The organism is Anaerotruncus sp. AF02-27, from assembly GCF_003465835.1.
GTDB classification, from domain to species: Bacteria; Bacillota; Clostridia; order Oscillospirales; family Ruminococcaceae; genus Anaerotruncus; species Anaerotruncus rubiinfantis.
This window is the reverse complement of the sequence record NZ_QSBX01000006.1, coordinates 56,428-114,098: the sequence shown is the minus strand read 5'-3', so window position 1 is coordinate 114,098 and position 57,671 is coordinate 56,428. Positions and strand designations below refer to the sequence as shown.

General features: G+C 53.5%; 53 protein-coding genes and 1 tRNA gene (1 of these 54 running past the window's edge). 11 read left to right on the top strand and 43 right to left on the bottom strand.

Annotated elements, in window-relative coordinates:
• From DWV16_RS07175 to DWV16_RS07160, 4 genes are all read right to left on the bottom strand, one after another.
• Window positions 1-1,152, bottom strand: the 5' portion of a protein-coding gene (locus tag DWV16_RS07175; protein WP_243007286.1) for an AMP-binding protein. 504 nt of this gene lie to the left of the window's left edge; only the first 1,152 of its 1,656 coding nucleotides appear in the window; its start codon is at window positions 1,150-1,152; the stop codon falls past the left edge of the window.
• The gene (locus DWV16_RS07170) at window positions 1,152-1,742 is read right to left on the bottom strand and encodes a helix-turn-helix domain-containing protein (protein WP_066459769.1); all 591 of its coding nucleotides are present in this window, start codon (window positions 1,740-1,742) and stop codon (window positions 1,152-1,154) included. The genes DWV16_RS07175 and DWV16_RS07170 overlap by 1 nt, the downstream gene beginning before the upstream one ends.
• Before the next feature lie 344 nt (window positions 1,743-2,086).
• Complete coding sequence (locus tag DWV16_RS07165; RefSeq protein ID WP_199719770.1) at window positions 2,087-2,755, bottom strand: HAD family hydrolase; 669 nt, start codon at window positions 2,753-2,755, stop codon at window positions 2,087-2,089.
• A gap of 91 nt (window positions 2,756-2,846) precedes the next feature.
• Window positions 2,847-5,300, bottom strand: a complete 2,454-nt coding sequence (locus DWV16_RS07160; RefSeq protein WP_118478461.1) for an ATP-dependent Clp protease ATP-binding subunit — start codon at window positions 5,298-5,300, stop codon at window positions 2,847-2,849.
• A gap of 183 nt (window positions 5,301-5,483) precedes the next feature.
• Here DWV16_RS07160 and DWV16_RS07155 point away from each other — a divergent pair, with 183 nt between their 5' ends.
• Entirely contained in the window at window positions 5,484-5,705 is a 222-nt protein-coding gene (locus DWV16_RS07155; RefSeq protein WP_066459771.1) for a hypothetical protein, read from the top strand.
• A gap of 76 nt (window positions 5,706-5,781) precedes the next feature.
• Here DWV16_RS07155 and DWV16_RS07150 read toward each other — a convergent pair whose 3' ends face one another.
• The 6 genes from DWV16_RS07150 to DWV16_RS07125 form a co-directional block, all read right to left on the bottom strand.
• On the bottom strand, window positions 5,782-7,023 hold the full coding sequence (locus tag DWV16_RS07150) for a PotD/PotF family extracellular solute-binding protein (RefSeq protein ID WP_066459772.1): 1,242 nt from the start codon (window positions 7,021-7,023) through the stop codon (window positions 5,782-5,784).
• On the bottom strand, window positions 7,020-7,832 hold the full coding sequence (locus tag DWV16_RS07145; protein WP_066459774.1) for an ABC transporter permease: 813 nt from the start codon (window positions 7,830-7,832) through the stop codon (window positions 7,020-7,022). The genes DWV16_RS07150 and DWV16_RS07145 overlap by 4 nt, the downstream gene beginning before the upstream one ends.
• Window positions 7,832-8,644 carry an ABC transporter permease gene (locus tag DWV16_RS07140; RefSeq protein WP_199719769.1) on the bottom strand — a complete coding sequence of 271 codons (813 nt, stop codon included), beginning with the start codon at window positions 8,642-8,644 and terminating at the stop codon, window positions 7,832-7,834. Before DWV16_RS07140 ends, DWV16_RS07145 begins: the two co-directional genes overlap by 1 nt.
• Window positions 8,641-9,690 (bottom strand): ABC transporter ATP-binding protein, encoded by a 1,050-nt coding sequence (locus tag DWV16_RS07135; protein WP_066459776.1) that lies wholly within the window; start codon window positions 9,688-9,690, stop codon window positions 8,641-8,643. The genes DWV16_RS07140 and DWV16_RS07135 overlap by 4 nt, the downstream gene beginning before the upstream one ends.
• A gap of 243 nt (window positions 9,691-9,933) precedes the next feature.
• Window positions 9,934-11,250 (bottom strand): bifunctional diguanylate cyclase/phosphodiesterase, encoded by a 1,317-nt coding sequence (locus DWV16_RS07130; protein ID WP_118478459.1) that lies wholly within the window; start codon window positions 11,248-11,250, stop codon window positions 9,934-9,936.
• A 192-nt stretch (window positions 11,251-11,442) separates the two neighbouring features.
• Complete coding sequence (locus tag DWV16_RS07125) at window positions 11,443-12,963, bottom strand: hypothetical protein (protein ID WP_118478457.1); 1,521 nt, start codon at window positions 12,961-12,963, stop codon at window positions 11,443-11,445.
• A gap of 405 nt (window positions 12,964-13,368) precedes the next feature.
• Here DWV16_RS07125 and DWV16_RS07120 point away from each other — a divergent pair, with 405 nt between their 5' ends.
• The 3 genes from DWV16_RS07120 (at window position 13,369) to DWV16_RS07110 (ending at window position 19,160) form a co-directional block, all read left to right on the top strand.
• Window positions 13,369-14,811, top strand: coding sequence for an Rrf2 family transcriptional regulator (locus DWV16_RS07120; protein ID WP_118478455.1), 1,443 nt, complete (start codon window positions 13,369-13,371; stop codon window positions 14,809-14,811).
• Window positions 14,812-14,892: 81 nt separating this feature from the next.
• Window positions 14,893-18,201, top strand: a complete 3,309-nt coding sequence (locus DWV16_RS07115; RefSeq protein ID WP_118478453.1) for an InlB B-repeat-containing protein — start codon at window positions 14,893-14,895, stop codon at window positions 18,199-18,201.
• Window positions 18,171-19,160: a class B sortase gene (locus DWV16_RS07110; RefSeq protein WP_147349442.1), complete on the top strand. Its 990-nt coding sequence runs from the start codon at window positions 18,171-18,173 to the stop codon at window positions 19,158-19,160. Before DWV16_RS07115 ends, DWV16_RS07110 begins: the two co-directional genes overlap by 31 nt.
• Window positions 19,161-19,234: 74 nt before the next feature.
• On the opposite strand, the gene DWV16_RS07105 is transcribed toward DWV16_RS07110, so the two are convergent.
• The 6 genes from DWV16_RS07105 to DWV16_RS07080 all read right to left on the bottom strand — a co-directional run bounded on the left by DWV16_RS07105 (window position 19,235) and on the right by DWV16_RS07080 (window position 24,157).
• Window positions 19,235-19,609: a helix-turn-helix domain-containing protein gene (locus DWV16_RS07105; protein WP_066459791.1), complete on the bottom strand. Its 375-nt coding sequence runs from the start codon at window positions 19,607-19,609 to the stop codon at window positions 19,235-19,237.
• Between the two features lie 152 nt (window positions 19,610-19,761).
• Complete coding sequence (locus DWV16_RS07100) at window positions 19,762-20,568, bottom strand: amidohydrolase family protein (RefSeq protein ID WP_066459793.1); 807 nt, start codon at window positions 20,566-20,568, stop codon at window positions 19,762-19,764.
• A 224-nt stretch (window positions 20,569-20,792) separates the two neighbouring features.
• Window positions 20,793-22,076, bottom strand: coding sequence for a LysM peptidoglycan-binding domain-containing protein (locus tag DWV16_RS07095; protein WP_118478449.1), 1,284 nt, complete (start codon window positions 22,074-22,076; stop codon window positions 20,793-20,795).
• A gap of 105 nt (window positions 22,077-22,181) precedes the next feature.
• Window positions 22,182-22,790, bottom strand: coding sequence for a glycerol-3-phosphate acyltransferase (locus DWV16_RS07090; protein WP_243007285.1), 609 nt, complete (start codon window positions 22,788-22,790; stop codon window positions 22,182-22,184).
• Window positions 22,791-22,827: 37 nt separating this feature from the next.
• A complete protein-coding gene (locus tag DWV16_RS07085) occupies window positions 22,828-23,091 on the bottom strand; it encodes a thioredoxin family protein (protein WP_066459802.1) in 264 nt (87 codons plus the stop codon).
• A gap of 46 nt (window positions 23,092-23,137) precedes the next feature.
• Window positions 23,138-24,157 carry a zinc-binding alcohol dehydrogenase family protein gene (locus DWV16_RS07080; RefSeq protein ID WP_118478445.1) on the bottom strand — a complete coding sequence of 340 codons (1,020 nt, stop codon included), beginning with the start codon at window positions 24,155-24,157 and terminating at the stop codon, window positions 23,138-23,140.
• Between the two features lie 307 nt (window positions 24,158-24,464).
• Here DWV16_RS07080 and DWV16_RS07075 point away from each other — a divergent pair, with 307 nt between their 5' ends.
• A complete protein-coding gene (locus tag DWV16_RS07075) occupies window positions 24,465-25,118 on the top strand; it encodes a GntR family transcriptional regulator (RefSeq protein ID WP_066459804.1) in 654 nt (217 codons plus the stop codon).
• 401 nt (window positions 25,119-25,519) lie between these two features.
• Window positions 25,520-27,940, top strand: a complete 2,421-nt coding sequence (locus DWV16_RS07070; protein WP_118478443.1) for an ATP-binding protein — start codon at window positions 25,520-25,522, stop codon at window positions 27,938-27,940.
• 110 nt (window positions 27,941-28,050) lie between these two features.
• Here the strand turns inward: DWV16_RS07070 and DWV16_RS07065 are convergent, their stop codons facing one another.
• The 10 genes from DWV16_RS07065 to DWV16_RS07020 all read right to left on the bottom strand — a co-directional run bounded on the left by DWV16_RS07065 (window position 28,051) and on the right by DWV16_RS07020 (window position 38,939).
• Entirely contained in the window at window positions 28,051-29,166 is a 1,116-nt protein-coding gene (locus tag DWV16_RS07065) for a glycerol dehydrogenase (RefSeq protein WP_066459808.1), read from the bottom strand.
• Window positions 29,167-29,194: 28 nt separating this feature from the next.
• The gene (locus DWV16_RS07060) at window positions 29,195-30,481 is read right to left on the bottom strand and encodes a TRAP transporter large permease (RefSeq protein ID WP_243007284.1); all 1,287 of its coding nucleotides are present in this window, start codon (window positions 30,479-30,481) and stop codon (window positions 29,195-29,197) included.
• Window positions 30,478-30,975, bottom strand: a complete 498-nt coding sequence (locus DWV16_RS07055) for a TRAP transporter small permease (RefSeq protein WP_066459811.1) — start codon at window positions 30,973-30,975, stop codon at window positions 30,478-30,480. Before DWV16_RS07055 ends, DWV16_RS07060 begins: the two co-directional genes overlap by 4 nt.
• A gap of 15 nt (window positions 30,976-30,990) precedes the next feature.
• Complete coding sequence (locus tag DWV16_RS07050; protein ID WP_158572810.1) at window positions 30,991-31,830, bottom strand: SDR family NAD(P)-dependent oxidoreductase; 840 nt, start codon at window positions 31,828-31,830, stop codon at window positions 30,991-30,993.
• 74 nt (window positions 31,831-31,904) lie between these two features.
• Window positions 31,905-32,978: a TRAP transporter substrate-binding protein gene (locus DWV16_RS07045; protein ID WP_066459815.1), complete on the bottom strand. Its 1,074-nt coding sequence runs from the start codon at window positions 32,976-32,978 to the stop codon at window positions 31,905-31,907.
• A gap of 104 nt (window positions 32,979-33,082) precedes the next feature.
• Window positions 33,083-34,045 carry an electron transfer flavoprotein subunit alpha/FixB family protein gene (locus tag DWV16_RS07040; protein WP_118478439.1) on the bottom strand — a complete coding sequence of 321 codons (963 nt, stop codon included), beginning with the start codon at window positions 34,043-34,045 and terminating at the stop codon, window positions 33,083-33,085.
• Window positions 34,042-34,845, bottom strand: a complete 804-nt coding sequence (locus DWV16_RS07035; protein ID WP_147349441.1) for an electron transfer flavoprotein subunit beta/FixA family protein — start codon at window positions 34,843-34,845, stop codon at window positions 34,042-34,044. Before DWV16_RS07035 ends, DWV16_RS07040 begins: the two co-directional genes overlap by 4 nt.
• A 21-nt stretch (window positions 34,846-34,866) precedes the next feature.
• Window positions 34,867-36,375: a xylulokinase gene (locus tag DWV16_RS07030; protein WP_118478437.1), complete on the bottom strand. Its 1,509-nt coding sequence runs from the start codon at window positions 36,373-36,375 to the stop codon at window positions 34,867-34,869.
• A 14-nt stretch (window positions 36,376-36,389) separates the two neighbouring features.
• Window positions 36,390-37,496 carry a (Fe-S)-binding protein gene (locus DWV16_RS07025; protein ID WP_118478435.1) on the bottom strand — a complete coding sequence of 369 codons (1,107 nt, stop codon included), beginning with the start codon at window positions 37,494-37,496 and terminating at the stop codon, window positions 36,390-36,392.
• A gap of 18 nt (window positions 37,497-37,514) precedes the next feature.
• Window positions 37,515-38,939: an FAD-binding oxidoreductase gene (locus tag DWV16_RS07020; protein ID WP_118478433.1), complete on the bottom strand. Its 1,425-nt coding sequence runs from the start codon at window positions 38,937-38,939 to the stop codon at window positions 37,515-37,517.
• Between the two features lie 295 nt (window positions 38,940-39,234).
• Here DWV16_RS07020 and DWV16_RS07015 point away from each other — a divergent pair, with 295 nt between their 5' ends.
• Window positions 39,235-40,095 (top strand): MurR/RpiR family transcriptional regulator, encoded by an 861-nt coding sequence (locus tag DWV16_RS07015; RefSeq protein WP_118478431.1) that lies wholly within the window; start codon window positions 39,235-39,237, stop codon window positions 40,093-40,095.
• Between the two features lie 120 nt (window positions 40,096-40,215).
• Here the strand turns inward: DWV16_RS07015 and fucO are convergent, their stop codons facing one another.
• The 8 genes from fucO to DWV16_RS06975 form a co-directional block, all read right to left on the bottom strand.
• Window positions 40,216-41,361, bottom strand: a complete 1,146-nt coding sequence (gene fucO / locus DWV16_RS07010) for a lactaldehyde reductase (RefSeq protein WP_066459832.1) — start codon at window positions 41,359-41,361, stop codon at window positions 40,216-40,218.
• A 157-nt stretch (window positions 41,362-41,518) separates the two neighbouring features.
• Entirely contained in the window at window positions 41,519-42,103 is a 585-nt protein-coding gene (locus tag DWV16_RS07005; RefSeq protein ID WP_066459834.1) for a TetR/AcrR family transcriptional regulator C-terminal domain-containing protein, read from the bottom strand.
• Window positions 42,104-42,403: 300 nt separating this feature from the next.
• Entirely contained in the window at window positions 42,404-43,666 is a 1,263-nt protein-coding gene (locus tag DWV16_RS07000; RefSeq protein WP_066460508.1) for a TRAP transporter large permease, read from the bottom strand.
• A 32-nt stretch (window positions 43,667-43,698) separates the two neighbouring features.
• Entirely contained in the window at window positions 43,699-44,181 is a 483-nt protein-coding gene (locus tag DWV16_RS06995) for a TRAP transporter small permease (protein WP_118478429.1), read from the bottom strand.
• Between the two features lie 53 nt (window positions 44,182-44,234).
• Entirely contained in the window at window positions 44,235-45,299 is a 1,065-nt protein-coding gene (locus tag DWV16_RS06990) for a TRAP transporter substrate-binding protein (protein WP_066459839.1), read from the bottom strand.
• Between the two features lie 20 nt (window positions 45,300-45,319).
• Complete coding sequence (locus DWV16_RS06985; RefSeq protein WP_118478427.1) at window positions 45,320-46,465, bottom strand: mandelate racemase/muconate lactonizing enzyme family protein; 1,146 nt, start codon at window positions 46,463-46,465, stop codon at window positions 45,320-45,322.
• Window positions 46,466-46,517: 52 nt separating this feature from the next.
• Window positions 46,518-47,204 carry a FadR/GntR family transcriptional regulator gene (locus tag DWV16_RS06980; RefSeq protein WP_066459842.1) on the bottom strand — a complete coding sequence of 229 codons (687 nt, stop codon included), beginning with the start codon at window positions 47,202-47,204 and terminating at the stop codon, window positions 46,518-46,520.
• Window positions 47,205-47,454: 250 nt separating this feature from the next.
• A tRNA-Pro gene (locus DWV16_RS06975) sits at window positions 47,455-47,531 on the bottom strand.
• Window positions 47,532-47,670: 139 nt separating this feature from the next.
• Here DWV16_RS06975 and DWV16_RS06970 point away from each other — a divergent pair.
• Window positions 47,671-47,865, top strand: a complete 195-nt coding sequence (locus DWV16_RS06970; RefSeq protein ID WP_118478423.1) for a hypothetical protein — start codon at window positions 47,671-47,673, stop codon at window positions 47,863-47,865.
• On the opposite strand, the gene DWV16_RS06965 is transcribed toward DWV16_RS06970, so the two are convergent.
• The 4 genes from DWV16_RS06965 to DWV16_RS06950 form a co-directional block, all read right to left on the bottom strand.
• Window positions 47,862-48,344, bottom strand: coding sequence for an acyl-CoA thioesterase (locus DWV16_RS06965; RefSeq protein WP_066459845.1), 483 nt, complete (start codon window positions 48,342-48,344; stop codon window positions 47,862-47,864). The genes DWV16_RS06970 and DWV16_RS06965 overlap by 4 nt on opposite strands.
• 162 nt (window positions 48,345-48,506) lie before the next feature.
• Complete coding sequence (locus DWV16_RS06960) at window positions 48,507-48,884, bottom strand: type II toxin-antitoxin system PemK/MazF family toxin (protein ID WP_066459847.1); 378 nt, start codon at window positions 48,882-48,884, stop codon at window positions 48,507-48,509.
• Window positions 48,885-49,125: 241 nt separating this feature from the next.
• Window positions 49,126-49,662, bottom strand: coding sequence for a hypothetical protein (locus DWV16_RS06955; RefSeq protein ID WP_118478421.1), 537 nt, complete (start codon window positions 49,660-49,662; stop codon window positions 49,126-49,128).
• Window positions 49,663-49,703: 41 nt separating this feature from the next.
• Window positions 49,704-51,239: an NAD(P)H-hydrate dehydratase gene (locus DWV16_RS06950; RefSeq protein WP_118478419.1), complete on the bottom strand. Its 1,536-nt coding sequence runs from the start codon at window positions 51,237-51,239 to the stop codon at window positions 49,704-49,706.
• A 222-nt stretch (window positions 51,240-51,461) separates the two neighbouring features.
• On the opposite strand from DWV16_RS06950, the gene rpsF reads away from it, so the two are divergent.
• The 3 genes from rpsF to rpsR all read left to right on the top strand — a co-directional run bounded on the left by rpsF (window position 51,462) and on the right by rpsR (window position 52,582).
• Window positions 51,462-51,779, top strand: coding sequence for a 30S ribosomal protein S6 (gene rpsF / locus DWV16_RS06945; protein ID WP_066459850.1), 318 nt, complete (start codon window positions 51,462-51,464; stop codon window positions 51,777-51,779).
• A gap of 21 nt (window positions 51,780-51,800) precedes the next feature.
• The gene (locus DWV16_RS06940) at window positions 51,801-52,256 is read left to right on the top strand and encodes a single-stranded DNA-binding protein (RefSeq protein WP_118478417.1); all 456 of its coding nucleotides are present in this window, start codon (window positions 51,801-51,803) and stop codon (window positions 52,254-52,256) included.
• A gap of 65 nt (window positions 52,257-52,321) precedes the next feature.
• The gene (gene rpsR, locus DWV16_RS06935) at window positions 52,322-52,582 is read left to right on the top strand and encodes a 30S ribosomal protein S18 (RefSeq protein ID WP_066459852.1); all 261 of its coding nucleotides are present in this window, start codon (window positions 52,322-52,324) and stop codon (window positions 52,580-52,582) included.
• A gap of 48 nt (window positions 52,583-52,630) precedes the next feature.
• Here rpsR and DWV16_RS06930 read toward each other — a convergent pair whose 3' ends face one another.
• The 5 genes from DWV16_RS06930 to DWV16_RS06910 form a co-directional block, all read right to left on the bottom strand.
• The gene (locus DWV16_RS06930; RefSeq protein WP_118478415.1) at window positions 52,631-53,083 is read right to left on the bottom strand and encodes a YaiI/YqxD family protein; all 453 of its coding nucleotides are present in this window, start codon (window positions 53,081-53,083) and stop codon (window positions 52,631-52,633) included.
• A 62-nt stretch (window positions 53,084-53,145) separates the two neighbouring features.
• The gene (locus DWV16_RS06925; protein WP_158572809.1) at window positions 53,146-55,860 is read right to left on the bottom strand and encodes a beta-propeller domain-containing protein; all 2,715 of its coding nucleotides are present in this window, start codon (window positions 55,858-55,860) and stop codon (window positions 53,146-53,148) included.
• Between the two features lie 19 nt (window positions 55,861-55,879).
• Window positions 55,880-56,407: an RNA polymerase sigma factor gene (locus tag DWV16_RS06920; protein ID WP_066459860.1), complete on the bottom strand. Its 528-nt coding sequence runs from the start codon at window positions 56,405-56,407 to the stop codon at window positions 55,880-55,882.
• Window positions 56,408-56,573: 166 nt separating this feature from the next.
• The gene (locus DWV16_RS06915) at window positions 56,574-56,891 is read right to left on the bottom strand and encodes a hypothetical protein (protein ID WP_066459862.1); all 318 of its coding nucleotides are present in this window, start codon (window positions 56,889-56,891) and stop codon (window positions 56,574-56,576) included.
• A gap of 48 nt (window positions 56,892-56,939) precedes the next feature.
• The coding region (locus tag DWV16_RS06910; protein WP_243007283.1) for a PTS transporter subunit IIC at window positions 56,940-57,671 on the bottom strand (732 nt) is incomplete at its 5' end.

The following is a 57,671-nucleotide window of genomic DNA, read 5'->3' as shown; positions in this document are numbered from 1 at the left end:
ATCATTTCCGTCCTCATCCACCAGCCGCAGATGATACTGCGGGGAAGGTTTGCCCATCGAGCCGGGTTTCGGCGTAGTCCCAGCCAGGTTGACGCACTGCACGACCGTCTCGGTCTGGCCGTAGCATTCCATAAGTTTGAGCCCGGTAAATTCAAGCCAGCGGTTATAGACCTCAGGGTTGAGCGCCTCGCCCGCAGTGGTCGAGTAGCGCAGATTTTTCAAATTGTAGCCTCCAAGCCCTTCCTTGATGAAGAAACGGTAGATGGTCGGCGGCGCGCAGAAGGTCGTAACGCCGTACTTTTCCATCACATGAAGCAGGTCGCCCGGGACGAATTTGTCAAAGTCATAGACGAAGATTGACGCCGCCGCAAACCACTGACCGTAAAGTTTTCCCCAAACCGCCTTCATCCAGCCAGTCTCGGAAACGGTCAGGTGCAGATCGTCCGCATGGACATTGTGCCAGTAACGGGCTGTCAGAATGTGCGCCGCCGGATAGGCATGATTGTGAACGACCATCTTTGGGAATCCGGTCGTGCCGGAGGTGAAATAAAGCAGCAGCGGGTCCTCTTTGGAATTTTCCACACGCTGCCAGTTTCCATCGTACTTTTCAAGCTCGGTGGCGTAATCGATCCATCCTTCCCGCTTGCCGCGCACGATGAACTTCGCGCGGATGTCAGAATACTTTTTGCAGGCCTCGTCAACATATTCGGTGATGTTGCATTCGCCCGAACAGACGCAGGCGGTGATGCTTGCGGCCTCAAAGCGGTAGAGGATATCCTTCACGGTGAGCAGATTGGTCGCCGGAACGCCGACCGCGCCGATCTTATGCAGGGCGAGCACAGTGAACCAGAACTCATAGTGACGCTTGAGCACCAGCATGACCATGTCGCCTTTTTTGATGCCGTGATCGGTAAGCATCTGGGCGCATTTGTCCGAATAGAGCTTCATTTCACGGAAAGTGAAGGTTCGTTCTTCCCCGGCGACATTGCACCAGACCATCGCCCGGCGGCCCGGTTCCAGACGGGCGATCTCATCGACCACGTCATAAGCAAAGTTGAAGTTATCGGCAATCACCGGTTCGAAGTAAGTAAGCACGCCTTTCTCGTCAAAGCGCTCCTTACAGAAGCGCTGATAAAAATTCTCCATCTCCATCAGTCTCTTTCCCCTCTCTCATGCTGATCCCGCATTACAATTGCTAAAAAAACGCACTCCTCGCCGCCGGTCGCGATCATCCCGTGGCCGTGGCCGCTGTCGTAATAAATCGCGTCGCCCGCTTCCAGGTATTCGACATGGTCCTCCATCTGTACCTTGAGCTGGCCCTTGAGGACGTAGTCAAATTCCTGGCCGTCGTGGGTCGAAAGGTGGATCGGCTGATCCTGCTCCTCCTCAAAGAAAGGCGCGGTGACCAAAAACGGCTCGGCGGTCTTGTCGGAAAAGCGATAGGCAAGATGGTTATAGGTAAAGCCCTTGCGGCGGTTGATCTTGAGCCCCGCATCCTTGCGGACGATCGAATAGAAGGAAAGCCGCGGCTTTTCGCCGGTCAAAAGCTCGATGATGTCCACTCCAAAAAGCTGTGCGCAGTTATAAAGGAAGGTGAAGGTAAAATCTTTTTCACCGGATTCGTATTCCAGATACTCCTCTGCGGTGACTCCATTTTCCCGCGCCAGTTCTCCCACCGGAATTTCCATAATTTCACGAAGCGCCTTAATTCTCTGGGCAATCTCTTTGAGCTGATCCTGCATATGATGACCTCCATATCAAATTCATTTTCGATAAAACAAAAAGACCCATCCCTAACTCAATAGGGACGGGTCTGTATAAACAAATCCGCGGTACCACCCACATTGTGCAAACGCACCACTTAGCAAAGCTCCAACAAGCTTCCGACCTTTAACGCTGTCCAGCGGGGGAACCTACTCGCCAGCCGGCTTTTGGCACCCGACTCAAGGGTGATCAGCAGGAAACTATCTGCCGCCAGCTTTCACCAAACGCCGGCTCTCTGTGGACAGACCCATGTTTTCCGCAGTCCCTGTCATCGTCTTTCAAATATCATTGTGGTTTAATATACACGATCCGAAACCATTTGTCAATAGGTTCCATGGGAAAATTTTAAAAGATCCGGGAACGACTCCGCCAGGGCATCCGCCCCATTTTTAAGCAGTTCCTCCCCATCCCGGAACCCCCACAGCGCGCCGATGGCATAGACGCCGCCATTTTTGGCCGTCTGCATATCCACCCCGGAATCCCCGCAGTAGATGCAGTCTCCCTGGCCTGTCCCGGTCAATTCCAAAATTTCTTTGACGAGCGACGCATCGGGCTTTCTTGGGTAGCCGGCGCGCTGCCCATGCGCCACGGCAAACCGTTCCCCAAAATATTTTTTGGCGAGTACGGTCACGAATTCATGCGGCTTATTCGAGAGCACCGCGAGGCAGGTGCCCTGCGCGCGCATTGCGTCGAGCGTCTCGAGCACGCCGTCATAGGGTTTCGTCAGATCCTCGCTGTGCGCCCCATAATATACATCGAAAGCTTCTTTTACCCTCGCGTGAACCGTTTCGTCATTTTTCACCCACAGCGGCAGGCTGCGCTCCACGAGCTTGTGGATCCCGTCCCCCGCGAAATATCGGTAGGCCTCGTTCGGATGCGCGGGAAAACCGTTCTCCCGCAGCGCGTGATTGCATGCGTTTGCCAGGTCATCCAGCGTATTGAGCAGGGTCCCGTCCATATCAAAGATCGCAAGCCGCTTTATTATCCGCATTGTGACGCCTCCGGGATCGTTATTCGTCACAAGCATTGTATCACATCTTTGTGTAAAATGCTATTCGCGTATCTGACAAAACAAAGACCTATCAAGAGAACAAAAACTGTTCGTCCGCATAGGTACAGCGGATTTTATCCCCGGCTTTGATCCTGCCGTGAAGCATTTCGTCCGCCAGCTTATCCTCGATACGGCTTTGGATCGCGCGACGCAGCGGGCGCGCGCCGTAGAGCGGATCGAACCCATCAGTAGAAATCTGCTTTGTCGCGGTTTCATCAAAGCTGATTTCAATCGAAAGCCCGGCCAGACGGGTTTTGAGCGCATCAAGCATATTTTCCGCAATCCTGCGCACTTCCTCCTGGGTGAGCTTATGGAAAACGATAATTTCATCCACACGGTTTAAAAATTCCGGCTTGAACTCCTTTTTGAGTTCGGCAAGCATCATCTTGCGGATGTTTTCCTGCTGCCGGTCGAAGTCGGTTTCATCCTCAAGTGAAAATCCAAGGTTAGCCTGTTCGGTGATAAGCCGCGCTCCAACATTGGAGGTCATGATGATGATGGCGTTTTTGAAACTGACCGTCCGGCCCTGCGCGTCGGTCAGAATGCCATCCTCCAGAATCTGTAAAAGCAGGTTGAAAAAATCCGGATGTGCCTTTTCAATTTCATCAAAAAGCAGTACCGAATATGGGCGGCGCCGGATTTTTTCGGTGAGCTGTCCGCCTTCCTCGAAACCGACATATCCGGGCGGCGAACCCACCAGCTTCGAAACCGCGTGCCGCTCCATATATTCCGACATGTCGAGCCGGATCATCGCGTGCGGATCACCGAACATGCACTTGGCAAGCGCTTTACAGAGCTCGGTTTTGCCCACGCCGGTCGGTCCCAGAAAGATGAACGAGCCAAGCGGCCGCGCAGGGTCATGCAGCCCGACACGGGAACGCCGTATGGCGTTTGCCACGGCATGTACTGCCTGTTCCTGCCCTATAAGCATCTCGTGCAGCGATTCTTCCAGATGCAGAAGCTGGTCGCTCTGCGCCTCGGTAATCCGGGTCACGTCAATGCGGGTGATGTCCGCCACAAGCTTTGCAATATCCTCCCCGGTGACCTTTTGGCCATCCGCGTCGCCCGAAAGTTCCCATTCTCCCTGCGCCTTTTCAAGTTTCGCCTTGAGTTCGGCTTCCCGGTCCCGGATGCTCGCCGCGAATTCAAAATCCTGGGATGAGATTGCGTTTTCCTTATCAATTTTCAGGGCGTTCAGCTTATTTTCCAAATCTTTAATACAATTCGGAACTGTAATGGTATTCATCTTTACACGCGAGCAAGCTTCATCGATCAGGTCGATCGCCTTGTCCGGGAGATGGCGGTCGGCAATATAGCGCGCGGAAAGCCCCACCGCGGCGGAGATCGCATCGTCAGCGATCTTCAGTTTGTGGTGCGCCTCGTATTTTTCCCGCAGGCCCCGGATAATTTCAATGGTGTCCTCCTCGCTGGGTTCCTCCACCATCACGCTCTGGAAGCGCCGTTCCAAAGCGCTATCCTTTTCGATGAACTTGCGGTATTCGTCGATTGTCGTTGCGCCCACCAGCTGAAATTCCCCACGCGCAAGCTGGGGTTTCAGGATGTTGGCCGCGTCGACAGCGCCTTCGGCCGCTCCTGTCCCGATGATCGTGTGCAGTTCGTCAATAAACATGATGATATTCCCGGCGGCAACCACCTCCTCAATCGTGTTCTTGATCCGTTCTTCAAAGTCGCCGCGATACTTTGTCCCGGCGACCATACCGGTCAGGTCGAGCGCAACGAAGCGTTTATCCTTGAGCTGCTGCGGGACATCCATATCGACAATCCGCCGCGCGATCCCTTCCGCAATCGCAGTCTTTCCAACCCCGGCCTCGCCAATCAGACAGGGGTTATTTTTGGTCCGGCGGGTCAGGATCTGCAAAACCCGTTCCACCTCTTTTTCCCTTCCGATCACCGGGTCGAGCTTGCCCTGCCGCGCCAGTTCGGTAAGGTCCCGGCTATATTTATCAATGAGCGGCGTGCGGGCCGCCGTTTTGGTGCGCGACGGGGAAACTTTTTTCACGCCGCCCGGCAGATCCGCCGGGCCCATGCTGCAGGTCATGTCGGAAAGCTGCTTCTGCACCTGTTCCGGGTCAACCAGCAGCTGGCGTAAAAAGCGTACCCCGTAGCTTTCGTTCTCTTTGAGCAGGTTTACAAGGATGTGTTCCGTACCCGCGAGCGGAATGCCGCTCATGCGCGTCTGCATGAGCGAAAGCTCCAAAATCCGCTTGCAGCGCGGAGTGATATCCGACGGGTTCAAAACCGACTGGATGCCGCGGCCCACCGTTTTGATGAGCATTTCCCGCACCTTTTCAACCGTGACGCCCGCTTTCTGCAGGACAGTGAAAGCCACGCCGCTGCCCTCCAGCAGTAGGCCCAGCAGCAGGTGTTCACTCCCGATATAGGTATGCCCCAGCGCGGACGCTTCCTCGATCGCGCAGTTGATCGCGGCGTTCGCCTTCGGCGTAAAACCGTTGAATTTAAACAAATAACCACCTCAAATGAACTTGTTGAGAAACAGAGAATCCAACCACATAATCTTTATGCGGCTTCCATCTGTAATATGGTCAGAGCGGGCTTTCGATATTCGTCAAAAAGTATTTTGCTCTGTAACCGAACCGTGCCGTACAACATAGTATGAGTTGAAATCACAATTAGGAGGTTACTTTTCATGGGATGCAATAACTTTGGCGGAAACTACTTCTGGATCATCATCCTCATCATCATCATCTTTGGTTGGGGCGGCAATGGCTTTGGCTGGGGCGGCTCGGTTGCCAACAGTGGCTGTGGCTGCGGCTGCAACAACAACTGTGGATGCGGATGCGATTGCGGCAACACCGCGAACGACTGCGGATGCTACAACAACGGCTGCGGTTGCGGCTGCGGTTGCTAATCCACAAAGGATGTAATCCAACTGGGGCCGGGATGCTTTGCATCCCGGCCCCAGTTCTTCCTAATGACAATATCCTTTACATTCGTTTTTTCGGGAAGCTGTCGGTATATTCCCGGTCGCGGCGGCGGCGATAAGCGCGCGCCAGGTTAATCGTGACCGAAGCTGCGATACCGGCAGCCATCATCATCGGGATCAGCCATTTGCTGTACTGCTCATCCGAGGAAAGAAGTTCAGTCCACGCCGCGTCAACGGCCTTATTAAGTTCAGGCGGCAGATCCTTCCAGAAGTCGGTTTTTGCGAGAACCTCCCGCGGCGGATACGCGACCGGATTTTCGATCACTTCGACCGGCAGTTCGGCCAGCACTGCGTCGTTCGGGGAGGAATAGCCGATATATCCAATATTCGCCGCGCCAACCTTTGGCTCCTGCAGGAAGTTGATGAACATCTCAGCACATTCCTTCTCCCGGCTGCCTTTGGGGATGACGGTCGCGTCGACAAAGAGGTTAGTCCCCTCTGACGGCGCAAAGTAGCCAAGATCCGGGTTGTCCGCCATCATCGTGAGCGCATCGCCCGCATAGTAGGGCGCGATCGCGGCTTCCCCGCCGATCATTTTGTCGAAAATTTCGTCCATGACATACGCCTGGACAAGCATCTTCTGCTTTTTCAGCTCCGCGAGCGATTCAGAAAGCTGTTCTTCATTTTCCGGGTTGATCGTATAGCCGAGTCGTTTGAGCGAGATGCCAAAAGCATCCCGAGGATTGGAAAACATCAGAATGTTGCCCATGTATTTTTCGTTCCAGAGCAAATCCCAGCTGCCGAGATCCGCCTCGTCAACCATCTGGGTGTTGTAGATGACGCCAACCGTTCCCCAGGTGTACGGAACCGAATATTCCGCGGTTGGATCGAAGGCGTTATGCCGGAACTCCTCCGAAATGAACGCCGCGTTCGGAATGTTTGAAAGGTCGAGCTTTTCGAGCATCCCCTCCCGGATCATCCGCGCGATCATATAGTCGCTCGGGATGATGACATCATAATTCGCACTACCGCCCCGCAGGCGGGCATACACCTCCTCGTTGGTCGAGAAGGTGGTGTAATTGACCTTGATGCCGGTCAGCTTCTCAAACTCCGCAATGACATCCATCCCGCCGTCCGAACCGTCGGCAATGTATTCGCCCCAGTTGTGGACATTGATCGATTTTCCCTTCCCACGAAACCGGGCATAATAACCGGGATCGACCACTTCGACTGCTGCGCTTGCCGGGACTGCCAGCAATACCGCAAAAGCCACGGTCAAAGAAAGCAAAAACAGCTTTTTCATGCACGCGCCCTCGCTTTCTGGCGGTTTTCCCGCTCGCGGCGCGCGTCATGCGCATTGACGATGAGCAGCACGGTCAGCACCACCGCGAAGATGATCGCGGACAGGGCGTTGATCTCCGGGCTCACCTTGCGCCGGGTCATCGAAAAGATGGTGATCGGCAGCGTCTGGGAGGTCGCGCCCGCGACAAAGTAGCTGATGATGAAATCGTCGAGTGAATAGGTAAACGCCATCAAAAAGCCGGAGAGGATGCCCGGCAGGATCTCCGGGATCACAACCTTGAAGAAGGCCTGCGCCGGACTGCAGCCGAGATCCTGTGCCGCTTCGTAGACGAATACGTCCATCTGGCGCAGCTTTGGCAGGACGTTCAAAATCACATACGGGACATTGAAGGTGATATGCGCCAGGATCAGGGTGAGGAAGCCAAACTCGATATGGATTCCGACCGACTTCACCCAGACGAACAGCAGCATCAGCGAAACGCCGGTGACGATCTCCGGATTGACCACCGGCATGTAGGTGATGTTCATGACGATCCCACGGGTCAGCCGCTTCATATTTGAAATGCCGATGGCGGCCAGCGTCCCAAGCACGGTCGCGACGATCGACGAGACGACCGCGATGACAAGCGTGTTCATGAGCGACTGCAGAATCACCTCATTGGTGAAGAGCTTTTGATACCATGCGAAGGTGAAACCGGTCCACGCGCCGCGGGATTTCGACTGGTTAAAGGAAAAGACGATCAGCACCGCGATCGGCGCGTAAAGAAACGCCATCACCACGCCGACATAGGATTTGGAGAGCCATTTCATCAGATCACGCCCTCCTTTTCCTCATCGCCAAACTGGTTAGTGATGCTCATGCACAGCAGGATCAGCACCATCAGCACGAGCGAAATCGCCGCGCCAAGGTTCGGGTTGTAGGCGTTGCCGAGAAACTGCAGATCGATGAGATCGCCGATTAAGAGGTTCCCGCCGCCGCCGAGCATCCGGGATATGATAAAGGTGGAGACCGACGGCACGAACACCATGATGACCCCGGTCGAGATGCCCGGTACGGTCAGCGGCAAAAGCACCTTGCCCAGCACCTGAAAGCTGCTGCAGCCAAGGTCCTGAGCCGCCTCTATGACGTTCTGGGGGATCTTGGTCATGATCGAATAGAGCGGCAGGATCATGAACGGCAGGTAGTTATACACCATGCCGAGCACGACCGCGCCCTGTGTATTGATCATTTCGAGCGGCCCGATCCCGAAGTTCGCCAGGAACCGGTTGATGAGGCCGTTCTTTTCGAGAATGGTCATCCAGGCATAGGTGCGCAGCAGAAAATTCATCCACATCGGCAGCATCACCAGCATAATCATCGTGCGCTGCCCGTTTCCACTGCGGCGGGAGATGATGAACGCGAGCGGATAGGCGATCAGCAGGCAGAGGACCGTCGCAACGGCGGCCAGCCAGACCGAACGCACCAGCACCGGCGTATATTCCCCGACCTGGGAGATGTAATCAATCGTAAATTCCCCTTCCGGCGTGGTCACCGCATAATACGCCACCAGCAGGAGCGGCGCGACGATGAAAATGACCATCCAGATGAGATAGGGAAACGCGGTTGCCTTCGACCTCATCATTCCGCCTCCATCTTGTGCATGATATGGATATCGAACGGATCGACCGTCATGCCGATGAAAGCGCCGGGTTCTTCGGCTCGGGTGGAATGGATCATCCATTTGTAGCCGTGCGCGTCGACGATCATTTCATAATGTACGCCCTTGAAAATCACCGACTCCACCACGCCAGTCACCGGCGCCTCCTTGGGGTCGATGATGCGGATGTCCTCCGGCCGGATGACAACGTCCACCCGTTCGAGGGTGCCGAAGCCGACATCGACGCAGTCGAACTGCTTGCCCGCGAACTCCACCAGACGGTCCCGGTGCATCACGCCGTCCAGGATGTTGCTCTCCCCAATGAAATCCGCCACAAAGGCGTTTTTTGGTTCATTGTAGATATCCTGCGGCGTGCCGACCTGCAAGATGTCGCCGTCCTTCATGACCACGACCGTGTCTGACATGGTGAGGGCCTCCTCCTGGTCGTGGGTGACATAGATGAAGGTAATTTCGAGCGCCTGCTGCATCCGTTTGAGCTCGATCTGCATCTCTTTGCGCAGTTTGAGATCCAAGGCACCCAGCGGCTCGTCAAGGAGCAGGACGCGCGGATGGTTCACCAGCGCGCGTGCAATCGCGATCCGCTGCTGCTGCCCGCCTGAAAGCTGGTCGATATTGCGGCGGTCAAACCCGGAGAGGTTCACAAGGTCGAGCATCTCCCGCACGCGGGCGCGGCGTTCATTCTCCGGGATCTTTTTGAGCTTGAGCCCAAATTCGACATTTTCAAAGACGTTCAGATGCGGAAACAGCGCGTAACGCTGGAATACGGTGTTCACCTGCCGTTTGTGGGGCGGCAGGTCGTTGATGCGCACGCCGTCAAAAAAAACGTCACCGCTTTTGGGGATGACAAAACCGCCGATCGTGCGCAGGGTGGTGGTCTTGCCGCAGCCGGACGGCCCCAAAAGGGTAACGAATTCTTTATCGTGAATTTCAAGGTCAAGCCCGACCAGGATCGGTTCCCCATCAAAATCCACCGAAATATCCCGCAGGCTTACAATGTTGTGTTCTCCCATCGATGCATCCCCCTTACTACGCATACAGCCGCAAAAACTGCAATACCCAATATAGCATAAGACCGTAAAAAGTCAAGCTTGTTTTCGCGGCTTTTTGCTGTTTTTCCGCATATTCCGCGATTTTTGGGAATCCATCCTAAATTGTCTCCAGTTTCCTGAAAAATACTCGTTTATGCTGTGGAATACAGCCACACAAAAAAGCCCGGGCAGCGACTCTGCCCGGGCTTTGACAATTACAGCGATCTATTCCTGAATCGGATTCAACAGTTCCTTTAGACCCAATACATCCACCGTAGGCGAGTAGTAAAAGCCCTGCTCGTAACGGCAGCCGTACTCCGCCAGCCTCTGGATCTGATTTTCGGTTTCCACGCCTTCGGCGATCAGTTTGAGGCCCAGGTTATGGGCAATTTGGATGAGTCCCTGGATGATGTAGCCGCTGCGCGGATTCTCCTCCAGCTGCCAGACGAACAGCCGCTCGAGTTTGAGCACGTCAATCGGCAGCGAGAGGATGTTGTTGATGCCCGAATAGCCGGTGCCGAATTCGTTGAGCACGAATTCAATCTCCATGTCGGACAGTTCCTGCATGACAATGTTCACCCGCGCGAACGAATCGATCAGCACGCTTTCTGTAATTTCAAACGCCAGCTTGTTGGCCGGGATATCATATTCCTTGAGCATTGCGCGCACATCGTCCGGAAAATGTTCCTGCAGAAACATGATCGGGGAAATCAGCACGGCAATCGTTTCAAAATCCTTTTTCTCCGCAAGCAGCTCTTTGATCAGCTTGCAGGCACGCCGCAGTTCAAACTCATTGACCGCGCAGATGAGGCCCAGTTCCTCCGCGACAGGCAAAAACTCCTGCGCGCTCAGCACGCCCAATTCCGGAGAAAACAGCCGAAGATATCCTTCCGCGCGGGTGAACTGCTGGCGTTCGAGGTTAAAAGTCGGGCGGTAGCGCACCTCGATGCCTTCTCCGCTTTTGATTGCATTTTTAATATTCTGGGCGATGATCTGCTTGCGGCAGATCTTGTCCTCCAGCTCCTGATTATAAAAGGTGTACTGATTTTGTCCCTTGCTCGCCGATTCGCTGACCGCGAGGTCGAGATGTTTGGCGGCTTCCTCAGCGGACTGCGCGCGCTCCGGATAGAGCACGACGCCCATATCGACTGCGCACATGCAGTCAAGGTCGTTGATCCGCCAGGTGCTTTCAAAGCGCTCCAAGACCCGCTCCACCGCCTCCGAAGCCTGGGTGAAGCTCGCTCCTTCCATAATGGAAATGAACTCTACGCCTGCATACCGGTAGACGTCGGCATTGAGCGCCCCCGCCATGAAACGGGCAATTTCCTCCAACAGAAGTCCACCATAATCATAACCGAAGGTATCATTGAACAATTTAAAATTTTCAATATAAAGTTTTATGATCGCGCCCTTTTTCTTTTTCCCTTCGCCGCGTATCGCTTCTTCCATCTTTTCCAAGCAAAGCGGACGGTTCGGACTCTCAAAATAGGCTGCCGGTAACGCCGCATTTACAGTCTTTGTATCTTTCCGATTAAAAAACATATCCTGCACCTTCCTAATTCTCGATGGATTCCGTATAGACCAATTTTAGCAGATTCCGGCAGAAATGTCTTTAGTTATTTGAAAATTCTTTCTTTTTTGATATTTATGGTAAAACCCCGGCGAGGATGGACCGGTCGCATCCAGAAAAACCTTTCCCGTATTCCCGCAGCCCAATCCCTCATGCTTAGTTTACTACAAATGCGCAATATACTCTTTTAAACACGCGATGGTTCTCTGCCGGCTGCATTTGTGCCGTTCCTCATCGGCCATTAGCCTTAAATAATCACAGAATGCAGAGGCCAACCGCGCCTCAATAACGTTGACCACCGTAAAGGGGTTCTCTGCTCTGATAAGCATCGCCCGCCCGTTGCCCTGAACAAACATAATCAGCGAATTTTCCGCCGCTTTATCTGTGATAATCACATTGTACATTTCCGTAGATTCCAATTTATCTATAATATTTTGCAGATGCGCTTTATATTCGTCCACTGTATAAAAGTACGGTTTGCTAAAAAGCAACGTGTTTGGGATTGGAACCTCTCCATTTCTCACCGCTTCGGGTAATGCAAGGCAGATCATATTCTCTATTCTATGGTTTTTTAACGTTTTTTCCATTGCTTCAATGCTGAGCAAATGAAGCCCATAGCACTGTTCCGCCATTTTTGTGCCCTCTTGCCTGCATATATTCTCCATGATTTCAGCAGGAAGCATATATGTGGACAGAGAGGCAAATTTGTGGAGTCTGTCTGCGAAATCGTCTGTAATCGACGAAATGTAAGGATACAGTTTGTCGATGGTTCCTTCTGTAAAAATTTCCATCATTGGCTTACAGAGCGCCAAATAATCGTCGAATTTTTGCGCATAGGCATCTACTACTTCCGGAACCGTGGTGAGCGTTGTCATACGGCTTGGTACTGTATCGCCGATTGATTCGGAATAGAGCGCGCCCAAACCAGGCACAACGAGCATGGTACGGCGAAACAGCTTGTCCCTTAGCCAAGGATAATAATACGCGCGGATTGCACCGGCAACATACGCGGGAAGCCATCTTTGTATTATTATGAGAGCTTCGTCAATATTGGCGGTGGGCGCGACAATATGCGTGAAAGTACATCCGGACTGTACAGAGGAACGCAATATCCGAGAAGCTTCCTCCTCAAATCTGGCGTCTTCACATATCCAGTCCTGACATTCATCGGATGCAATCAGTATATGGTAGGGTTTTCCGGAATCAAACAGCAGCCGGGCAAAGTCCGCGATCGCCTGGCGTTTTCCCTCATTGCCATAATAGATGGCAAAATCATTTTCCTGCGGATGCCAGTTTTTCGCTTCGAAAATATAATCCTTCGATTTATCTGCTTTGTATTGGCTAATATTGTATAAAAAATGTTCCGCCCTGGTTTTGGGCCGGTCTTCATCTTTGGTACTTAACCACTCAAACAGAATATTCGATAAATGGCGCTCGGTGATATCCGCCTGAATCCGAAAGTTCCCTGTCAAATCGGCAAGGGCGGACAGGCGGTATTCATCGCTGCAGCATTTTGCAAAATAGTCTGCCATCAAGCGGCAGAGCTGCGGTTTACGCGGCTGTTCCCTGGCACCGGTTTTCATGCGGCTGATCTGTGACTGGTCTATATGAATGGCTCTTGCAAGATCTGAATTCTTTGTCATAGTCAAGGCAAGCAGTGCTGATAATTTTTTACTAAAAGTCATGTTCTCACCTCATATGAACAGTATATCAGATTCTAAATTCCATCTCAAGCCAAAATGGCAATATTTATGACAAAATTGGCAATGCCAAAAAGTCATACCCTCTTGAGTATCCGCAAAAACATCCATAAAATGATATATTATGCAGGAATTATTGCAAGGATTAAAAAGAGGCCTTGATTTGCTGCACAATAGGCATATTAAAAATGACATAAATTATGCCTGTAAGGAAACGCGGTAAAAGCAGCGATGCGGGAACCGTTTTTTATTTGCAGTGAACTTGTCCCTTTTTTGTCCGAATTCAGAAAAGGTGGTGTAAAGTGAATGCCATTTTAAAAATATTGGTTGTCCAATTTTAACGACCCTTGGAGAATATCGTTTGCTTAAAAATAGAATTGGAGGGTACAAATGCAGTTTGCCAAAACCACAAATTACGCAATGAGCCTTGTGTATTATCTGGCTGCGGAAGGACAGATTTGTAACACTGTCCAGCTGTCTACAAGCCTGGGGATTCCCCCAAGCTACGTGCCCAAAGTAATCAGGCTGCTGAAGCAGGCCGGCCTGATTGATGCTGTCAAGGGCAGCCATGGGGGGTACCGTCTGGCCAAGCCGCCTGAAAGCATTACGATGCTGGAAATTCTCAGCTGTACGGAAAAAAGTATGAAAGCAGACCTATTTTTAACGTCAGAACCAGGCAGTGCATCTTCTGACATGCCGGACTACCTGCGCCGGGCGTATGAGCAAGCCCAATGGGAGATTGAAGACCGGTTCGGCGGAACTACCATTGCTGCGCTGATGGACTCACAGGGCTGCAAGATCCGAACTCATTTAATGAATATAATGGTGGATGTTCAGGCGGACACCTATTTTACCCAGTACATACACGATGACGGCATCAGTCAGATTCTCCCTTCCAGCGGGCGTTACTCGCAGCTCATTGTGGAGTACACTACGGGCTTTATCCATCCCGATGACAGGAAAGGGGTGGAAGCCTTTATGAAGAAAGGCGCCGAAGTTCGATCTCAAGATGAATCTTACACCAAAGAACGTATCTATTACCGCTTTAAAACGAGTAACGGTTACCTCTGGATGGAAATGATCCTTTTTCGCGGCTGGGTAAGCGGAGCGCAAACTTTGATGCTGACCATTAACAATGCCGCCACAGTCCAGTTTGAACTGAACGCTCTGGACGAGGCGGTGATCCAAAAACGGCAGGAGCTTCAACACAGCTATTGGGATCTCATTGCCATGTTTCAGTTTGTGCTGGATAATATTTCGCCAGAGGGCAAGGGCCACAGCCGCGGAGTGGTGCATCGAACCGGAAAGCTGTTGTGGGCGATGAGAGAGTTGTATCCCGACGCCGCGCTGCCTGTAGAGGAAATCTGTGCAATCTCCAGGCTGGCGGCGCTGCATGATATCGGCAAGCTGACCATCCCCAGGGATATCTTGGCAAAGCCCGGAGCCTTAACTCCGGAGGAGCGAAAGCTGATGCAGGCCCATACTACCCAAGGAGCTGAATTGGCACAAAAGATTCCCACCTTGACGGACAATCCGGAATGGTCTGTATTTGTTTACAACATCTGCCGATTTCATCATGAGCGGTACGACGGACGCGGTTATCCGGACGGGCTGGCCGGTGAGGAGATCCCCTTGTGCGCTCAGGTGGTGGGTATTGTGGATTGCTACGACGCATTGACCAATGATCGGGTATACAATTCGCGTTATTCCCATGAGGAGGCTGTAAACATGATTATGCGGGACGAATGCGGCGTATTTTCTCCGCGAATTAAATACAGCTTTCTTGCCGCCACCCAAAAGATCGACTGGCATATGGTGGTGGACAACCACTAAAACAGAAGATTATCTAATTTATGGATGAAAAACGGATATTTTTAATTCGTTTAACAATAAATCAAAAGGAGCTATCTGATCATGAAACGAAAACTGTTGTCTCTTTTGCTGGCGGCAGTGATGGTAGCCACGGTGTTTAACTCCGTAGCATTGGCTGCCGAAACAGAAGAAAACGAAAAAGAAATCCCGCAAGCTGCCTGCGAGCTTTGCGGGCATATCCACGATGAAAACTGTGGCTACATCGCCTCTGTGGAGGGCGTACCCTGCTTCCATATACATGATGACGCCTGCGGGTTTACAGAAGGCGCGCAGAGTATCCCGTGCAGCCATGAACATACTGAGGAATGCTATCAGCCGGTGACCAATTGTGTCCATGAACACACAGACGCATGCTATCCCGTTCTGGATTCGGTAGATACGCAAGCGTCTGCAGACACAGCGCCCGGCAATGAAGGTGAAATGGAAGCACCTATGGATACTGCTTCGGGGGACGCGGAAGCAGCAGAAACCCCGGTGGAAGGCGATGCAGCGGGAGAAACCCTGTCCCACCCCGTAGAGGAAGGCGTGGAAACCCCGTCCGCTCCCGAGGACGAAGAGGAAGCAATCTCTGTCCTCAATGACGAAGGAGCGGCCCCGGAACCCACAGAGTGCGCCCATGAATGCACCGAGGAAAACGGCTGTATCGCGAAAGAGCTCGCCTGTCCCCACGAGCACGACGCCGCCTGCGGATATATCCCCGGGGAGGGCACGCCCTGCAACCACGTTCACGACGAAAACTGCGGATATGTGGCGCCCGCAGAGGGCGCCGACTGCACACATGTGTGCAGTGCAGCAGGTATACCTGCTGCACTAATTAACCCTATCGGCGGCAACAACGGAGCAGAACATTTGGTTTCGTCAGAGGCTGAAATGAAGGACATCCTGGGAAACAGCGAGACAAATGTTGTAATTCGTGTAAAAGGAACCATTGAAATGAGCCCCATTTCCATCCCTGCCGGAAAACAGGTCGCCTTAATGCCTGCTGACGGAGAGGACAGCTGTCTGATCAGCAAGGGTCACAAGATGATCACCGTTGCCAGCGGTGCGACGCTCACCCTGGCGGGTTCCGGCACAAATACCCTGACCATCGACGGAGAAAATACATATGGCCAGCTGGTCTATGTTGAAGGAACCCTTGTCATGGAAGACGGCTCGGCAGTAACCCGGGGGTTCTATGATACAAGCTCCGACATCTGCTATGGCGGAGGAATTTATGTTGCTGAAGACGGTTCATTTGTGATGAATGGCGGAGAAGTTTCAAATAGTTCCGCAGAACAGGGCGGCGGAGTTGCTGTTAGAAACGGAATATTCAAGATGAGCGGCGGAAAAATTATCGATAACAATAATCCGCAAAATAATGAAAAAGGCGGCGGAGTCTATGTCGATGGTGAAAAGGGCTCCTTGCAATTATCCGGCAATGCATTGATCCAGGGAAATACCGCCAATGACGGAGACGGTCCCGTAGGCGCCGGTGGCGGGGTTTATATTTGTGATGGAGCCGCCTTTGAAATGACTGGCGGTACTATTACGAAGAACAAGGTAGAAAACGGATCGGGAGATTGCTACGGCGGCGGCGTTGCCATCCGTAACGCAACGGGAGTGATCTCGGGCGGAACAATTTCTTCTAACGAAGCGTCCACCTGCGGCGGCGGAATTTCCTGTTCCAGCGGCGGCGGATTTACCCCCACGGACGGTTACACTGGAGAGGCCATCTTGACGATCACCGGCGACGCGAAGATCATCAACAATACTGCCGGCGCAAATGATCAGACAAGCGCTATGCGCGGCGGCGGCGGTATTTATAACTGCGGCACGCTCAATGTCGAAGGCGGAGTGATCAGCGGCAACAAAGCGTACTGCGGCGGCGGTATTGCCAATCAAGGACATAGCAGCTCTTCAGAAAGCGGCACGCTCAATCTCACTGGCGGAGAAATCCGCGGCAACACTGCCGAGACCGGCGGCGGAATCGGCAACGAGCAAACGGTTCATATCGCCGGCGGAACGATCTCCGGCAATACCGCAACCGAAGCCGGTAACGGCATTTATCAGTATTGGATTTTAAACTTGTCCGGCGCGCCGGTATGGGGCGAGGACGACGACATCGCCCTGGTCGATTATTATCACTATAAATATGGTCTACAATATAAAACCACCATCAGCAAGGCCGGAGATTTTACCTTTGCGGGCAGATTGCCGGTCACCCTTTACTCAACCTCTAAAGACGCCGATAAAACAGCGGAACAGGTCGGGAGAAACCTGGTTGAAACCTATCTCGCAGATGTTTCCCCAGCGGATCTGCAAAAATTTGATGTCCGCACAAAGGGAGACTTCACCGCGGTCTATACGGAAACAGACGCCGAACAGCAGAGCCCTGTTGTTCCGGTTTTGGAATTGGCACAGGGCGTCAAATATCAGGTGGAGTATTATTACCAGTCGTCGGATGGAAGCTACGCTGCACTTCCCACGGAGACAAAGACCTTCTCCGGGCCGCTGGGAGCCCATACCATAATCCCCGAAGAGGTTGTCACCTACAATGGCAGCCAATTTTCCTTTGACCAAGCGAACGCAAACAATGTGCTCAGCCTGGAATTAACCACTCCGATGCCCGCCGGCAGCGTGTTTAAGGTTTATTATGAAGCGTATGCCCCCAAATACACGGTCTCCTATGACGCCAACGGCGGCAGCGGCACAGTCCCGGCGAAACCTACCAAGTATAAGGCGAACGCAATCGTAACCGTTCTTTCCAACACCTTTACCAGGGAGGGTATGACATTCACCGGCTGGAAGGACGGCGAAGGCAACGACTACACAGTCGGTTCTACCTTTACGATGCCGGCGAAGGATGTAGCCCTGTTCGCCCAATGGGAATCCAACAGCGGTGGCGGCGGAAGCAGCAACGGTGGAAACGGTGGCGGTGGAAACAGTGGCGGCGGCGGTGACGACGACACCTACTATACTCTGACCTTCCGGACCAATGGCGGATCCCCTATTTCCAGCAGAAGGGTGACGGAATATACGACCGTACGGCTGACACAACGCCCCACAAAGGATAGCTACACCTTTGAAGGCTGGTATGCAGATCAGGCGTTGACCCAAAAAATCTCCTCTGTGTATATGGACCGGGATAAAACGGTCTATGCCAAATGGACGCAGGGCACGACTTTCCCGCTTGATCCCAACCGTCCGGCTGATCCGGCAAAACCCGGAACGCCAGCCGGCCCGGGCACCGCACCGAATCCAAAACCCCTGCCGGATACGGGCGCTTCCTCCATGTCCGGCCTTTGGCTGGCGGTGAGCGTTCTCTCAGGAGCAGGGCTGGTTTGGATAAACAGAAAGAAACGCTGCCGGTAAGCGGAACAATATTAAGCCAAAGAGACAGAAAGAAAATTCTTTCTGTCTCTTTGGGTATTCCATCTGCCAAAGATACCGTATTGAGCCGGAGGGATGAAATGACGAAAAAACAGATGATAAGCGGAGCTTTGGCTGCAGTATTCTTGATCTCCACTGCATGTTGGGTCGGTATTGTTCTCAAGAATGAGAAAGATAAAGCTGCGTTTGAGCAGCTTCGGGATCAGGTTCAGGCGACCGCTTCTCATGAAAAAGCGCCGAGCGATCCACCGGCAGAAATACAAGAAGATATGGCTGGACCGCGGGTTCTCCCGCAATATGCAAAGCTGCATGAACAAAATCCGGATATGGCCGGCTGGATTAAAATCGAAGGAACAAATCTGAGCTACCCGGTGATGTATACCCCCGATGATGTGGAATATTACCTTAGAAAAGACTTCTACAAAAATGATTCCATAGCCGGAACGCCTTTTATCGGATACGACTGCACATTGGATCCCCGCAGTGACAATCTGCTCTTGTACGGCCACAACATGAAAAGCGGGGACACCATGTTCACGCCCCTCCTCTCCTATCAGGAACAATCTTTTTGGCGGGAGCACCCCGTCATCCAATTTGACACCCTGTACGAAACAGGCAAATATGATATCGTGGCGGTTTTTCATGTGACGGCGGATGCGGGAAACGGCCACTTTGCATTTTATAATTTTACCGATGCTGAAAACGAAGAAGAATTTTATACATTCGTAGATACCTGTAAAGAATTATCGCTGTATGACACCGGAGTAACCGCATCATATGGGGATGAATTAATCACTCTTACCACCTGCAACTTTTACAGTGAAAATGGGAGATTTGTGGTAGTCGCAAGACTAAAAATGACGAATGATACTGCTTCGCAATCAAACGGGCGGGCAACGGCATTTTGCCCCAATCCCTTAAAACATCGTTCTGCTGTGTGATAAAACAGGCAAGGCGGATTTTATGGTGTGCGCAATCTAAATTTTGCGCACGCCATAAATCTTTTCTCCATTGCTTACTGGATGTCCATAAAGAGCGCGTTAAGGATAATCCTGAGCTGTCGCTGCCTTCCCGCCGGCATTTTGCGATACTGCTCCTGGAATTTCAGGTAGTCGTCATAAGATAATGGCCGGTAGTCTTCCTGCCGCGCTTCCCCCTTCGTCCCTGCATGCTGTTCTTCCTCTTCATGGATCAGCTCCTCCAACGTCGTGCCCAGAGATTTCGCGATGTGTTCCAGCGTCGCCTTCGTAGGGTTTGTTACAATCCCACGTTCAAACCGACTGATATAGGAGGGGCTCATATAGGTGTCGAGGGCAAAATGCAGCTGCGTTTTGCCTGTCCGTTCCCTATACTTTTTGATTTTTTTACCAACGATCTTGCCGATCTCCATAATAAATACCCCCTTGATTATGATGATACAGGAATTTATCGGCAAAAATCTTCTTTTTGTACCTAAGCAAATCGATACAATAGTCCTTATATTTTATACAAATTGTAATCAAAAGACCTCCGTCCCAAAACAGACGGAGGCCTTCGCAGGATTCATAAGCCGAGCTGATAGATCCGGTTGGCGTTGCCAAAAAAGATATCTTCCTGGAATCGTTCCGGCACCAGGCGCCCGATAAAAGCAATATATTCCTTGAGGTTCACAAGCGGCCAATCGGTGCCGAACATGACCCGGTCGTAGCAGTCCGCATATTTCATCCAGATCCGCAGCTGTTCGACATAGCCGCCGTTTTCCGCAAAAAAGGCGCAGGGGTTGACCCGACCCTCCAATAGTCCGGACAGGTCAACCGCAACGTTATCGTTTTTCTCGAGCACCGCCGCCGCATCCACCAGCCATGGATTCCCAAAATGGCACATGACAAACTGCACCTGCGGATACCGCACCGCCAATTCGTCCAGTGTCAGCGGATGACTATATTTGAGCAGCGCGCCTTTCCCGGCGGTCGCGCCCGTGTGGATTGCCACCGGTTTTTGATAGCGCGCGGCAAGCTCATAAAAGGGGGCATAAATCTGATCGGTCACATAAGTGCTGTTGTAACCCGGATACAATTTGATCCCCACACAGTTTTTCCGCTGCAGATGCAGTTGCACCTGTTCCACGGTCTGCTGGTAGCTTTCCTCCCGCAGACGCTCTTCATCCAAACCGACACAGTAGCTGAGAAATGGCGGATAATCCCCCTGTGCAGACAAGCCGCGGTTCCCCATCACAACACCATGAACGATCCCCAGTTTTCCATACTGTTCGCTCAGATGTTCCGCCGTATTTTCATGCCCGGCGGCGGCAGCGATGCCGTCGAAATATTCCGCCCTGCAAAAATGAAGGTGTGCATCAATTATTTTCAAAAGAGAAGATCTCCTTTCACAGACAGGTTTTCGTAAGCAGCAACGTACTATATTATATCACCAGCGCGAAGCGTTTTGTGATATTAAAGCACAGCACACGGCCGCAACCGCTTCAGTCCCGCCCAAGGCGGACGCAATTTGGCATTTTTTCAAATTGCCCGCGCTTATTATAGCACTTTTTTGTCCGCCTGCAACCTTCCATGAAAAGTGAAAATCCACGCTGCTTAAAAACCAGGCTGTTCGATCCTGTATAGCGCGTTCAGAACGCTCCAGTTTTCCGGGAATGGACGCATCAGGTTCCAGTAGCCCGCTCCGCGCAGACCGTATTCAGCCACCAGTTCCAGTTTTGTACGGATGCTTTTGGCATCTTCGAACCAGACCTCGTGCTCGGCCGATCCATCCTGATAACGGAAATGGGGCGCCTGCGCGGTACTGCTGTACTCGATCTGCACGCCGTATTCCGCGGCAATCTGTACAGCCCGGACGTTTGATATCGACTTCGCAGCAGTCACGCCCTGCACATATGGAAGCGGCCAGTCGTAACCGTAATTCGGGATGCCCATGAAAATCTTTTCCGGCTGGATGCGCGTGACCGCGTAATCAAGCCCCTCCCGGACATTCCCCACCGGCGCGACCGCCATCGGCGGGCCATACCGGTACCCCCATTCATAGGTCATCAGCAAAACACCGTTTGCCGCTTCCCCAACCGCCTGGTAATCGTGCCCTTCCAGAAGCAGCCCCTTCTGATCATCGGAAGTCTTGGCCGCCAACGCCGCAAAGACTTCGTATCCGGCCGGGTTCAGCTGCCCGCGCATCCGGCCTACAAAGTCCGCAAAAAGCTTTTTATCCGCGGCATAAAGGTTTTCAAAATCAATATCCAGCCCAACATAGCCCTTCTCCTGGATGGTTTCAAGCGTCTCTTCAATCAGCCGTTCCTGAATCCGGCGATTCGTCAGCACCAGATGCGCCAGGTCGCTGTCAAACCCAATTGGTTCCCGGAGATTGGAAAGGTGCATCAGCGGGGCCACATCTGTTTCCTTTGCCATCTCGATGAGCTCCTCATCCTCCATTTCAGAGAGCTCCCCGTCCTCCTCAATTTCATAGGTAAACGGCATCAGATAGCTCATAAACGGAAGCGTGTTTTTTAAAAGCCGCCGGTTGACGTCCGGATATGCATAACCGAGCACATCCATACTTCCAAGCTTTTGTTGGCTGAAGGAAATTACCAACTGCTGGCCGGGATAGATGTAGGCCCGTTCAATTAACCCCGGATTGTTGCGGTAGAGCTCGTTGAGTGGGATTTTGTATTTCTGCGCGATCCCATAAAGGGAATCCCCCGCCTGCACCGTATAAAGGTTTTTTGGATATAGGATCACGATCGTCTGTCCCACCACCAGGCGGTCGGCGTTCTGCAGGCCATTATATTGGATGAGCTGCTGTACCGGCACCTGATACCGGCGCGCAATCGAAAAGAGCGTGTCCCCGCGCTCCACCGTATGGATGACCATATTATCCTCTCCATTTCTGAAAAATACATTCCATCCTATCTTTATGCTTAAAAATGAAGCTGGATGCAGAAAAGCCCTCCGGGAAGCACTTCCCGGAGGGCTTTTTCAGCGACGGAACCGATGCAGGAAGCCGGCTTTTTTTTCACTTCCCGCGGCAATCCGCCGGAAAGATCCGAAATTGCGCGCCGCCATCATGCCCGCGGCCGCAAGGACGAGCAGTCCCGCTTCCCACCCGGAAAGCGAGGCCGCAAACGGCAGAAACACGATTGGGATCGCTGCCGCACCAACAGCAAGGTAGCCGGTCAGAAACACCAATCCAAGCCCCGCCAGACAACTTGCCGTCCCCCACATGGGGGAATACAGCACCAAGAAGGTGCAGGTCACCGCAACTCCTTTGCCGCCGCGAAACCCATTCCAAAATGGGAAATTGTGACCGCACGCGGCGCCGATTCCCGCATAAAGAACCGCGATTCTTCCCAGCTGCGGGAAAAACGCGAGCCTGCACAGAAGGCAGGCAGCCGCGGTTTTCATAACGTCTCCGCAAAGCACCAGCGCACCCGCTCTTTTCCCGAACAGGCGTGTCATATTGGCTGTTCCAGGGTTCCCCGACCCCATCGTCCGGGCGCTTTTTCCGGTCTTATAATAGGCGAGCAGTTCGGCTGTCAAAATGCAGCCGAGCAGATAGCCTGCAAGAAAACATCCCAAACGTTCCATCAAAAGCCTCCTCTCCGGTCAAACTGCGGACGGCCTGTCACCCCAGTGCTTCGGTGAACATCTTCTCAACAAGCTCGATCGAAGGAACTCCCTCCATCACCTTCACATCGTCCACAAAAAAGGTGGGCACATACCAGTACTGATAACCTTTGATCTTTTCCGGCTCCCGGTTCTCTTCAATCACTTCGATATCAACCGCCCGGTATTCGGGATGGACCGTTTTCAGTTCTTCCATCATCTCAAACGCCTGTTTGCAGTATGGGCAGTCCTCCAAAATCATCATCTTTACATGCTTTGGCATTCTTATCACTCCTTTCCTCGATCATAAGCTGTGCCGTTTGGCCTGATCAGGTAAAATCAAAGACAACCTTCAGCATCTGTCCCGCGTTGTTGCTGAACTCCTCAAAAGCCCGGGGGGCATCGGTCCATTTATAGGTGTTGGTGACAATCCGGTCGATGTCCACCTTGCCGCTTTTCACCAAATCGATCAATTCAAGAAAATCTTTCTTGTAGGCGTTGCGGGAACCAAAGATGTTCAGTTCCTTCTTCTGGATCATGGTAAAGTTGAAGTCAAGATTTTTCTTGCCGACGCCGATGAGGACCATCCGCCCGCCGAACGCCACCGCATCAATGCAGTTCTGGAAGGTGGATGGTAAGCCGACCGCCTCGATTGTGACATCAAAGCCGTTGCCGCCAGTGATCTCATTGACCGCTTTCGCAAGCGCGTCTGGCCCGTCGTTGAGGATGGTGCCGTCAATCCCAAAGCTCTCGGCATACGCGAGCTTACCCTCGGCAACGTCAGCCAGGTATACCTTGGCGCCTTTGGACTTCGCGGCCACCGCCGCCAGAACGCCGATGGTGCCAGCACCGATGACCAGCGCCTTGTCCCCCGGCTGAATATTCGCGCGGGATACGCCGTGGTAGCTGATGCAGAATGGTTCGATCAGCGCAAGGGTTTTCGCAGGCAGCCCCTTGCCGTCATAGATGCGCTCAATGGGCATGGCAATGTATTCGGCGAAAGCGCCTTCCCGCTGCACACCCATCGTCTGGTTGCCGGTGCAGCAGTTGACCAGCCCGCGCTGGCAGGAATAGCAGTGGCCACAGTTGAAGTAGGGGTTCGCGGTAACGACCATGCCGGGTTTGAGTCCTTTGTCGTTCGGGCCGATCTCTACGATCTCAGCGGAAAACTCATGACCCGGGATAAGCGGATAGGAGGCGTACGCCATCGTTCCGCGGTATGTACCCAAATCGCTGCCGCAGATTCCGCCGTACAGGAGTTTCAGCAGCGCTTCGCCTTCTTTGAGGGCAGGCTTTTCCACTTCGCAGATTTCGACCTGGCCCGGTGCATTGATTCGGATTGCTTTCATCAAAAATTCCTCCAGATTTCTATAGATTTTTTGCATGTGACTTCCGACCGTTCCCGATCCAAAGCACGTATTGTATACAACAAAAGATACTGGATGATCCACTGAATGTCAATTGATATTTTATATTTTTTATAAATCTTATTTATTTCGCCCAATGATCACTCCTATTTTATGTGAATTTTTTATAATATACAATCGTTCTGCAATGTATTAAAATAAACGGTAGAGTCCTTAAATCATCCCGTTTGGGATACTTCACATATATTTTCGACTTTACGCGACGTTTTCTCAGGAAAGGAAATCGGAAATGAAAAAAGAAAGCCTGAAACTGCAAGCTTACAACATTATCAAAGAAAAAATCGTCAACTGCGAATATGCGCCCAATACCCTGCTCAACGAGGAAAAGCTACGCGAGGAAATCAACGCCAGCCGTACCCCTATCCGGGACGCGCTCAGCCGCCTGGAACAGGAAGGCCTCATCGTTATCCTTCCAAAGAAAGGGATTATGGTTTCCGGCCTTTCGATCAGCGAAGTCAATATGATTTTTGAGGTACGCATGCTTGTGGAACCCTACGCCCTTGAAACCTATGGCCGCACGCTGAGCGACGAGGTTTTTCTCGGATTTTATTCTCAATTTTCCAACCAGCAGGAATCCCCGCCGGACCGTTATTTTGAGCTGGACGACGAATTCCATCACACCATTGTGGGAGCGATGCCGAACCGGTTCCTGCTCAACACTTACGAGGGAATCCACACCCAAAACCTCCGGTTTCGGGTGATGACCGGACAGGAGCAGGCTGAGCGTATCGAGAACACGGTCAGCGAACATATCGCGATTGCGAAAGCCTGTCTGAAAAAGGACTGGGCGCTCGCCGCCGGAGAGCTGCGCCGCCATCTGATCCAGTCCAAAAACGCCACCTTCGACTTGCTTCTCAAAAATCAGAATTTTTCGATCCGATAGGTAGGATCGAAAAATTTTTAGATGTTGTATACATCATAAGCCAATCATAAGAAACAAGACTTCAGATCGCCTGTCTCACACTCTAGCATCGCTTCGCGGCTTCTTTTCAGAATCGGAGAAAAGGCATCCACGCAAAACTTCAGCGGGGATGCCTTTTTCTGTCCGAAAGCGCGCGTCTTCACGTTTGTCATAAAAATATCCCCTATTCAGGATTTAAAATATATTTCGTGACCTAACTTCTATAAAATGTCCCGGATATCAGCGGAAAAACCTGCCAAAACGCTTTCTATTTTCCTACGACAGGCATATAATAAAATTACACTATTTCTGCGCGTCTTCTGCGCGTCAAACCCCAAAGGATGTCAGGCGTAGAATACCCCACTGGATGAGGAGCGGAAACCATGTCTGCTGAAAATTTGAAAAATCTGCTGGATGCGTTGGCTGATATCAGCGTCTATGTGATTGAGGAGTCGACTCACAAGCTGCTGTATTTTAATCGGCGCTGTCAGGATACCGGCCGCGGAAAGGCTGCGCTCGGAACAAAATGCCACGAAGTCTGGCCCGAGGTCTGCGCAAACTGTCCGCTTAATCTGCTTGGAGATAAACAGTCCGGCCGGCTTGTCTGTTATGATCCGCTCCTGCGGTCCACTGTCGACGTCACCGCAAACCGGATTTTCTGGGATGGGCAGATCCCGGCGGTGGTCGTGACCGCCTCCCCGCACAAATTGGACTTTGAGGAAGAACAGGGTCTGCAAAAAATTGAACAGATGTATGCCAAAAGCCTTGTAACGGTTTTTGGCGAGTGTATTATCGCCAATCTTACAGCTGATTATTACGTCAACTGCCAGAAGGATTCCCTCTGGACAGACATCCCGGAACAGGGAAATTTCGAGATGGAAAACTGCAAATATGCAAAGAAAGTGCTGCATCCCGACGATCTGGAGGCCTTCAACCACCATTTTTCCCGACAGGCGATGCTTCGGCTGTTTGGAGAAGGAAAAAAACAAATATCCAAGAGGCTGCGTCGTTTGACTTCAGACGGAACCTATCACATGGTGGATTTCCATGCGGCAAAAATTCAAGCGCTCGGAGACGCGGAATGCTGGTGTGTACTGGTTTTCCGTGATGTCCAGGATGAATTTCTGCTGGAACAGCAGCGCAATGTGGAAATCAGCCAGCTTGCGACTGCCGCAAAAATTGCCTATCAGATGCTGATTGCCGTAAACCTGACCCAAAACACCTATCACATGCTTGAGTATGAGCGTTTTCCCGTCAAAAAGCCCGGCGACGCGGGCAGCTTCGATGACCTCATCGAAGCCGAGCTTGCCACTGTCCATCCGGATCACCGCCCGGAATTCATCGGTAAATTTTCGCGTGGCGCTTTGACCGCCGCTTTTTCCGGCGGCAAACGCATTGTGACAATGAAGGTGCCCCACCTTGGCGCAGACGGCATTTATCACTGGAACTTTACCCAGGTCGTCCGGGTCGAAAGTCCCTACACCGACGATTTGATTGAAATTACCCTTTCGCGGAACATCGACGACGAACGCCGGATACAGGAAGAGCTGCTCGAAAAGGAACGCCGGACCAAGGTGCTGCTTGAGGAAGCGTTGCAGAAAGCGGAAAGAGCCAGCCAGGCCAAAAGCGATTTCCTTTCGAGGATGAGCCATGATATCCGCACCCCCATGAATGCGATCATGGGGATGACCGAACTTGCACAGCTTCATCTCGGCAGCGAAGAAAAGCTGCGGGACTACCTGCAAAAGATCGCAAGCTCCGGCGCACATCTGCTCGGTCTTATCAACGAAGTGCTGGATGTCAGCAAGATTGAAAGCGGAGCGGTGGGGCTGGAAGAAGCCGAATTTGACCTTCGCGACCTGGTTCGGGACACAGTGGAGCTGGTCCGTATCCCCATCGAAAAAAAACAGCAGGAACTGACAGTGAAGCTTGACGAAGGCCTCCATTCCCGGGTGGTTGGGGATGCGCGGCGGCTCAAACAGGTGCTGGTCAATATCCTTGAAAACGCTTCAAAATATTCTGGCGAACATGGGCAGATCTCCTTCTCGCTGGAGGAGCTCAAAAAGGGCGAACGGCTGGCCGGCACCTACCGGTTTGCGGTAGCGGATAATGGGATTGGGATGAAACCGGAATATCTGGAGCATATTTTTGAGCCGTTTAGCCGGGCTGATGACAGCCGCACCAGCAAAATCACCGGGACCGGCCTGGGAATGACGATCGTGCAGAGCATTGTTGCGATGATGGGCGGCGACATCCAAGTGGAAAGTGCGTACGGGAAGGGCTCCCGATTCCAGATTACAATCTGTCTGTCAAAATGTGACGTTCCAACCGTCATGACGCCGCCGGAAAAGCATCGGGTGAGGGATTCTTTTCCCGGCCTGCGGATCTTGCTGGTGGAAGATAATGAACTCAACCGGCAGATTGCCGCCGAGATGCTTGGGCTGTTGGAAGTGAGTGTTGAAATTGCCGAAAACGGCAGGCAGGCGGTGGATGCGATTTTTTCCCATCCCCCGCTGTATTATGATATGGTTTTTATGGATATCCAGATGCCGGTCCTGAACGGTTACAATGCTACCCGCGAGATCCGGGAGTCAGGCTTGGAGCGGATCGACGAACTCCCGATCGTCGCAATGACAGCCGACGCTTTTGCCGAAGACGCCAGACAGGCGCGGCTGGCTGGGATGGACGGGCATCTTGCCAAGCCGATTTCCATTGACCAGCTGAAAAGCGCCCTTTCCAACTGCCTGCTCTGGAAACAGCGCAACCGGCCGGACCGAGTGGCTTGGGAAGATACCGCTCATTAGCGGGGAAAACAGCTTTTTAGGGATGGTCAATCGCACCGTATAGGACTGCTGCATTTCGGCAAAGAGCCGGCTGACGAAAGTCAGCCGGCTCTTTGCCGTGGGATTTCTATCTAATTTTCCGCAAGATAGCTTCTTCCGATCTCGTCCGCCGCGATGATCGCGTTATACACGAGGTCTTCAGTGATCAAAAAAGGTTCGGAATAGATCAGGCTGTTGCCTTTTGTGGTCTTATGCGCGACGGCAGAAACATTTTCCGGCGTTGGATCAATGTCCATCTGCCCAAGGGTCACCGGCAGTCCCAGCTTTACCAGAAACCGCATGATCCGGTCGAGCTCTTCGGCTGGGGTGTTCTCCAGCACCATCTGCACCACGATGCCGAACGCGACCTTTTCGCCGTGCAGATATTTGTGGGTACAGGGCAGCTCGGTCAGGCCCGAGTGGATGCCGTGCGCGGTCGAACAGCCGGTGTTCTGGAACCCGAGGCCGGAAAGGAGGGTGTTCGCTTCGATGACGTTTTCGACCGCTTCGGTCAGCGCGCCTCGTTCAAGCGCCTGTACCGCCCTGAGACCGTCCGCCATCAGGATGTCATACGCCATCTTCGCAATCGCCATACCCGCTTTGCAGCGTCGATAACCGGTACCGATATAATTTTCGTGATCGGAAGCGTCGTTTGCCCGCGCTTCAAACCAGGTGGCCAGCGCGTCCGCAATACCCGCTATAAACAGGCGTTTCGGCGCTTTGAGGATGATTTCGGTATCCATCAGGACAATTTCCGAGTTGCGCTTCATCTTGACGGCCGCGCGGTGCTCCCCCTTTTCGGTGTAGAGGATGCCAAGCTCGCTCACCGGCGCGTCGGTCGATGCCGCGGTCGGCATAATGATGAGCGGCGTTTCCAGCCCGTTCGCCACAAACTTCGCGGTATCGAGCGTCTTCCCGCCGCCCACACCGACAAAAATCTGAGCCCCGAAGGCCTTCGCGGCTTCGGTTACGCGGTCGATCTCGCTTTGGCAGCATTCACCGCCGAATTTCGCGGTTTCATAGCACGAACCGGTTTCTGCATAAATTTCCTTTAATCGCGCGTTCAGCTCGGTATGGAGAAAACCATCGATCAAAAAATATGCCTTTTCACCATAAATGGAGGTGTATTTCTGAAGATTGTTGAATTCTCCAGGTCCCTGGATATATTTGAGTGGACTACCAAAGGCCCGGCCAGTGGTTTGTACCATAAGACTTCCCCTCCTATTATTCGTTTGTTCAGCGCATCAGCACATTTGGAACCAGGGTCGCAACACCAGGAATGAAAATAATTAGAATCATTGTGGTGACGATAAAAATGACAATCGGAATGATATAGCGCGCAACCTCCTTGATATTCGCACCGGCAATACTCATGGAAAGGAACAGATAGACGCCGACCGGTGGTGTGACGCCGCCAAGCACCGTCGAGATGCAGAACAGCACGCCGAACTGGACCGGGTCCACGCCGAGCCCCATGACCACCGGATAGATGACCGGCAACAGCACGACCATGGCGGCGATCGTCTCCATGAAGCAGCCGATGATCATCATGATCACCGTGATAATCAACATGATGATGATTGGGTTGGTCGAGATTGAAAGCAGGAAATTGCTGATCATGTCACCGACATTCTCCACCGCGAAGATGTAGCTGTAGATGGTCGCGATGCCCATGATCATCATGATCATGGCCGAGGATTCGGTCGCGCGGCGGAAGATGCTGAGCAGTTCCTTCACCTTGATGGTTCGATAGATGAAAAATCCGCAGATGAGCCCGTAGACACAAGCCACAATCCCCGCTTCGGTCGGGGTGAACACGCCGGAGATGACGCCGCCAATGATAATAAGCGGTGTGATCAGCGCAAAAAAGGATTTGCGCAGGGTGATCAGCAGATCCTTTATGCTGAAGGTTCCGGTTCCCTGATCGACATGATGCTTTTTCGCGTAGTAAAAACACATCAACATCATTGCGCCGCCGATCAGGATACCCGGCAGCACGCCGCCCAAAAACAGCTTGCCGACCGAGTCACCAGTGAGCGAGCCATAGATGATCATGTTCATGCTCGGCGGGATGATCGGGCCGAGCGCGCCGCCGCCCGCAATCAGCGCCGCGACGAAGCCGCGGTTGTAGCCGGTCTTTTTCAGCTGCGGGGTGGTCAGCGAACCGATCGCGCTGATCGAAGCCGCGCCGGAGCCGGAGATGGCCGCAAAGATCATATTGGCCAGAACGCACACCGCGCCGAGGCCGCCTTTCATCCAGGAAACGCACGCCCGGCAGAAATCCAGAATCCGGTCTGAGAGTTTTGCCGCCCCCATGATTTCGCCCGCCAGGATAAAGAACGGGCAGGCCATCAGCGGAAAAGAATTGAGTCCGCGCACAATCTGCTGCACCACCATAAAAAGCGGCGCATCGCCGCCAAATGCGACCGCGCACAATCCGGAAAGCCCGATTGCGAAACAGACCGGCACACCGATTGCAATAAAAATCAGCAGCAGTACGACTGCGATTGCAAGCATACTCATTCGTCTTTCTCCCCCTTCCAGATCGCAGCTGTCGTTTTGGGAAGCGTTGCAATATAAGAAAGCAGCATCATCACCGCCCCCACAGCAAAAGAGGCATAGACAAACGAGAAGGACAGCGGCAGGGTCGCAGCCATCGAGCTCTTGGTCCTGTTGATCAGTTCGATCGAAGCCGGAAAGATCCACACCAGGAACACCACGCACATCAGTCTTCCAATCAGATATAGAACCGCCTTGGTTTTGTTGTTCTTGAGAAATCCTTGCAGGATATCGATGGAAACATGGCCGTCGCTGCGCACCGTAAGCGCGGCGCCAATGAACACCATCCAGATGCAGCAGAACCGCATCGTCTCCTCCGACCACGGGATCGAATAGTTGAAAACATACCGGCCACAGACCTGGATCGTGCCGAGGACCACGATCGCCCCGAACAGAATCGCACAGGCCCACACCTGCAGCATTTCAATAAAATGATCTATCTTGTGGAAAATTTTCATAGCCGTTCTCCTTTTTCAAGGTTTTCGCCCGCGATGATCATCCGTTTCGGGAACCGGCAGATTGAGCCCCGGCTTGGCGCAGTGGGACATCCCCGCATCCACAAAAATCTCATTCGCGCTGATCGCGCCCGCGGCGCTGCTTGCCAGAAACAGGCCGGTGAATGCGATCTCCTGCGGGTCGATGAACCGGCGCTGCGGGACATAGGACAGGATGAGCTCCCGCGCTTCTTCGGTCGATATCCCATGCAGGTCGCCCAGCCGCTCGACCATCCGGTCCGCCATCGCAGTCTTTGCCCAGCCCGGGCAGATCGCATTGACGGTGACTCCATAGGGGGCCAGCTCGAGCGCCCACACCCTTGTAACACCGGAAACAGCCGCTTTTGTAAAGGTGTAGGGCGAGTAGGTCTCCATGCCGACCGCCGCCTGAATGGAGGACATGTTGATGATCCGTCCGCGCCCGCTTTTTTTCAGCATCGGGACGAGACGCTTGGTCACCAGCATCAATCCACGCACGTTCACCTTGTAAAGCCGATCGAGCGTATCTGTTTCCAGTTCGCCTATCTGCTGTTTGGCAATGATCCCCGCGATATTGCAAAGCGCGTCGATCCCCCCGAATTGTGCCGCCGTTTCCCGGGCGGCTTTTTCGATGCTGTCTTCTCTGCAAACGTCGGTTTCGCAGAAGAGATACCGCTGCGGAAAACGCTGTGCCAGCCTCTTGGCCGGATCACTCTCCTGGAGATCCCAGTTGGCAACATACGCTCCATGTTCCAAAAATGCTTCTGCAAACGCTATGCCGATCACCCCGGAAGCACCGGTGATCACTGTCTTGATTCCCATGACGTCGATTTCCTGCATACAAAGCCCCCCTTCCCTTTCAGACCGGGAGCGCATACCCCTCCCCGGTCAACTGTGACATTTTCTTTGCAGATTCAGCCGCCGATCTCCTGCAGCTGGCTGATCAGATCGCCAAGGCCGTAGTCCGCGTCGTACTGGTCATAGATTGGCTTGCAGCGTTCGGCCATCTTTGCTCGCTCCTCGTCCGAGACTTCATTCACCGTAACACCCGCGTCAACCATCTTCTGGACTGCGGCCTCGTCGGTGGTTTTGCGGTCTTCTATCTGCCATGCGGAAGCTTCCGCAGCACATTCAAGGAAAATTTTCCGCAGGTCTTCCGGAATGCTCTGCCATTTTGCTTCGTTCATCGACACAATGTGAATAGTGCCCATATGGGCGGTCTTGGAGAAGTATTTGGTGACCTCCTGGAGGTTTGCGTCGACGATGGTAGAGGGGTCGACCTCCGCGCCGTCGACAACGCCCTGCGCAATCGAGGTGTACGCCTCTCCCCATGGCGTGGTGGTCGGGTTCGCGCCGAGACAGCGCCAGGTATCGACATACATGGTGATCTCCGGCACGCGCATTTTGACGCCGTCGATATCAGCCGCGGTAACGATTGGCTTGGTCGCGAGAATTGCACCGCGAATCGAAGCCGAGAAGCCAAACAAGGGGCGTACGCCCTTACCGATCATCATCTCTCCTGCCGAGTCGATCAGAATTTCGTTGATAACCGCCTTCTGCCCATCGATATCCTTATAGAGAAACGGCAAACCGAAAACCGCGATTTCGGGGACCTGCAGCGCGTTCGACCAGGTAGGGCCATCCGAAAGGCCCATATCGAGCGTACCCAGCATGACCTGTTCCGCCATCTCGCGCTCGGACCCCATCTGGCTGCTCGGATAAATTACAAGCTCGATCCGGCCGTTCGATTTCTCCGCAAGCAATTCTTTAAGTTTTTCCAGGGCGATCGCTTCGTTGTGATTCGGGTTATAGATATGTCCCAACGTGATTTTGACAGATTCGCCGGAAGGAGCGGCATCTTTCGATTCAGCAGGCAATGCGGAGGCCGCGGGGGCCGCGGAAGAGGCGGGAGCAGTGTTTCCTCCGCAGCCCGCGCAGAACGCAAGAATCATCGCGATACTTAACAAGATGCTGATAACCTTTTTCATGACAGATCCCCCTTCAGGTTTATAAAGATTTCTACTTTTCTTTCCATACTTGCCAATTCCTACCGTTTCCCTCCAACCGCCTCCCATCTTTTTCTCCTATTCTTTTATGATGTGTGCCACAGGATCAGGTCGATCGCACGATGCAGATCGCCCACAATCCCATAATCCGCATAATCAAAAATCGGCGCTTTCGGATCGGTATTGACCGCCGCAATCCGCTTTACTCCCTGAATTCCCGCCAGATGCTGCACCGCGCCCGAAATACCGAAAGCGATATAAAGTTTCGGGTGGATACAGACACCGGTCTGGCCAACTTGACTGCTGTAGGGCGCATAACCCGCGTTGACCGCCGCGCGGGAAGCCGCGGGCGCCCCGCCGAGCCGTTCGGCCAGCAGGCAGATTTGATCGAATGCCCTGGCCGAGCCGATGCCCGCGCCGCCAGCCACCACAATCTCCGCTTCGCCGAGCGCCGTTTGCGCACCAGCCAGATGGATGGTCTCCAGCAGCCGTACCGGGTTCTCCAACGACTTTTCGGATGTGCAGTCCATCACCGCGCAACAGCCTCTGTTAAATGGTCTGCATCGGGAAAATGCGCCCGGACGTACAGTTGCCATCTGCGGCAGAGAACCAGGGCAGGTCACCCGCGCCATCAAATTGCCTCCGTATGCCGGTCGGATTTGCACGAGCTTCCCATCCGGTCCGATTTCCAGCCCGGTGCAGTCGGCCGTGAGGCCAGTGCCGATGAGCGCGGCGGCCTGCGCCGCGACCGAGCGGCCCTGCACGGTTGCCGACAGCAGCAGAATCTGTGGGCAGTGCGTTTTCGCAAGGCGTGCGAGCAGCCGCGCCTTTCCATATTCGTCCGCGTCAGATAAGCACGCCGCATAAGCCCTAACCGCACCGAAGGATGCAAGTTCCTGTGCGGGTGGCGGTATCTCGGAAAACCACACCGCGCAGACTGTCCCCGCGCCCTTTTCAGAAAGCGCCTGGGCTTTCCCCAGCAATTCGCACGAACAGCCGGACAGTCCGGTTCCTTCCGCATCACACACAACCCAGATTTCTCCATTCATCTTTCCTCACCGCCGATCCGCATGCTTTCGATCAATGTGAGCAGACGGGCGACTCCGTTTTCGAGGTTCGGCTCCGGCTTGCAGCGGCGTCTTCCAGCCGCAAGGAGAAAGGTCTGTTCCACTCGTGTAAACGATCCCGCAAGCCCCACCGAGCCTGGATTAAGCTGGAGCGTTTCATTGGTGATCCGCTTGATCTGCGCATGCCCGGCGGCGCGTATCCCACGCAAGCTCGGCAGGCGCGGATGTCCAACCTCTTCTACCCCTTCGCAAACGGTTACGACTGCCGGAAAGTCTGTCTCGACCATCTGCCTGGTTTCTTCGAGCAGCCGGGTGCACCGAATGGCTCTTTCCCCGCTTTGCTCCAGCCGGATCACATTGGTGACACAGGGGACTTCGAGCACCGCAGCCAGTTGGCCGCCGACCTGCCCCGTTTCCCCGTCGAGCGTGCGCCTGCCGCAGAGGATCAGATCATAGGAACCTTCGTGTTTGATCGCCGCCGCAAGAATTTTCGCGGTGACAAAGGTATCCGATCCTGCAAAAAGCGGGTCATTGATCAGAAAAAGTCCTTTTGCTCCGAGCGCGCACGCGTCGCGCAGCAATGCGCAGGCAGAGGACTTTCCCATCGTGAACACATCCGCCGTTCCATCCTGGCCCGCGAGCGTCAGCGCGCTTTCCAACGCGTAGACATCCGCCAGATTGGTCATCAGGGTTCCCTGCTCCCGGATGAGGGTATTCGTATCCGGATCGAACCCCTGCGTTGCGCTGCTGGGGATCTGTTTCATACATACGGCAATCCGCACATCAATCAGCTCCTGTCCCGCTCAGCCCTCCATCGCGTGATAGACCGGCGCGAGCGCATCGTGGATCTGTTTATAGAGCGTAAACTGTTTTTCGTAGATCTTGAAGTTTTCCGGATCGGGCTTCACGACCTGTTCAATCCGCACGCAGCGTTCGACGCTTTCCGCAAAGGAGGAGAACGCCCCGGCCGCCACGCCGGCCAGCATCGCCGCGCCAAGCGAAGAATCGTTGTTTTCGGTCTTGACCAACTCGATGCCGAGCATATCGCAGAGAATTTGCCGCCAGAGCGGGCTCTTTGCGCCGCCGCCGATGATCCGTGCCTGGTTGATCTGCAGATTCATCGCCTGAACCACCTGATAGCAGTCCTTGAGCGAGAAGGCGACCCCTTCGAGCAGGGCACGGTTGAAATGCGCCTTGGTGTGTGAGGAAAGTACACCCACGAAACATCCGCGCAGCGCCGGGTCGAAATACGGGGTCAATTCGCCCTGTAGATACGGCTGGAAAAAGAGGTTGTCGCTGCCCGGCGGAATCCCTGCGGCCGCCTGATCCATCAGGAAATACGGGTCGACTCCCTGTTTTTCCGCCTCCAGCTTCTCCGCTTTGCAGAGGGTGTCCCGATACCACCGGTAGGAGGCTGCGCAGGATTTTGTACCAGTTCCCGGATACCAGAGCCCCGGCACGACATGCTTATAGTTGCAGAGCAAGGGATTGTCGAGCATGTGCGGAACGATCGGGCAGATGCGGCCGGCTGTCGCCAGCTTCACGGTCATCTGGCCGGGTTCGATCGCCCCGTTCGCGTAGACCTCCAGCACCGTATCGGTCGCGCCCGCAATCACTTTGGTTTTTGGAGAAAGCCCGGTCTCGGCACAGGCTTTCGTTGTAAGCGGGCCTAATATCTCGGTCGGGTCGACGATACGCGGCAGCATCGAAAGGGAAACTCCCGCGAGCCCACAGAGCTCCTCCGACCAGCAATTACGCGGCACGTCCATAAACATTGAGCCCATCGCGTCGATGTAATCGGTCACGAAGTCGCCAGTCAGCCGGTAGCGGACATAGTCCTTCATAAAAAGGATCTTGTCGATCCGTTTGAAGTTTTCCGGCTCGTTCTCCCGCACCCACATAATCTGCGGGAGGGTCCACATCACGTCCGGCATATTGCAGCAGAGGGTATAGATCCGCTCGTAATAATGCTCCTTGAGCCACGCAGACTGCCTGGTGCTGCGTTTGTCGGTCCAGTAGATTGCCGGACGGATCACCCGGTCCGCTTCATCGAGCAACACCGCGGTGTGAGTCGCCGCGTCAAGGCACATAGCCGCGATGTCTGCCGGATCGATCCCGCTCTTTTCGATAACGGCCCGCACATTGAAAACCAGCGCCCGGTAGGAGTCCTCCGGGTCTTGCTCAGTCCATCCGCTCTGCGGGTAATAGGTGGGGTATTCCTTCGTGGAGGTAGCAATCACCCTGCCGTCCTCCGCAAGCAGCGTCGCCTTGCTCGCGCCGCCGCCAAAATCCACGCCCAGTAGATATCTCATATGTATTCCTCCTGTCAGCAGCAGCGGTCGAGCAGCACAAACAGGTCCTCCACCGCAAGCGCTTCGTCCGCGCCCTTTTCGAGAATGTCCCTGCAGCCCGGGCAGGCGGTCACAAGCAGCTTTACTCCGGTGCGTTTCGCATCAGCAGCGCGCGCCTTCGCGATGCGCTCGGCCAGATGCGGAGAGTGGGAATTTAAAATCTCGTTGCCGCAGCATTTGGTCATCTGGCCGTGCAGGAACATCTCGCGCAGGTCGGCGCCCATTGCCCTGAGAATCTCGCGCGCCGGTTCCGTCTCCTCAAGATCCCGCGCCAGCCGGCAGGGGTCCTGGAAGGTGACTGGGCCGAGTTCCTTCTTTTGCGGATGCAGCCTGCCCTCCCGGAGAAGCTGCGCCACAAACACGGTCGCGGTTACGACCTCCGCCTGTAACTGGCAGCCCCAGACGGGGTATTCCTGTTTCATGACCCGGGCGCAGGCCGGGTCGAGCACGACCACCGTCCGCGCGCCCGACGCGGCGATCTGCGCGGCGCAGGCTTTCGCCTCGTCCTGCACTTCCGATACCAGCCCGATCAGATCATAGCTTTCCGCGCCGCAAGGCGCTTCGTCCTTTCGCACGGTGAATTCGACGCCCGCCTTGCGCAGGAGGTTTAGAAACGCCTTTGCGATCCGCGGCGCACGGCGCGCGGCCGTCTCCCCAATATAGACGAGTACCGGCGCCGTTTCCGGCAGTCCGGCGATGGAATCGCCCAGCGCGTCGAACTTGCTTTCGGGGCTTTCACCGAAGAGGTTCCCATCCGCGAGCAACCGGTCGACGACCGGCTGCGCCTTCGCGGGCAGCAGGCCATTTGCGACGGCGCAGGTTCGGGCCTCCCGGATAAAAACGGCTGGCTCATATCCGCTCTGGCAGTCGTGCGCGCAGGCGTTGCACAGGCAGCATTCGTACATGTCCTCCATCATGTCCTGTTTGAGGTCGATCCCTTTCTCGGTCATCGAGATCATCAGCGCTTTGGCGCGCGGCGTGTTCGATTCCTTTCCGGTGGCAAGCCCGACCGGACAGATATGCCGGCACATCCAGCAGAATCGGCAGGCATTGACTGTTTTATCGGCTTTCTCCGAGAACATCACGCATCTCTCCTTTTGCTAGATTCCAAGCTTATAGGGGTTCATGATCCCGTTCGGGTCGAGCGCTTTTTTGAGCCCTTCGAACACGACCATGCCTGGACCGTACTGTTCCTTCATCAGCCGCCCCAGTTTCATGCCGACGCCGTGGTGATCATTGACCGCACCGCCGTTTGCAATTGCGGCGCGCACGCCCGCATTCCAGATCTGGTTATGCAGCCGCAGCGCTTCTTCGGGGTCCTTTGGCGGCTGGTCCATGATAAACCGGTCGTAGCACATACAGCCCCACTCGTACCAGTGGGAGAAATGCGCGATGAACCGCACCCCTTCGAAATGATCCTCCACTGCGTGTTTCATCGCCCAGTAGACCTTCTCGATATCCTTATAGGTAGCGACGGTGTCCATTGTGCCGAACATCTTCGGAAAGTCGAGCGCGTAATCCGGATAGAAGAATTTGATCCGGCTGTCCCACCACTTTTCGCCGTAGTCGCTGCCGAGGTCCATCGCATGGTATTTGGCACAGATTTCCCGCATCTTGCGCTCTTCGATCGCGACCACCTCGTCCTCGCCTTCGAGCGCCAAGTTCATGAATGCGCCCTGTTTCTCGACGCCGAGAATCTTTTTGATGATCGAAACGGTCTCCGCCTCGTCATACAGGCGGATGATGGAAGGTTTGAATTTCTGGAGCATGTCGCGCGCGGCGGCGATGCCGCTTGCGATATCCTGGAAGAGGTAGGCGTGAAACCGCCGCACCTCGGGCATTTCAAACAGCTTGAAGGTAGCTTTGGTCATGACCCCTAGCGTCCCTTCCGAACCGATGAAAATGTGCTTCAGGTCCGGTCCTGAGGAGTGTTTCGGGACCGGTGCGGAACGGAGCACCTGCCCGTTCGGGATAACCATTTCAACATTCAGGCACTGGTCGTCGATTTTGCCGTATTTAGTGGAAAGCACACCGATGCCATTGTGCGCTAAAAAACCGCCAACCGTGCTGCAGGTGAGGGAGCTCGGATAGTGCATCAACGAATAGCCCCGTTCATTCGCTGCCCATTCGAGCTGCTGAAAAACGATGCCGCACTGCGCGGTGATGGTGCGGGACTGCTCGTCAATTTCGAGTACTTTGTCCATCCGCTTCATGTCCAGCATAATCCCGCCGCAGACCGCGAGCGCACCGCCCTGTGAACCGGCGCCGCCGCCCCATGGGAAGACCGGGATTTTATAATAATTGGCAATGACAAGTACCTTGGAAACCTCTTCCGTACTGCCCGGGGAGACAATGAAATCCGGCATAGGGGGTTCCAGCCCCCGGTCCGCCCAAAGACGTGCCAGCCAAAAATAATCAATACAATGCGCAACCTTATCGCTGCGCCGGATGCTGACATTTTCAGCCCCGACCGCGTCTTCCAGTTCACTGCGCACCATATCGATCATGAAGCTCTGTATTTGCATCGTTTCTGTACACTCCTTTCGACTCTGTTACTTTCCGGCTGATTTCATTGTATCATCCGCGAAGTAAAACTTCAATACATTTTATTTTTTGGAGTAGTTAAATTTTATTTGTTATAATTGTGGAATATTACTACAAAATTATAGATATTGTTCAAATTAATCATATTTTATTTTACGATAAAGAATAGTGTTGTTTTTTTTCATTTTATCCGGTATAATAATTATGAAGTTTTGCTACATTTGAAGTTTCATTTCATCACTCAGCCGCTAAACGGCTTCTGAAAGGACCTTTGCTATGTCAGAAAAAAATGAATCATCCGCCCTTCTGATGAAAGTGCGCGCCCTGCGCAGCTCCCTGAGCAAAACAGAGGAACAGGTGGCCAACTATATCCTTGAACATCCCGAGGAGGTGATCTACCTTTCGGTAGCCGGCCTTGCCGAGCGCAGCAACGCGAGCGACGCAACGGTGATTCGCACCTGCCGCAAACTTGGGATGAGCGGCTATCAGGAGCTCAAGCTCACCCTTGCCCAAGCGATCGTCACACCGCTGCAGAATATCCACGAGGAAATTTCCGAGGGAGATCCCCCTGACACCATTATGGATAAGGTTTTTCAGTCCACCATCCACACCATCCGCTATACTCATGACGTGCTGCGCGGAAAGGATCTCGACGCAGCCGCTGACCGGATCATCGCATCCAACCGGGTGGCCATTTTTGGTTTAGGAAATTCCCATTCCATTGCGCTCGACTTACAGCATAAGCTGCTGCGCGTCGCAGTTGACGCGACCGCCTACACCGACACCCACATCCAGAGCATCGTGGCCACCAACCTCCAAAAAGGCGACACCGTCTTTGCAATCAGCCATTCTGGGAGCTCAAAAGATATTGTCGACGCCTCGGCGCTCGCCAAAAGCAAAGGGGCTTCGATCATCTCGCTGACCAATATTGGGCGGTCTCCGCTTTACGACATCGCTGATATCCGGCTCTGCACCGCATCGAACGAAACCCGCTACCGGATTTTTGCGCTTTCTTCGCGTATTGCGCAGATGGCAATTATCGATACCCTGCATACGATGATCGCGCTGAAAAAGAAGGATTCCTCGGTCACCAACTTCCGTGCGATTGAGCGCGCGCTCGAACAGAAGAAATACTGAAAAAACAGGACAGACAGCCATGAATCTGGCTGTCTGTCCTGTTTTGGCGCGGATATATTACTGGCCAGCCGATCTCGGCGGGCCGGAATTGCGATTTCGAAAATCTTCTATTTGAAAAGCTTACATCAGTTTGCGGAACAGTGCTTTCAGGTCTTCCACATTGGTATCCTTCGGATTCCCCGGGCAGCAGGCATCGGCAAACGCGGATTCCGCAAGGAACTGCAGATCCTCTTCCTTGAGCGCTTCCAGCTTGGCCGGAATCCCAACGTCAGCGGAAAGTTTCTTGACAGCATCCACAGCGGCCTTCCGGTATTCGGACTGAGACATCCCGTCCACGCCTTCCACACCCATTACGCGCGCAATTTCACGATATTTTTCGCCAGTGCACTCGGCATTGTACTCCATGACGATCGGGAGCATCATCGCGCAGGCAACACCGTGCGGGGTGTCATAAACCGCGCCGAGGGTGTGCGCCATCGAATGCGCAATGCCAAGGCCAACATTCGAGAAGCCCATACCGGCAATATACTGGCCAAGCGCCATTCCGTCACGGCCTTCCTTTGTGTTTGCGACCGCGCCGCGCAGCGATTTTGCAATGATCTCGATCGCCTTGATGTGGAACATATCGGTCATTTCCCAAGCAGCCTTGGTGGTGTAGCCTTCAATCGCATGAGTCAGCGCATCCATACCGGTGGAGGCGGTCAGACCCTTCGGCATCGAAGCCATCATATCCGGATCGACAACCGCGATGATCGGCATGTCGTGCGGATCGACACAGACAAATTTACGTTTTCTCTCCACGTCGGTGATAACATAGTTGATGGTGACCTCAGCGGCGGTGCCGGCGGTGGTGGGAACGGCAATGATCGGGACACAGGGCTTTTTGGTCGGCGCGACGCCTTCCAGGCTGCGCACATCCTCAAATTCCGGGTTTGCAATGATGATACCGATCGCCTTGGCGGTATCCATCGAGGAACCGCCGCCAATGGCAACGATATAGTCCGCGCCTGACGCCTTGAACGCCTGCACACCGTTCTGGACATTCTGGATGGTCGGATTGGCTTTAATATCCGAATACACCTCGTAAGCGAGGCCTTCCTTGTCCAGAATATCGGTCACCTTGGAGGCCACCTTAAATTTGATCAGATCGGGGTCGGAACACACGAATGCTTTTTTGAAGCCGTGCGCCTTGGCTTCATTGGCGATTTCCTGAATCGCGCCGGAGCCGTGATAGGAAGTCTGATTGAGCATAATTCTGTTCGCCATAAATAATCTTCTCCTTTTTCTGAAATACTGGCTGCGGTCAAGTTTGACAATTTATTATCATTATTGTAAACCAGAATCCGGAGAAAAGTAAAGTTACAATCTGTCAAAGATGTAACATCCCACAAAAATTTTTTTAATCCGCACGAAAAACAAGGTATTATGTATGCGATTTAGGCAAAAGGCCCAAATGGATAAACAGGTCGGCCAGCTTTGCCGGCATCGCATCCACGAGACTTTTTGCCATCTTTTCCGGCGGCTCTGGCATCCCGCCAAGCACCCATTTCACCGTCATGTAAATGGAGCCGCGGCAGTACATCTCCAGCAGAAAGCGGATCTCCTCATCCGGAAACTGTCCGGTCTTCTGTCTGATCTGCTGGGTATAAAACTCCAGGATCAGTGCAAAATCATGTTCCTTGAGGGAGTTCTGATCGTCCGAACTAAACGCCCCGGTAAAAAAGACCCTCTCCTCCCGGATGTATTCGAACTTGCGTTCGAGTCCTTCCAGCACCGTCCGGCCGCTGCCCATATGTGCAAAGGATTCGAGCAGCAGCTTATCAAAATACCAGTTGATGAGGTCGTACTTATCCAGAAAATTGCGGTAAAACGTCTGGCGGGTCACCCCACAGGCATCCACAATCTGCTGGACGGTGATACGGTCCACCGGCGTGTTCTTCATACAGGCTTTGATCGCCTCGGCAAGGCGGTATTTTGTGTTTTCCTGCCGGGTCTCCGGTTTCAGCATACGCATCCTTCCTCTCAATTTGGTCACCTCCATTGTAACAGACTGCCGGAGGGTTTTACAACTCCCTTTTAACTGATACGGTTTCACTCCGTCAAATCGCAGGTGCTGCGCGCAAGTCCCCCTGCATAAGTACCGGCAGCCGCCCCGACGATGCAGAGCCCCGCTGTCAGGCTACCGCCAGCAGATTTTCTCATTCGGGCCTATCCAATTTTCCGGAACAGCTTTCAAAGTACAGAGGAGCCGCCCCCAGTTTGGAGGCGGCTCCTCTGTTTAATCAAAGTCAGAGATTTCCTGGCTATCCTACATGTATTTGGGAACGACCAGCCGCGGCAGGGCCAAGATGAAATCCGGGAAGAAGATGATGATCAGAAGCGTTATGACCACCGCGCCAAGCATAACAAACAAATCCCGGAAGGTCTTTTGCGGTTCGATCTTTGCAATTTGGCAGGCCAGCAACAGGCACAACCCGTACGGTGGCGTCACGAGGCCAAAGGACAGAACCAAGCAAATGATCATGCCCAGATGCACCGGATGCAGCCCAAGGGCCAAGCCGGCCGGAACGACAATCGGAACAAAGATGCAGATCGCCGGGGTCGCATCCATAAATGCACCAAGAACAAAAAACAGGATGATAGTGAACAGCATGAATCCTGCCTTCGACAGATTAAGATCGGTCATCAGCTGCATGACATATTCATTTGTACGGAAATAAGCCAGCAGGTAACCGAAGACACTCGCCGCTCCAATACAGAAAAGACTCGTCGCCGCCCCCTTCGCAGACTTCACAAAGATGGGGAGCAAATCCTTGGGCGTCAGGGTCTTATCAACAAAAATTGTGATGATCAGACTGTAAACAACAGCCAGCACCGCACTTTCGGTGGCAGTACAAACACCGGTGAGCACGCCGCCGATGATAATAAGCGGCATGACAAGCACCAAAGCGGCCTTCCGAAATGTGATCAGGAACTCTCGGAAGGTGCACTTCGCCTCTTTCGGATAATGGAATTTGATGGCATATCCCAGAGAAACCACCATCATCGTGAGCGCCAGCATCAGGCCTGGAACCATCCCAGCCACGAACAGCGCTTGAACGCTTGCACCGGCTGTGGCGGAATAGATAATCATAATCAGGCTAGGCGGAATGATCTGACCCAATACGGATGAGGTTGCAGTGACCGCGACCGTGAACGATTTGGTATACCCTTTGCGGATCATTGCCGGGATCAGGATGGTTCCAATGCCCGAAGTATCCGCGACCGCCGAGCCCGACAGGTGACCAAACAACAAGCTGACAAGGACATTAATATGGGCCAGTCCGCCACGGATATGTCCCACCGCTGCGGAAGAAAGGTCTATCAGCTTATCCGTAATTTTCCCTGAATTCATCAGATTTCCCGCCAGCAGGAAAAATGGGATTGCTGTCAGGACAAAGCTGTCAATTCCGGCAAAGAAACGTTGGACGATCTGCCAAAACGGCAGATCCGTGAATCCAACAAGCACCGCCGTGGAAATTGCCAGAATGGAAAAAGCAAGCGGCAGACCCAGCAGCATCAGCAGGATCATACCCACGATCAGAATAAGAATGGGCAATGGACTCACGAAGCTGCCTCCTTTCGATTACGGTTCAGTTCCAAGACGGCCTGTTCCACTGTATAAAATATCATGACAACTGCTGAAACCGGGATGGCTATGTAGACGCAGTTGGAGGGGATCGGCATTGTCACAGCGGTTTTCCCCATGCTTCGGACCACGTAGTTTGCGCCCGCCACCAAAAGGATCACACTGACCCCCAGTATCAGCACCAGAACAATCATGCGTAAAACCTTGCGCATCTTCTCGGAAACGGCAGATGTGAGCATATCCATAACCAAATGGCTGTTTTCTTTTATGGCCACCGCTGATCCCAGGGAAATCATCCATACAAAGCTCATCCGGATCACTTCTTCGCTCCAGGCGATCGGGATATGCAGGATAAAACGGCTGAACACCTGTAAAAAGGTGATCACCACAAGCACCGTCATAATAAAGAACAGGACGACACTGATTATTTTTTCAAGTCCATCAGAAATCCGTTTCAATAAGTGTTCCCTCCCAAACGCGCAGGCGGCTTCCGCCGCCTGCGATTCTCAATTTACTGAACTTCCTGGATCTCTGCAATCAGGTCATTGAGTCCGGACGTGTTTCCGAATTCCTCAAACACAGGCTTTGTCCGTTCCATAATCGGGGTTTTATCAATCTCATACAGTTCCACGCCGAATTCCTCAACCATCTGTTTCTGTGCGGCTTCCCCAGCTTCTTTTTCATACTGGCGGGCGAGCGCGGTGGCCTCGGCAACGGCTTTCGCAAGCGCTTGCTGCATTTCCGGTTCCATAGCGTTATATTTTTCCGCGTTTACGAAAAGCGGGCGCACTGTGATTTCGTGCCCGGTCAAAGTGAAATAAGGCGCCGGCTCGTAGAATTTGGCCGACAAGATCGACGGCATCTCATTCTCCATGCCATCACAGAGTCCGGATGCCATTGCGGAATAAGTTTCGCCAAAAGCGATTGTGACCGGGAGCGTGCCAACGGCTTCCCAAACCTTAAACTTCAGATCGGATGGCGCAAGGCGCAGTTTAAAGCCCTGCAGATCGTCAACACTCTTAACCGGCCCCTTCACCGCGATCACATTGCGGGTGGATCCGCCCCAATAGCCAAGGATCTTCAAGCCTCCGGACTTCTCTTCAATCAGGTCCGCATATTTTTGTCCAGGCTCACCGTCCAGCGCTTTCTGCCAATGGTCATAATCGCGGAAAAGGAATGGCAGCGAGAACAGCTCCAGCTCCTTACAGAAGGTGGTCCCCACAGTCGGGTCGCTGATCACCATATCAAGCGATCCTTCTCGGACGCTTTCCAGCATATCCGGTTCGGTTCCCAAGGTGGCATTCGGATAGTTGATAATCTCGATTCTGCCACCGGAATATTCCGCCGCAAGTTTCGTCAAATCCGCAATTCCCTGGTTCCAGGGATGGGTATCCGGTTGGTTGTTGCCGATTTTCAGGGTGATCTTTGCACCTGTGGATTCCGATTGCTGCGATGAGGAGGCGGGCGCCGCCGTATTACCTTGCTGTGGAGCGGACGACGCGGGCGCTGCGCCGGAGCAGGCTGCAAAAGTCAAAATCATGACTGCCGACATAATAAACGCTGTCAGTTTTTTCATAGTAAACTTCTCCTTTTCTCTCAGTTGATGCGGTATTTCTTGAGGACTTCCCGATTTATTTCAACACCGATTCCCGGAGCATTGGGGACCTCCACAAACCCATTCCTGAAAACAACCCCGTCATTGATCAGATCCAAGCGGAAAGGATGGCTCGACTGGTCGTATTCAAGCATTGGCTCTTTCGGCTTCATGCACAGGGGGGCCGCCGGAAGCGTCGCGATAAACTGTAAGGATGCCGCCAGTCCAACGCCGGAACCCCATACGTGCGGAATCAGCATTGCATTATAGGCCTGGGTGAGTGCTGCGATCTTTTTGCATTCGGTGAAGCCGCCGCTTGAGCACAGGTCCGGCTGGTAAATATCCAGCGCACCTTTCTCGAGCCACTGCTTATATGCGATCTTCCCAAAAATATTCTCCCCCGCCGCGATATACGAAGGGGTCAAATTCCGGATTGCTGCATAGCCCTCCATATCTTCCGGCGCGAGCAGCTCTTCAAAGAATTCCAGCCTGCTTTCCTGCAGTTCTAAAAGGATTCTGCGCGCAACCGCCTGGTTATAGGCGCAGTTGAAATCCGCCATCAGCAGAATCTCATTCCCCACCGCTTCCCGAACCGCGCGGATATAGCCTATATCCTCCTGCGCGCCGAACCCGGTCTTGAGCTTCATCCCGCGAAATCCCTTTTCGATGTACCCAGCGACTTCGCGGATGGCCTCCTCCGGATAGCTGCGGCCCTGTTTGCGGTAGAATCCGGTTGCGTATGCCTGAACCTTATCGCGGAACTTTCCGCCGATCAGATTGCAAACCGGCTGCCCCAGTTGTTTACCGATCGCGTCCCACAGGGCAATATCAACTCCGCTCAGCGCGTTGACAGCTGCTCCTTGCTGGCCAAACGGCCGGGATATGTTGTAAAGCTCCTCCCAAAGGACCTCCACATCAAAGAGATCTCGCCCGACCATGCGGGGGGCAAAACAGTTTTGGATAAATGCCGCCGCAATCTGTGGAGGCTGCATTCCATGACAGAGGCATTCCCCAAAACCGCTTTCTCCGTCCGCGCAGATAACCTCCACAATCATCGAACTGCGATTATAAACCCATCCCTGCGAAAACGCGAAAGGTTCTTCCAGCGGCGCCTGAATAATGTGCGCCTTGACTTCACGTATTTTCAATGATTAACGCCCTCCAACTCATATGATATCATATAACTAATATTAAAATGAATCACTTCCTTTCTCCGTTTTTCTGATAGGTCTCGACATTTTCACTGGTGGCACGCAGGTGAATCCGCATTTTCTCAGCAGCCGCGTCCGGCTCACGCTTTACAATGCAGTCGTAGACGTCCCGATGAAAATGATGCCGCCGCTCAATACAATAATTCGTTTGCGAAGACGCGACGACGACATCCCACAGCAGCGGCGTATAGGCGCTGACAATGGCACTGAGCATATTATTTTTGGACGCTTTTACCAGATTGACATGGAACTCCAGGTCATTGTGGTAGTAGTTGTCGTCCATCACTTCGGTGTTTTCCATCACTGCAAGCGACTTACGAAGCTGTTCCAAATCCTGTTCGTCCGCCCGATCCGCCGCGAGCCGCGCTGCTTCCACCTCTATGATCCTACGCACTTCGATGAGTTCTGACAAATCGCAATCCCGGAGTGAAATCATGTCGGCAATTGAACGTGTCATTACTTTTACACTGTTGTCAATCACTTGGAGTCCTTTGCCATGCACCCGCTTGAGAAAACCGCGCACTTCCATGGATCGCACCGCTTCGCGGACGGTGGCACGGCTTACTTCAAATTTTTTGCAAAGCTCCCCTTCACTAGGCAGATAATTGTTCTCGTCATATTCCTTATTCAGAATCATTTTTTCAATTTGCTGCTGCGTTTGTTCTAACAGATTCATGTAAGCACCCTTTTTTGTCATATAAGATATCATATATGTTACTTTATTTCAATACAAATTTTTCTTTTTTATGAAAAACTTTTCTCTGTAATTTTGGGCAGATTTAACAGCTGCTCATGACTCATATCAGATTTGAATATGGCAAAACCTCCACAATCGTTACTAAAAATCAGTATATCATGAAGGTTTTGTTAAAAAATAAAGCTACATTTCGGCCCTGCATCGCAAGGTCAAAATGTAGCTTATGCTGTGGTCCGAATAGCGGGACTTGAACCCACGGCCTCTACCACCCCAAGGTAGCGCGCTACCAAACTGCGCCATATCCGGATATCCAAACAGCTATATTATATTAGCATATATGCCCAATAAAATCAAGAGGATTTTTTGTAAAAAATCTGCTTTAATCTTTGGATTGCACCGCATCCATCTGACCCGTATAATGAAAGAAAAAGCCGGAGGTGCGTCTATGAGTCCACTTGAATGGATCCTCCTCGCAATCATCTTTGTGATCGGGATTGGCGCTTGCATAGCAGTCAACCGGATGCGCAAAAAAGGGCACTACGTGCCCGGCAGCATGTGCGCAGGCTGTCCGGACACAATGACCGTTGACACAAAGCCCAAGCCGGATTCCCCTTCTGATGGGACAAACACGTCGGATTAAAACTGTTCGATCCGGCGTTGTTTTCGCAGCGCCGCCCGTTTGACGCCGGCCTCCCATTCGGCGCGCTCTTCTTCTGTCTCCAATTGCAGGCGCGGAACCGGCGTGGGTTTCTCACTGTCGTCCAGTGCAACCAGCGTGAGGTAGGCGCGGTTGACCAGCTTTTTGCTGCCGTCAATCCGTTCGACAAAGGTATCCACCCGCACTTCCATCGACGTTGTCCCCACATAGGTCATCTGTCCGATCAGTACAACTGTATTGTTTACATGGGCGGCAGCTTTAAAGTGCAGATTGTCGATCGATACGGTGGTCACATTGCAGTTTGAATGGCGGCGCGCCACCACTGCTGCGACCACATCGATCCATTCCACAAGCTGGCCGCCGAAAAGCCGGTCGAACCCGTTTATGTGTTCCGGCATGATGATTTGGATTTGTTCGGTGCGGGACTCTGATACCCGTTTGGTTTTATTGTACTTTTCCATAAAGATTCCTTCCATGTATTTTCTATATCTTTTTCTATTATAATGGTTCATATTCTAAAATGCAATTCCATATGAAAACGCCACATCCAACGAGTGCTTTGGATGTGGCGTCAAATCTGCTACAGATGTCGTACTTTACTGTCATAGGCGGCTTTCGCACACTTATGTAAGTGCGCCTTGGCTGCCTTGTGGATTGTCTCCCAAGCCGAAACTGATTGACAACGCATGGTTCACCTGCCCCATGGAACCATCATCCAAGCGGCCCATTTTCTCTTTCAGCCGCTTTTTATCGATGGTGCGGATCTGCTCGAGCAGCACCACCGAATCCCGTGAAAGTCCACACACCTGCGAATTGATCTCGATGTGGGTCGGCAGCTTGGATTTTTCCTTCTGGCTTGTGATTGCGGCCGCAATCACAGTGGGGCTGTAACGGTTTCCAACATCGTTTTGTACAATCAGCACCGGCCGCACGCCGCCCTGTTCGGACCCGATCACCGGGCTCAGGTCGGCGTAGTAGATCTCTCCCCTTTTAACGGTCACGTATATCACACTCCGTGGATTTTTCATATGGCACGTTTTACGTCCACAGATATTCTGAACCATCCGGACGCCGTTTAAACAGTCCTTAGGGGAAAAGTTTCCGTACGTCCGGCAGCTCCCGGCAGAGTACAAAAGTTTCTCCAGTAAACAAAGCCGGGTATTACATCATATTGTCCGCCGCCGCATTTTGACAGCAAAAAGGCCCGTGCTAAAATGCACGGGCCTCTCCCATATCGTTTTATTATTCAAGGATTTTAAAATTTAAGACCTCCAGCTCAAGCTCTTTCTCAGGAATCACAAGCTTTAAAATATTTCCATTTTCCGCATCGATCACGAGTGAAAAGGCCCCCTCGTCAATCGTACCGCTGACCAGGAGCTTTTTATCCTGCTGCTCAATTGTGATCCCTTCATCCGCCAATGCGGCATTTAATGCTGACAGCACCATTTTTGCCGCCGCCTGTCCGGGCAGGCTGTCCGGCGCGAAGTCGAAGGACATCTCTTTATATTGCAGGGCGACTTTATCCGGATAAAAAGTCATCTTCATATCCCGCAGGCTGTCAGGGCTTTCAAATCCCACCACCGCGCAGTTCATCGGCTTTTTATAGATGGTCATCACCGTTTCCAGTTCCCGGTATTTCACCTTCGCGGTCGTCTGGAAGGATTCCGCCGCCTTCTTCACCTGTTCGGATGCCGCCTGGGAATTTTCTTTGCCGCCGCATCCGAAAAAGCTTAGTGCCAAAACCACCGCCAGCAGGATACACAACAGTTTATTACGCATCGTTTGCACCTCCGAAACTGCGATTTGTATCCGCCCCGCGATCACCGTTCGTGGTCACAAAAAACGCGCGGGAGCATATCGATGACATCACGTGGGAGCATCCCATACTGGGAAAACTCTTCCGCCGCATAGTCCCCAGCCATTCCATGCAGCCACACGCCGCAGGCCGCTGCCAGTTCCGGTTCCCTTCCCTGCGCGGCAAACGCTCCAATCAGTCCCGCCAGCACGTCGCCGCTGCCCGCGCGGGCAAGCCCAGCGTTTCCGGTCGTATTGATGTAGACATGGCCCGCGGCGGTCACGGTGCAGGTGTAGGCGTCCTTGAGCACCACCGTCACACCATATTCTTTGACAAAATTAAGCCCACAGCCGGTAATATCCTGCTTGAGCTGCGGGATGGGGAGTGTGGTCAGCCGGGAAAGTTCCCCGATGTGCGGGGTCAGTACAATTTTGCAGTTTGCTTCCTTTAAGATATCTATATTCCGCGAAACCACATTTATACCATCCGCGTCGATAATCAGCGGACATTTTGCCGCGCGGATCACCTCGTAGACGATGCGGCAGGCATCTTCACCGGTGCCGATCCCATTGCCAATCAGGACAGCATCGCTCTTAGGCACAGCCGCGAGAATTTCATCGATCGATTGCGCGGAAATCGAACCGTCCGGAGTCTGCCTGAGCGGAAGCATCACCGCTTCCAAAAGCATCGGCAGCGTGGTGCGGCAGACCTCCTTGGTGGAGGCAAGCGTCACATAGCCCGCCCCGGCGCGCAGCGCCGCGAGCGAAGAAAGGGTTGCCGCCCCCATGTATTTCTGTGAACCCGCAATATTTAAAAGCCTTCCGTAATCGCCTTTGTGACTCTCACGCATACGCATTGGGAGGCGGTCGAAAACAAAACCGCCGTCCACAAGCGTATAGTTGGAAATGATATCCGCATGCGCCTCGGGCGGGATACCGATGTCCGCCACCACCACCTTGCCGCAGTATTTCTGCGCACAGGGCATCACAGAGGCAGGCTTGTCGCTGTCAAACACAATCGTCACATCCGCCCGAACTGCACATGCGTCCGCAAACCCACTGTTTGCGCTCACACCGCTCGGGATATCAAGCGCGAAGGTTTCGACCTCCACTCCGTTTATCAGCCGGCAGATGTCGCGGTGGCGCTCATCCAGCTCCCCATGGAAACCTGTCCCGTAAACCGCATCCACCAGAAGGTCGGTTTCCGCAAGACGTTCGGCCAGATACTGCGGGTCGTCGCCGTATTCGACAACCGCCACCTCCATCACGCCGATCAGCCGGAGCATGGCTTTCGCTTCCTCGGTGCGCGGCTCGCCGTCGGTGAGCACCACCGCGACGTTCGCGCCCGCCTCGCAGAGTTTGCGCGCCACAACAAAGCCGTCGCCGCCGTTGTTCCCGCGCCCGCAGAAGATGGTCGCGAAACGCCCGTCCACCTCCATGGTGCGGCGGATCACGGCCGCGGCCGCGGAGCCAGCGTTTTCCATCAGCCGTTCATAGCTGAGCGAATAGTTTAAAGCGTTCGATTCAATCGTTTTCATCTGCTGAGAAGTTACGATCAACATGGATTTTGTCACCCCTTGCCATATTCTAAAAAAATTATAGCACAGTTGAGAAGCAGAAAACAGCGAAAGCTTGTACAAATAATCGAAGATCGGGGCTTGACTATTCGCCGCCGCGCTGGTATAATTTATGAGTTAAGTCTCAGGACAATTCTGCCCTGCTGGCCCAAACATCCTTGCTCCGGGCATCGACCCGGGGCCAAAAGTCCAAAAGGAGGTGTTCAAATGGCACAGGTAAAAGCCAACTACGAAACCGTAATGGTATTCAGCATGAAAAATGGTGAGGAGAGCGTAACCGCTCTGGTTGAGAAATTCAACAAGCTCATCAGCGAGAATGCGACCATCGTCAACGTCGATACCTGGGGACAGAGAGCCCTTGCGTATCCGATCAACGATGAAACCGTGGGGTACTATGTGGTCGTCGAATTCACTTCGACCCCTGAGTTCCCCGCTGAGCTGGATCGTATCTACAAAATCACGGACGGCGTTCTGCGTACCCTGATCGTAACCAAAGAGCCTGCGGAAGTCAAGCAGGAAGCGTAAGACAAGGATGGTGCAAGTGTTATGTTGAATCGGGCAATTTTGATGGGCCGCCTTGTGGCTGACCCCGAGCTGCGCCAAACGCCCAACGGCGTTTCGGTCTGTTCTTTCCGGATCGCGGTTGACCGCAATTACAGCTCCCGCGGCGGCGAACGCCAGGCCGATTTTATCGATATTGTCGCGTGGCGTCAAAGCGCCGAGTTCGTTTCGAAATACTTCAACAAGGGCAAGATGATCATTGTGGAAGGTTCGATCCAGACCCGCAGCTATGAGGACAAAAACGGCAATAAGCGCACCGCAGTCGAAGTTGTAGCCGACAACGTCCAGTTCGGTGAAAGCAAAAGCGCGTCCAGCTCTTCCCAGAGCTATTCCGCGCCCGCGCCGACCCAGGCGCCTCCCGAGCCCGCCGTTTCCTATGCGAGCGGCGATGTGGGCGACTTCTCCGAAATGGCCGCCGATTCCGACGACCTGCCGTTCTGATTGACAGAACACGTCCCCGTCCAATCCGGCATATTGAATGAATACCATTGAAGGAGGTTTGTATCATGGCTTTCGAGAGATCCGAAAGAGAAAATAGAGGCCCGCGCGGAAACAGAAAAGGCAGAAAAAAAGTTTGCTCATTCTGCGTCGATAAGCTCGGCCCCATCGATTACAAGGATGTCCCCCGCCTGCGGAGATATCTCAGCGAGCGCGCGAAGATCGTTCCCCGCCGCGTGACCGGCACCTGTGCCCGTCATCAGCGCGAACTGACCATCGCGATCAAACGCGCGCGCCACATCGGCCTGCTGCCTTATATCAGCGACTGATTGAAAAAATGTTCAAAAACGCCCCGATCGGAAAGATCGGGGCGTTTTTTACTGCGCTGAACCTGTTTCCGTCGCATCCAGCAGCTGCGCAAGCGCTGCGGAAAAGGATTCATCATCCGCGGGGGAACGCTTTCTGATATTTGCGGTGCGGCCTCCCGCGCGGCGCACCTTCGCGCCCAAATACCGCTCAAACAGCAGACGGTCCATATTGTCCGCATTGTAAACCATGCCGTTTTGGTTGAGGGCTTTTGCTCCCTTCCCCAGCGCCATTGCCGCCACGCCATAATCCTGTGTCACAACGATGTCATCCTTTTTCAGAAGATTGATGAGCTTGATGTCCACACTATCGCGCGCTTTATCCACTGTGATGACCTCGCTGTAGCCGTCGTTTATTACATGACTGGTGTCGATCAGCATGATGACCGGCAGGCGACGGTATTTGGCAAGCTCCACGATCTGTTTTTTGACCGGGCAGGCGTCCGCGTCCACTAAAATCCGCATGAGGTCCCTCCTCTTTTTGGCATAAAATCCCCGCCGTGGTTTTCACGGCGGGGATTGCTGGTTTATTTCAGTTTAACTGAATCCTTCCTCTCAAAGGTACCAAGATCATAACTCACAATATAGCTCGGCGAGAAGGTGTAAAGCGTATCACCGATGTAAAGCCCGCGCTGAACTTCTTCGAAGCTGTCGACCCGCTCGTCGTCGCCATGAATAATCTCTTTTTCCAAGGTAAAGCCGTCCGACTTGCTGAAACGGAACACAAAGTAGGTCTGTTCGTTCGTTCCAGCCGACCGAATGTCCGCCGGAAAAGCAATCAGATTGCTGCGCGCGTCGAAAAGCACCGCCCGGTGGTTATCGAGCGCCTCGGACCAGCTTCCCTGCCCGCCCAAGTTATAGACATGCAGTTCCTTCGGTGAGGCCGGATTTGAGACGTCAAACATGCTGAGCTTGAGCCCATCGGTCTGCCCGTTGTTGTCCGCGCTCTGGCCGATACCGATCAAGGTATTCTTGTCAACCGGATGCAGATACTCCGAGAAGTCCGGGATCTTGAGCTGGCCGAGCAGCCTGGGCTTTTCAGGGTTGCTCAGGTCGATCGCAAAGAGTGGGTCAACCTGCCGGAAGGTCACGAGATAAGCCCTATCATCCATATAACGAACCGAATAGATCGATTCGCCGGGCGCCAACCCTGTAAGCGCACCCACCCGCCGCATGTTCTTATCGAGGACATAAACATTGTTGGAACTTTTCCCGCTCGGGTAATCCGCGGTTGTTGCAACCCGCAGGTTGCCTTTATACTCACTGAACGCGAACTGCCCGTAGACATAACCGTCCACATGGCCAGTGCGGCCAAGACTCAGGTCAGCCCCGTTTGCGCCGATCTTGACAATGTTGGTGGCCGTGTAGCTCGAAACGCCCGACTGAAGATCGCTGTTTGCGGTCTGGTAGTAGACGTAGAGGTTATCCTCTGACATGTAGACTCCGTCACCGCCGCCGAGCACCGCTTTGGTCTCCGCGCGGCCGCTGCGGACATTCACCGCAGACACCACCGCGTAACTGGCGCTCCTGCTGTCCGGCGCGATTGCGATCTCCTTTGGTTTGAGCAGCCGTGCGGAGCCCTCCACGCTGTCATAGACGACCGGGACGAGTTCCTCCATTCTGGTATCCTTGCGGGCGAAATCCGGGCTCACATACCGGTTGCTCACGAGATACAGCACGCCGTCCACCATCCGGGAGGACACATACCCGCCATCCTGTGAGAAAGTTCTGATCTGCTCCGGATCTTCCGGATCGGAAATATCATAAACGACCGCCTGCGCCATCCGGCGATCCCGCGGATCGTCGGTATTCGGCATGCGCTTTCTAGAATTTTGCTCCTGGATTTCCTCATAGAGGTCTTCGCCAGTGCTTTCAATAACTGTATCGTCCGGCACCTTGGCGTTCAGGGTGAAATTAGACGACTGGACCGTGATCAGACGATTTTTCGTGACATAAAACTCCTCAATCCGTCCCGCTTTCAGCTCGATCTTGGAAGTCACCTCCAGATCGTCCGCGTCGGTGATAAAAATCGCGGGATATTTTGAGGTGGCGTTTTTTGCCACATAACTGTAAAGGTACTCGCCGTCGGTCTTGACGATATCGCCTTCATCCACGCCCGCTTCCTGGGTATTGGTCCCGGAAAATCTCCCCCCGGTACCGGGCTGCGCATCCCCTGCGCCGGCAGTTGCCGGGTTATATTTCGCAGAGCCATCCGCCGTATCGTTCGTGTCCGTATAACTTTGAACGCCGCCGGACATTTGATAAACCGCGTCGCGTACCTGGGCATAGTCCTGCGCGGCTTCTGCCTGCGCGTCGGACGCGCCCAGCGCAAAGGCTGCCGCGCGGGGCTGCGCAACACGCGGGGAGACCGCCAATGCTTCGTCCGCGACATCCGCTGCCTCTGCTACAGATTCTTCCATAACCGCTTCGGCAGCATCTTCCACCTCCGTGTCCTCTATCCCATCAGTTACAACAGATTTCGGGGCTGTGTCATTCTTTTCCGCGGAGGAAATGCCCGCACCCTGCGGTTTCGTAATCGCCAGCCCGTCATCCTCATCGTCCTGTGCGGCATCGCTGCTTTCCATATCGTCCGGCCTGCCGGAACCGGCGGTATCGGGGTTGCGGCTTTCGGTCTTTTTGCCGCCCGTCCCCTTATCTTTGCTGCCTGTATCTTCGTCCCGACCGCTCACCTGCTTCGGCAACATCAAACCGTCATCTTCGGATGCTTCATCCGGCTGGACAGACGCCGCGCTGTCCGATGAAGAAGCGCTTGTGGCCTCATCCGCGCCCCCAGCGGCGGGGTTCCACTCAAGAGGTTTTGATTCCGGCGTTCCCGCAGAAACCATCGGGACCGAATCTTCCTCAGACGGCGCCTGCGCGGCCATTTCCGGCGCCGCCATCTTTTCGTTTTCCTCAGCCGCAGCGGGGGCCGCCGCCATGTCTGAAACCATCATCGGCGCAGGCGCCTCCAGCGCGCCGCCCGATTTGACCGCCTGACTGTTAAAGACCTGGTAAACGCCCAGCATCAGTACAAAACAGGCGCAAACACCGGCAATCGGTTTCAGCCAGACAGGATATTTTCTTTTGGGCTTTTCCGCTATCAGATCAATATTTTCCAATTTATACCGCAGCATTTCCGCGCTGAGCGAATGCGGCAGCTGGATTTCCCCGTCAAGTTCGCCAAAACGTTCGCGGAGAAATTCCAGATCGTTCTGCAATTCCTGCTGTTTCTTCCGATTCATACACATTCACTCCCTTCGCTTATTTCTCCAGCTGCGCCCGCAGCTTTTTGAGCGTGCGGTGCAATTTCGAGCTGACTGTTCCCTGCGGCGCGCCCAGGATTTCGGCCGTCTCACGCACGGTATAGCCCTGAATCACCGCAAGCGCGACAATCTGCCGCTCCTGGGCGGTGAGGGTATCCAATGCGTTGAGAAGCGCGAGCTTACGGGTGGATTGTTCCTCCACGCCGTCCCGCTCATCCTGCAAATCCAGGAAATCATCGATATCCATTTCATTGCGGCCGCTTATGTACTGCCCGATCTTCCGTTTGCAGCGGATGGAGAGAATCCGCATGATCCATGGTTTGAAACTGTTGTCATCGCGCAGGTTCTTGATGCCCTTAAAAGCCTCTATAAAGGTTTCGCTGACGACATCCTGCGCATCGTGGGAATTGCCCAGTGAATAGAGCGCAACTTTATAAAGGTCATCAGCAATCTGCTGATAAACCTCGGCAAAGCTATCCTTGTCCCCTAGTCGCGCCTGCCTGACGGCATTTACGTCAACAACCATTTTTACTAACCACCATTTTTTCCACCAAACGGTTCATACATATAGTGAATGCAAACCTGCAAATTACTGCATATACGGAAAATTTTCTGCAAAAAAGAATGAATGCCGGTCCTTTTCGGACTGGCATTCATTATACCACAGTTTTTATAACGCCGCAAACATCTGTTCAGTCGCTCAAAAGCTCATTTGGATTCTCGACTGTCAGGATTGCATAAACGCAGGTGGTGATCACCGACAGGAAGTTCGCCAGCAGGTTGATCTGCGTCTGTGACAGGTTGTCGCAGAGGATATTGGCCACCGTGGCGGCAGCATAGACAAACTGTGCGCCTTCGCCGGTCATCTGCTGCTGTGTGGGTTGCTGCCGCTTCGGCTGGCCAGAGGGCTGTGATCCGGCAGCCTGTGCGGCCTCACGTGCCTGCGCATCGGCTACCAGTTCTCCTGAAAGCCCTGATGCGCCGACCACACCGGTCGAATCTGTCGCCATTTGCGCCACCTCCCCCTGCCATTCTATGCAGGAGGCTTCCGACGCGACTTAACCCACCGAAATTTTAAGATCGCCCTTCTTGATCCATCCAAACTTGCACAGCGCGCCGTAGATGAGAAGCGTAAGCACGGCAGGCAGGATAAAATGCATGATCAGGATCTCCGCGAAAAGCACCGTGCCGGAGGTTCCCTCCATTGCGGCCAGCGTTCCAAACTGCCCAACCAGGCCGCTCGTCCCCATGCCAGCGCCGGACGCTGTGTTGGTCATACGCAGAACGCGGGTGGAGATGGGACCCAGAATTGCGCCCGCAACCGTCGGCGGGATCCAGAGCTGTGGACGGCGCATGATGTTTGAAAACTGCAGCATCGACGTGCCGATACCCACGCTGATGAGCCCGCCGAATCCGTTGTCCTTAAAGCCCATCACCGCGAATCCAACCATCTGCGCGCAGCAGCCGACTGTCGCGGCGCCCGCCGCGATACCGGACAGGTCGAGCATAATGCACAGCGCCGCCGAAGAGATCGGCGCTGTCAGAGCCATGCCGACGATCACCGAAATGATAATTCCCATCGGTACCGGCGACATCTCGGTGGCTGTGTTGATAACGCTTCCCAGGAAGGTCATGAAATTCTGGACATAACCGCCCGCGAACTGCCCGACAAATCCGCCCGAGATAATCGTTACAATTGGGGTGAGGATGATATCCACACCGGTCTTGCCCGCAACAAGCGAGCCGATCTCGCTGCCGACCACGGCGGCGATATACGCGCCCACCGGGCC

What these genes read in the sequence shown, in the direction of transcription:
- DWV16_RS07155 (WP_066459771.1), top strand. Translation starts at nt 5,484, where the DNA reads ATGGGATGCAATAACTTTGGCGGAAACTACTTCTGGATCATCATCCTC.
- DWV16_RS07050 (WP_158572810.1), bottom strand. Translation starts at nt 31,830, where the DNA reads ATGCAGGAAATCGACGTCATGGGAATCAAGACAGTGATCACCGGTGCT.
- DWV16_RS07140 (WP_199719769.1), bottom strand. Translation starts at nt 8,644, where the DNA reads ATGATGAGGTCGAAGGCAACCGCGTTTCCCTATCTCATCTGGATGGTC.
- fucO (WP_066459832.1), bottom strand. Translation starts at nt 41,361, where the DNA reads ATGGCGAACAGAATTATGCTCAATCAGACTTCCTATCACGGCTCCGGC.
- DWV16_RS07020 (WP_118478433.1), bottom strand. Translation starts at nt 38,939, where the DNA reads ATGCAAATACAGAGCTTCATGATCGATATGGTGCGCAGTGAACTGGAA.
- DWV16_RS07070 (WP_118478443.1), top strand. Translation starts at nt 25,520, where the DNA reads ATGTCTGCTGAAAATTTGAAAAATCTGCTGGATGCGTTGGCTGATATC.
- DWV16_RS07060 (WP_243007284.1), bottom strand. Translation starts at nt 30,481, where the DNA reads ATGAGTATGCTTGCAATCGCAGTCGTACTGCTGCTGATTTTTATTGCA.
- DWV16_RS06920 (WP_066459860.1), bottom strand. Translation starts at nt 56,407, where the DNA reads ATGGTTGTTGACGTAAATGCCGTCAGGCAGGCGCGACTAGGGGACAAG.
- DWV16_RS07090 (WP_243007285.1), bottom strand. Translation starts at nt 22,790, where the DNA reads ATGGAACGTTTGGGATGTTTTCTTGCAGGCTATCTGCTCGGCTGCATT.
- DWV16_RS07025 (WP_118478435.1), bottom strand. Translation starts at nt 37,496, where the DNA reads ATGTTCTCGGAGAAAGCCGATAAAACAGTCAATGCCTGCCGATTCTGC.
- DWV16_RS07105 (WP_066459791.1), bottom strand. Translation starts at nt 19,609, where the DNA reads ATGGAGATCGGCAAGATCGTTGGTAAAAAAATCAAAAAGTATAGGGAA.
- DWV16_RS06955 (WP_118478421.1), bottom strand. Translation starts at nt 49,662, where the DNA reads ATGCGTAATAAACTGTTGTGTATCCTGCTGGCGGTGGTTTTGGCACTA.
- DWV16_RS07135 (WP_066459776.1), bottom strand. Translation starts at nt 9,690, where the DNA reads ATGGGAGAACACAACATTGTAAGCCTGCGGGATATTTCGGTGGATTTT.
- DWV16_RS07005 (WP_066459834.1), bottom strand. Translation starts at nt 42,103, where the DNA reads ATGCTGAAACCGGAGACCCGGCAGGAAAACACAAAATACCGCCTTGCC.
- DWV16_RS06990 (WP_066459839.1), bottom strand. Translation starts at nt 45,299, where the DNA reads ATGAAAAAACTGACAGCGTTTATTATGTCGGCAGTCATGATTTTGACT.
- DWV16_RS07095 (WP_118478449.1), bottom strand. Translation starts at nt 22,076, where the DNA reads ATGGTCATCCATACGGTGGAGCGCGGGGACACGCTCTTTTCGATTGCG.
- DWV16_RS07000 (WP_066460508.1), bottom strand. Translation starts at nt 43,666, where the DNA reads ATGATCCTGCTGATGCTGCTGGGTCTGCCGCTTGCTTTTTCCATTCTG.
- rpsR (WP_066459852.1), top strand. Translation starts at nt 52,322, where the DNA reads ATGGCTTTCGAGAGATCCGAAAGAGAAAATAGAGGCCCGCGCGGAAAC.
- DWV16_RS07115 (WP_118478453.1), top strand. Translation starts at nt 14,893, where the DNA reads ATGAAACGAAAACTGTTGTCTCTTTTGCTGGCGGCAGTGATGGTAGCC.
- DWV16_RS06940 (WP_118478417.1), top strand. Translation starts at nt 51,801, where the DNA reads ATGTTGAATCGGGCAATTTTGATGGGCCGCCTTGTGGCTGACCCCGAG.
- DWV16_RS06965 (WP_066459845.1), bottom strand. Translation starts at nt 48,344, where the DNA reads ATGGAAAAGTACAATAAAACCAAACGGGTATCAGAGTCCCGCACCGAA.
- DWV16_RS06915 (WP_066459862.1), bottom strand. Translation starts at nt 56,891, where the DNA reads ATGGCGACAGATTCGACCGGTGTGGTCGGCGCATCAGGGCTTTCAGGA.
- DWV16_RS06970 (WP_118478423.1), top strand. Translation starts at nt 47,671, where the DNA reads ATGAGTCCACTTGAATGGATCCTCCTCGCAATCATCTTTGTGATCGGG.
- DWV16_RS07125 (WP_118478457.1), bottom strand. Translation starts at nt 12,963, where the DNA reads ATGACTTTTAGTAAAAAATTATCAGCACTGCTTGCCTTGACTATGACA.
- DWV16_RS07120 (WP_118478455.1), top strand. Translation starts at nt 13,369, where the DNA reads ATGCAGTTTGCCAAAACCACAAATTACGCAATGAGCCTTGTGTATTAT.
- DWV16_RS07150 (WP_066459772.1), bottom strand. Translation starts at nt 7,023, where the DNA reads ATGAAAAAGCTGTTTTTGCTTTCTTTGACCGTGGCTTTTGCGGTATTG.
- DWV16_RS07145 (WP_066459774.1), bottom strand. Translation starts at nt 7,832, where the DNA reads ATGAAATGGCTCTCCAAATCCTATGTCGGCGTGGTGATGGCGTTTCTT.
- DWV16_RS07075 (WP_066459804.1), top strand. Translation starts at nt 24,465, where the DNA reads ATGAAAAAAGAAAGCCTGAAACTGCAAGCTTACAACATTATCAAAGAA.
- DWV16_RS06980 (WP_066459842.1), bottom strand. Translation starts at nt 47,204, where the DNA reads ATGAATCTGTTAGAACAAACGCAGCAGCAAATTGAAAAAATGATTCTG.
- DWV16_RS07040 (WP_118478439.1), bottom strand. Translation starts at nt 34,045, where the DNA reads ATGAATGGAGAAATCTGGGTTGTGTGTGATGCGGAAGGAACCGGACTG.
- DWV16_RS06950 (WP_118478419.1), bottom strand. Translation starts at nt 51,239, where the DNA reads ATGTTGATCGTAACTTCTCAGCAGATGAAAACGATTGAATCGAACGCT.
- DWV16_RS07130 (WP_118478459.1), bottom strand. Translation starts at nt 11,250, where the DNA reads ATGTTTTTTAATCGGAAAGATACAAAGACTGTAAATGCGGCGTTACCG.
- DWV16_RS07015 (WP_118478431.1), top strand. Translation starts at nt 39,235, where the DNA reads ATGTCAGAAAAAAATGAATCATCCGCCCTTCTGATGAAAGTGCGCGCC.
- DWV16_RS07170 (WP_066459769.1), bottom strand. Translation starts at nt 1,742, where the DNA reads ATGCAGGATCAGCTCAAAGAGATTGCCCAGAGAATTAAGGCGCTTCGT.
- DWV16_RS07055 (WP_066459811.1), bottom strand. Translation starts at nt 30,975, where the DNA reads ATGAAAATTTTCCACAAGATAGATCATTTTATTGAAATGCTGCAGGTG.
- DWV16_RS06925 (WP_158572809.1), bottom strand. Translation starts at nt 55,860, where the DNA reads ATGAATCGGAAGAAACAGCAGGAATTGCAGAACGATCTGGAATTTCTC.
- rpsF (WP_066459850.1), top strand. Translation starts at nt 51,462, where the DNA reads ATGGCACAGGTAAAAGCCAACTACGAAACCGTAATGGTATTCAGCATG.
- DWV16_RS07065 (WP_066459808.1), bottom strand. Translation starts at nt 29,166, where the DNA reads ATGGTACAAACCACTGGCCGGGCCTTTGGTAGTCCACTCAAATATATC.
- DWV16_RS06930 (WP_118478415.1), bottom strand. Translation starts at nt 53,083, where the DNA reads ATGCGGATTTTAGTGGACGCGGACGCCTGCCCGGTCAAAAAACAGATC.
- DWV16_RS07030 (WP_118478437.1), bottom strand. Translation starts at nt 36,375, where the DNA reads ATGAGATATCTACTGGGCGTGGATTTTGGCGGCGGCGCGAGCAAGGCG.
- DWV16_RS07085 (WP_066459802.1), bottom strand. Translation starts at nt 23,091, where the DNA reads ATGCCAAAGCATGTAAAGATGATGATTTTGGAGGACTGCCCATACTGC.
- DWV16_RS07045 (WP_066459815.1), bottom strand. Translation starts at nt 32,978, where the DNA reads ATGAAAAAGGTTATCAGCATCTTGTTAAGTATCGCGATGATTCTTGCG.
- DWV16_RS07080 (WP_118478445.1), bottom strand. Translation starts at nt 24,157, where the DNA reads ATGAAAGCAATCCGAATCAATGCACCGGGCCAGGTCGAAATCTGCGAA.
- DWV16_RS07165 (WP_199719770.1), bottom strand. Translation starts at nt 2,755, where the DNA reads ATGCGGATAATAAAGCGGCTTGCGATCTTTGATATGGACGGGACCCTG.